Source organism: Pseudomonas sp. FP2254 (assembly GCF_030687695.1).
Lineage (GTDB): Bacteria > Pseudomonadota > Gammaproteobacteria > Pseudomonadales > Pseudomonadaceae > Aquipseudomonas > Aquipseudomonas quebecensis.
Genome location: NZ_CP117444.1, coordinates 573,031 through 630,701 on the forward strand (window position 1 = coordinate 573,031; position 57,671 = coordinate 630,701).

45 protein-coding genes, 2 tRNA genes and 1 pseudogene (1 of these 48 running past the window's edge) are annotated in these 57,671 nt (G+C 61.3%); 37 read left to right on the plus strand and 11 right to left on the minus strand.

Translation table 11 applies throughout. The features are described 5' to 3' along the window. Positions 1-27 carry the start of a small ribosomal subunit biogenesis GTPase RsgA gene (gene rsgA, locus PSH94_RS02430; protein WP_034111514.1) on the minus strand. The gene continues 1,005 nt to the left of window position 1, outside the view, so 27 of the gene's 1,032 nt are visible here — the first part of the coding sequence; it begins with the start codon at positions 25-27; the stop codon falls past the left edge of the window. A 108-nt stretch (positions 28-135) separates the two neighbouring features. Between rsgA and orn the strand changes: the two genes are divergently transcribed. Beyond that, a complete protein-coding gene (orn, locus tag PSH94_RS02435; RefSeq protein WP_034095596.1) occupies positions 136-678 on the plus strand; it encodes an oligoribonuclease in 543 nt (180 codons plus the stop codon). 172 nt (positions 679-850) lie between these two features. Then, the gene (locus PSH94_RS02440) at positions 851-1,468 is read left to right on the plus strand and encodes a trimeric intracellular cation channel family protein (protein ID WP_181080494.1); all 618 of its coding nucleotides are present in this window, start codon (positions 851-853) and stop codon (positions 1,466-1,468) included. Here the strand turns inward: PSH94_RS02440 and queG are convergent. Then, entirely contained in the window at positions 1,465-2,529 is a 1,065-nt protein-coding gene (gene queG, locus PSH94_RS02445) for a tRNA epoxyqueuosine(34) reductase QueG (protein WP_305436339.1), read from the minus strand. The two genes, PSH94_RS02440 and queG, sit on opposite strands and share 4 nt — an antisense overlap. A gap of 63 nt (positions 2,530-2,592) precedes the next feature. Here queG and PSH94_RS02450 point away from each other — a divergent pair, with 63 nt between their 5' ends. From PSH94_RS02450 to PSH94_RS26000, 13 genes and pseudogenes are all read left to right on the plus strand, one after another. Next, on the plus strand, positions 2,593-3,453 hold the full coding sequence (locus PSH94_RS02450; RefSeq protein WP_305436341.1) for an NAD(P)H-hydrate dehydratase: 861 nt from the start codon (positions 2,593-2,595) through the stop codon (positions 3,451-3,453). After that, positions 3,441-3,911, plus strand: coding sequence for a tRNA (adenosine(37)-N6)-threonylcarbamoyltransferase complex ATPase subunit type 1 TsaE (tsaE, locus tag PSH94_RS02455; RefSeq protein ID WP_181080472.1), 471 nt, complete (start codon positions 3,441-3,443; stop codon positions 3,909-3,911). The genes PSH94_RS02450 and tsaE overlap by 13 nt, the downstream gene beginning before the upstream one ends. Positions 3,912-3,926: 15 nt before the next feature. After that, positions 3,927-5,348, plus strand: a complete 1,422-nt coding sequence (locus tag PSH94_RS02460; RefSeq protein WP_181080471.1) for an N-acetylmuramoyl-L-alanine amidase — start codon at positions 3,927-3,929, stop codon at positions 5,346-5,348. Beyond that, complete coding sequence (gene mutL / locus PSH94_RS02465; RefSeq protein WP_181080470.1) at positions 5,348-7,261, plus strand: DNA mismatch repair endonuclease MutL; 1,914 nt, start codon at positions 5,348-5,350, stop codon at positions 7,259-7,261. Before PSH94_RS02460 ends, mutL begins: the two co-directional genes overlap by 1 nt. Continuing rightward, positions 7,261-8,232 (plus strand): tRNA (adenosine(37)-N6)-dimethylallyltransferase MiaA, encoded by a 972-nt coding sequence (gene miaA / locus PSH94_RS02470; protein WP_181080493.1) that lies wholly within the window; start codon positions 7,261-7,263, stop codon positions 8,230-8,232. Before mutL ends, miaA begins: the two co-directional genes overlap by 1 nt. Before the next feature lie 91 nt (positions 8,233-8,323). Continuing rightward, positions 8,324-8,584 carry an RNA chaperone Hfq gene (hfq, locus tag PSH94_RS02475; RefSeq protein ID WP_003188059.1) on the plus strand — a complete coding sequence of 87 codons (261 nt, stop codon included), beginning with the start codon at positions 8,324-8,326 and terminating at the stop codon, positions 8,582-8,584. A 12-nt stretch (positions 8,585-8,596) separates the two neighbouring features. Next, positions 8,597-9,898, plus strand: a complete 1,302-nt coding sequence (gene hflX, locus PSH94_RS02480; RefSeq protein WP_181080469.1) for a ribosome rescue GTPase HflX — start codon at positions 8,597-8,599, stop codon at positions 9,896-9,898. Between the two features lie 96 nt (positions 9,899-9,994). Further along, positions 9,995-11,170 carry an FtsH protease activity modulator HflK gene (hflK, locus tag PSH94_RS02485; RefSeq protein WP_305436346.1) on the plus strand — a complete coding sequence of 392 codons (1,176 nt, stop codon included), beginning with the start codon at positions 9,995-9,997 and terminating at the stop codon, positions 11,168-11,170. Further along, positions 11,170-12,036 (plus strand): protease modulator HflC, encoded by an 867-nt coding sequence (hflC, locus tag PSH94_RS02490; RefSeq protein WP_034095607.1) that lies wholly within the window; start codon positions 11,170-11,172, stop codon positions 12,034-12,036. Before hflK ends, hflC begins: the two co-directional genes overlap by 1 nt. Positions 12,037-12,328: 292 nt before the next feature. Then, a complete protein-coding gene (locus PSH94_RS02495; RefSeq protein ID WP_181080467.1) occupies positions 12,329-13,516 on the plus strand; it encodes an ATP phosphoribosyltransferase regulatory subunit in 1,188 nt (395 codons plus the stop codon). A gap of 54 nt (positions 13,517-13,570) precedes the next feature. Beyond that, positions 13,571-14,860 carry an adenylosuccinate synthase gene (locus PSH94_RS02500; protein ID WP_181080466.1) on the plus strand — a complete coding sequence of 430 codons (1,290 nt, stop codon included), beginning with the start codon at positions 13,571-13,573 and terminating at the stop codon, positions 14,858-14,860. A 1,115-nt stretch (positions 14,861-15,975) separates the two neighbouring features. After that, positions 15,976-16,029, plus strand: a pseudogene (locus tag PSH94_RS25995) (hypothetical protein); the annotation flags it as partial. A gap of 201 nt (positions 16,030-16,230) precedes the next feature. Beyond that, positions 16,231-16,935, plus strand: a complete 705-nt coding sequence (locus PSH94_RS26000) for a methyl-accepting chemotaxis protein (protein WP_370694757.1) — start codon at positions 16,231-16,233, stop codon at positions 16,933-16,935. 52 nt (positions 16,936-16,987) lie between these two features. Here the strand turns inward: PSH94_RS26000 and PSH94_RS02510 are convergent, their stop codons facing one another. The 4 genes from PSH94_RS02510 to PSH94_RS02525 all read right to left on the minus strand — a co-directional run bounded on the left by PSH94_RS02510 (position 16,988) and on the right by PSH94_RS02525 (position 20,068). After that, the gene (locus PSH94_RS02510) at positions 16,988-18,547 is read right to left on the minus strand and encodes an iron ABC transporter permease (RefSeq protein ID WP_253510168.1); all 1,560 of its coding nucleotides are present in this window, start codon (positions 18,545-18,547) and stop codon (positions 16,988-16,990) included. Continuing rightward, positions 18,547-19,572, minus strand: a complete 1,026-nt coding sequence (locus PSH94_RS02515) for an extracellular solute-binding protein (RefSeq protein WP_181080463.1) — start codon at positions 19,570-19,572, stop codon at positions 18,547-18,549. The genes PSH94_RS02510 and PSH94_RS02515 overlap by 1 nt, the downstream gene beginning before the upstream one ends. Positions 19,573-19,716: 144 nt before the next feature. Beyond that, positions 19,717-19,803 (minus strand) — tRNA-Leu (locus tag PSH94_RS02520). Positions 19,804-19,981: 178 nt separating this feature from the next. Continuing rightward, positions 19,982-20,068: transfer RNA gene (locus tag PSH94_RS02525), tRNA-Leu, on the minus strand. 224 nt (positions 20,069-20,292) lie between these two features. Between PSH94_RS02525 and rnr the strand changes: the two genes are divergently transcribed. The 7 genes from rnr (at position 20,293) to dnaB (ending at position 27,472) form a co-directional block, all read left to right on the plus strand. After that, a complete protein-coding gene (gene rnr / locus PSH94_RS02530) occupies positions 20,293-22,926 on the plus strand; it encodes a ribonuclease R (RefSeq protein ID WP_181080462.1) in 2,634 nt (877 codons plus the stop codon). Further along, positions 22,923-23,687: a 23S rRNA (guanosine(2251)-2'-O)-methyltransferase RlmB gene (rlmB, locus tag PSH94_RS02535; protein ID WP_181080461.1), complete on the plus strand. Its 765-nt coding sequence runs from the start codon at positions 22,923-22,925 to the stop codon at positions 23,685-23,687. The genes rnr and rlmB overlap by 4 nt, the downstream gene beginning before the upstream one ends. A 200-nt stretch (positions 23,688-23,887) precedes the next feature. Then, positions 23,888-24,310 carry a 30S ribosomal protein S6 gene (gene rpsF / locus PSH94_RS02540; RefSeq protein WP_003236224.1) on the plus strand — a complete coding sequence of 141 codons (423 nt, stop codon included), beginning with the start codon at positions 23,888-23,890 and terminating at the stop codon, positions 24,308-24,310. Between the two features lie 28 nt (positions 24,311-24,338). Next, on the plus strand, positions 24,339-24,569 hold the full coding sequence (gene rpsR / locus PSH94_RS02545) for a 30S ribosomal protein S18 (RefSeq protein WP_002551829.1): 231 nt from the start codon (positions 24,339-24,341) through the stop codon (positions 24,567-24,569). A 36-nt stretch (positions 24,570-24,605) separates the two neighbouring features. Then, entirely contained in the window at positions 24,606-25,499 is an 894-nt protein-coding gene (locus tag PSH94_RS02550) for a hypothetical protein (RefSeq protein ID WP_181080460.1), read from the plus strand. A gap of 18 nt (positions 25,500-25,517) precedes the next feature. After that, complete coding sequence (gene rplI / locus PSH94_RS02555) at positions 25,518-25,964, plus strand: 50S ribosomal protein L9 (RefSeq protein ID WP_003171376.1); 447 nt, start codon at positions 25,518-25,520, stop codon at positions 25,962-25,964. A 110-nt stretch (positions 25,965-26,074) separates the two neighbouring features. Continuing rightward, positions 26,075-27,472, plus strand: a complete 1,398-nt coding sequence (gene dnaB / locus PSH94_RS02560) for a replicative DNA helicase (protein ID WP_034095616.1) — start codon at positions 26,075-26,077, stop codon at positions 27,470-27,472. 2 nt (positions 27,473-27,474) lie between these two features. On the opposite strand, the gene PSH94_RS02565 is transcribed toward dnaB, so the two are convergent. Continuing rightward, positions 27,475-31,407, minus strand: a complete 3,933-nt coding sequence (locus tag PSH94_RS02565) for a dermonecrotic toxin domain-containing protein (RefSeq protein WP_305436349.1) — start codon at positions 31,405-31,407, stop codon at positions 27,475-27,477. Positions 31,408-31,613: 206 nt separating this feature from the next. Here PSH94_RS02565 and PSH94_RS02570 point away from each other — a divergent pair, with 206 nt between their 5' ends. The 6 genes from PSH94_RS02570 (at position 31,614) to PSH94_RS02595 (ending at position 42,453) form a co-directional block, all read left to right on the plus strand. Beyond that, entirely contained in the window at positions 31,614-33,917 is a 2,304-nt protein-coding gene (locus PSH94_RS02570; RefSeq protein WP_305436351.1) for a YgiQ family radical SAM protein, read from the plus strand. A gap of 207 nt (positions 33,918-34,124) precedes the next feature. Continuing rightward, positions 34,125-35,057: an NAD synthetase gene (locus PSH94_RS02575; protein WP_181080457.1), complete on the plus strand. Its 933-nt coding sequence runs from the start codon at positions 34,125-34,127 to the stop codon at positions 35,055-35,057. Next, positions 35,054-35,503 (plus strand): hypothetical protein, encoded by a 450-nt coding sequence (locus tag PSH94_RS02580; RefSeq protein WP_181080456.1) that lies wholly within the window; start codon positions 35,054-35,056, stop codon positions 35,501-35,503. Before PSH94_RS02575 ends, PSH94_RS02580 begins: the two co-directional genes overlap by 4 nt. A 188-nt stretch (positions 35,504-35,691) precedes the next feature. Then, positions 35,692-38,982, plus strand: a complete 3,291-nt coding sequence (locus PSH94_RS02585; RefSeq protein WP_305436352.1) for a DUF2126 domain-containing protein — start codon at positions 35,692-35,694, stop codon at positions 38,980-38,982. Positions 38,983-39,076: 94 nt separating this feature from the next. Continuing rightward, positions 39,077-41,563: a circularly permuted type 2 ATP-grasp protein gene (locus tag PSH94_RS02590; RefSeq protein WP_305436354.1), complete on the plus strand. Its 2,487-nt coding sequence runs from the start codon at positions 39,077-39,079 to the stop codon at positions 41,561-41,563. Beyond that, a complete protein-coding gene (locus PSH94_RS02595) occupies positions 41,563-42,453 on the plus strand; it encodes a transglutaminase family protein (protein WP_305436355.1) in 891 nt (296 codons plus the stop codon). The genes PSH94_RS02590 and PSH94_RS02595 overlap by 1 nt, the downstream gene beginning before the upstream one ends. 45 nt (positions 42,454-42,498) lie before the next feature. Here PSH94_RS02595 and PSH94_RS02600 read toward each other — a convergent pair whose 3' ends face one another. Continuing rightward, positions 42,499-42,681 carry a hypothetical protein gene (locus PSH94_RS02600; RefSeq protein WP_181080452.1) on the minus strand — a complete coding sequence of 61 codons (183 nt, stop codon included), beginning with the start codon at positions 42,679-42,681 and terminating at the stop codon, positions 42,499-42,501. Between the two features lie 333 nt (positions 42,682-43,014). Here PSH94_RS02600 and azu point away from each other — a divergent pair, with 333 nt between their 5' ends. Next, positions 43,015-43,461, plus strand: coding sequence for an azurin (gene azu / locus PSH94_RS02605; RefSeq protein WP_181080451.1), 447 nt, complete (start codon positions 43,015-43,017; stop codon positions 43,459-43,461). Between the two features lie 105 nt (positions 43,462-43,566). Here the strand turns inward: azu and nadE are convergent, their stop codons facing one another. The 3 genes from nadE to PSH94_RS02620 form a co-directional block, all read right to left on the minus strand. Next, positions 43,567-44,394, minus strand: coding sequence for an ammonia-dependent NAD(+) synthetase (gene nadE, locus PSH94_RS02610; RefSeq protein WP_181080450.1), 828 nt, complete (start codon positions 44,392-44,394; stop codon positions 43,567-43,569). A 3-nt stretch (positions 44,395-44,397) separates the two neighbouring features. Beyond that, complete coding sequence (pncB, locus tag PSH94_RS02615) at positions 44,398-45,612, minus strand: nicotinate phosphoribosyltransferase (RefSeq protein WP_266245660.1); 1,215 nt, start codon at positions 45,610-45,612, stop codon at positions 44,398-44,400. Between the two features lie 172 nt (positions 45,613-45,784). Continuing rightward, a complete protein-coding gene (locus PSH94_RS02620) occupies positions 45,785-46,675 on the minus strand; it encodes a LysR family transcriptional regulator (protein ID WP_181080448.1) in 891 nt (296 codons plus the stop codon). Positions 46,676-46,828: 153 nt separating this feature from the next. On the opposite strand from PSH94_RS02620, the gene PSH94_RS02625 reads away from it, so the two are divergent. The 8 genes from PSH94_RS02625 to PSH94_RS02660 all read left to right on the plus strand — a co-directional run bounded on the left by PSH94_RS02625 (position 46,829) and on the right by PSH94_RS02660 (position 57,624). After that, the gene (locus tag PSH94_RS02625; protein ID WP_305436358.1) at positions 46,829-48,319 is read left to right on the plus strand and encodes an aldehyde dehydrogenase family protein; all 1,491 of its coding nucleotides are present in this window, start codon (positions 46,829-46,831) and stop codon (positions 48,317-48,319) included. A 141-nt stretch (positions 48,320-48,460) separates the two neighbouring features. Then, positions 48,461-49,744, plus strand: coding sequence for an FAD-binding oxidoreductase (locus PSH94_RS02630; protein ID WP_305436360.1), 1,284 nt, complete (start codon positions 48,461-48,463; stop codon positions 49,742-49,744). Between the two features lie 374 nt (positions 49,745-50,118). Next, on the plus strand, positions 50,119-51,255 hold the full coding sequence (locus PSH94_RS02635) for a branched-chain amino acid ABC transporter substrate-binding protein (protein ID WP_181080445.1): 1,137 nt from the start codon (positions 50,119-50,121) through the stop codon (positions 51,253-51,255). Between the two features lie 123 nt (positions 51,256-51,378). Continuing rightward, a complete protein-coding gene (locus PSH94_RS02640; RefSeq protein WP_003236186.1) occupies positions 51,379-52,293 on the plus strand; it encodes a branched-chain amino acid ABC transporter permease in 915 nt (304 codons plus the stop codon). 3 nt (positions 52,294-52,296) lie between these two features. Next, positions 52,297-53,574 (plus strand): high-affinity branched-chain amino acid ABC transporter permease LivM, encoded by a 1,278-nt coding sequence (gene livM / locus PSH94_RS02645; protein WP_181080444.1) that lies wholly within the window; start codon positions 52,297-52,299, stop codon positions 53,572-53,574. Then, positions 53,571-54,446 carry an ABC transporter ATP-binding protein gene (locus PSH94_RS02650; RefSeq protein WP_253510189.1) on the plus strand — a complete coding sequence of 292 codons (876 nt, stop codon included), beginning with the start codon at positions 53,571-53,573 and terminating at the stop codon, positions 54,444-54,446. Before livM ends, PSH94_RS02650 begins: the two co-directional genes overlap by 4 nt. Next, on the plus strand, positions 54,443-55,159 hold the full coding sequence (locus tag PSH94_RS02655) for an ABC transporter ATP-binding protein (protein ID WP_181080442.1): 717 nt from the start codon (positions 54,443-54,445) through the stop codon (positions 55,157-55,159). Before PSH94_RS02650 ends, PSH94_RS02655 begins: the two co-directional genes overlap by 4 nt. A 1,700-nt stretch (positions 55,160-56,859) precedes the next feature. After that, a complete protein-coding gene (locus PSH94_RS02660; RefSeq protein ID WP_285428912.1) occupies positions 56,860-57,624 on the plus strand; it encodes an SDR family oxidoreductase in 765 nt (254 codons plus the stop codon). The last annotated feature ends 47 nt before the right edge of the window (positions 57,625-57,671 follow it).

Below are 57,671 nucleotides of genomic sequence, written 5' to 3' on the forward strand. Positions count from 1 at the left end.
GCGACGGTTGAGCTGGCGTTTGGCCATTGGTGTTCCGTGTCGATAATGCAAAGGTTGGGTAAAACGGTCGCGAGTCTAGCACGGCCCCGCCTGCTAAACTGCGCAGCTACGCCAAGGTGCCAAGAGAAACGAGCCATGCAAAACCCACAGAACCTGATTTGGATCGATCTGGAAATGACCGGTCTGAACCCTGACACCGACGTCATCATCGAGATGGCGACGATTGTCACCGACAGCAACCTCAACACCTTGGCCGAAGGTCCGGTGATCGCCATCCATCACAGCGACGCGGTGCTCGCCACTATGGATGAGTGGAATACCCGCACCCACGGCAACTCCGGCCTGACCCAGCGTGTGCGCGACAGCCGTATCAGCATGGCCGAGGCCGAGGCCCAGACCATCGCCTTCCTGGAACAGTGGGTGCCCAAAGGCAAATCGCCGATCTGTGGCAACAGCATCTGCCAGGATCGTCGCTTCCTTTATACCCACATGAAGGCCCTGGAAAGCTATTTCCATTACCGCAACCTGGACGTGTCCACGCTCAAGGAACTGGCCGCGCGCTGGGCGCCGGAAGTCAAAGACAGTTTCCACAAAGGCAGCACTCACCTGGCGCTGGATGACATTCGCGAGTCGATTGCCGAGCTGCAGCATTACCGCAAGCATTTCATCAAGGCTTGAAACGGTTTCTTACCGTGTCCGGGCTTCCTGTGGTGAGCGGGCTTGCCCCGCGCTGGGCTGCGTAGCGGCCCCACTGCTGTTGCCGCATTTTTCCCTATAGATATCATCGCCAAGTATTTGGGGCTGCTGCGCAGCCCGGCGCGGGGCAAGCCCGCTCACTACAAGGATCGTCATCATGCTGCTGATGCTCTACCTCATTGCCATCACCGCTGAAGCCATGACCGGCGCCCTGTCCGCCGGCCGGCGCGGCATGGACTGGTTTGGTGTGGTGCTGATCGCCTGTGTAACGGCGCTGGGGGGCGGTTCGGTGCGTGATGTATTGCTGGGGCATTACCCGCTGACGTGGGTCAAGCACCCGGAGTACCTGGTGCTGACCTCCGTGGCTGCGCTGGTGACGATCTTTATCGCGCCGCTGATGCGACGTCTGCGCTCGGTCTTCCTGGCGCTGGACGCCGTGGGCCTGGTGGCATTCACTTTGATCGGCTGCATGACTGCCCTGGAAATGGGCCACGGCATGCTGGTGGCGTCGGTCAGTGGTGTGATCACCGGGGTGTTCGGCGGCATTCTGCGGGATATTTTCTGCAACGATATCCCGCTGATCTTCCGCCGCGAGTTGTATGCCAGCGTGTCGTTCCTCGCCGCCTGGTTCTACCTGCTGTGTCTGCACCTGGAACTGCCCGGCGAGCAAGCCATCCTGCTGACGCTGTTCAGTGGCTTTCTATTGCGCCTGCTGGCGATCCGCTTTCACTGGGAAATGCCCAAGTTCGTCTACAACGACGATGTGCACTAGCGTTGCGCGTGCTGCTTGAGTGCCCATTCCACATGCTCACGCACCAGCGCCGAGGGGTGCTCACGGCGCGCCTTCAAGGCTTCCAGCACCGGAATGCTTGATGGCGCATTGCCCAAGCCTACTGCCAGGTTACGCAACCAGCGCTCATAGCCGGCGCGGCGCAGGGGCGAGCCTTCGGTGCTGCTGAGGAATTTATCCTCGTCCCACATAAACAGTTCGGCCAGTTCTGCGTTATCCAGGTTATGCCGTGGCTGGAAATCGCCTTCGCCAGTGGCACGAGCGAAACGATTCCACGGACAAACGATCTGACAGTCATCGCAGCCGAATACGCGATTGCCGATCAGTGGGCGCAGGTCCTCCGGAATCGCGCTTTTGAGCTCAATGGTCAGGTACGAGATACAGCGCCGGGCGTCCAGCACATAGGGGCCGACGAAGGCGTTGGTGGGGCAGATATCCAGGCAAGCGGTGCAGCGTCCGCAGTGCTCGGTGCTATGGGGCGGGTCGACCGGTAAGGGCAGGTCGACGAACAGCTCACTGAGGAAAAAATAACTGCCGGCCTTGCGATTGAGTACCAGGGTGTTCTTGCCGATCCAGCCCAGGCCGGCTTGCTCGGCGATGGCCTTTTCGAGCACTGGCGCGCTGTCGACAAAGGCCCGAAAGCCAAAAGGGCCGATCTGGGCCTGGATACGGTCGGCCAGTTGCTGCACGCGTTTGCGGATCAGCTTGTGGTAGTCGCGGCCGAGGGCGTAGCGGGAGATGTAGGCTTTTTCCGGCTGGGCCAGCATGTGCGCCATATGGGTGTCGCCGGGCAGGTAATCCATGCGCAGCGACACCACGCGCAGGGTGCCGGGTACCAGTTCTTCGGGGTGGGAGCGTTTGCTGCCGTGGGCGCCCATGTAATCCATCTCGCCGTGGTAGCCGGCGTCGAGCCAGCGTTGCAGGTGCTGCTCATGCTCGGCCAGGTCCAGGCCACTGATGCCGACTTGCTGAAAGCCCAGCTCGCGGCCCCAGTCTTTGATCGATTGGGCGAGGGCGGGCAGATAGGAGGTAATAGCGGGCATGAGACACGGGAAACCACAGGTTAGATGCGTATAATTCTGCCAGACATCGGAGCTTGAAGACGCATGCCTCAGACAAAACACGAAATAACCGACGTTCAGCCACTATTACCCGGCCAATTGCCGCACCTGGCTGCGCGCTCTGCGGATGCCCATAAAGGCCAGTTCGGCCACCTGCTGGTCATCGGCGGTGACCTGGGCTTCGGCGGCGCTGCGCTGTTGAGTGCCGAAAGTGCCTTGCGCAGTGGTTCGGGCATGGTGTCCCTGGCGACGCGCCTTGAGCATGTGCCGGCTGCATTGGCCCGTTTGCCGGAAGTCATGAGCGTGGGTGTGAGTTCTGCCAACCAGTTGATGGGCTTGCTGGAAAAAATCTCGGTGATCGTTATCGGCCCCGGCCTGGGCGCTGCCGCCTGGGGCAAAAGCTTGTTATCGGTCGCGGCCAATGCCCGTCAGCCGCAAGTGTGGGACGCCGACGCGTTGAACCAACTGGCTGCCGGCGGTGTGAGCCTGCCGGCCAACTGCGTGATCACCCCGCACCCGGGCGAAGCGGCGCGTCTGTTGGGCTTGTCGACAGCCGAGGTTCAGGCGGACCGTCTTAAGGTGGCGCGCGCGTTGAGCCGGACATTCAACGCCGTCGCCATTCTCAAAGGCGCGGGTAGTTTGATTGCCAGCCCGGATGGACGGGTTTCCCGCTGCGATCAAGGCCATCCGGCGATGGCTACCGCAGGGCTGGGCGATGTATTGGCCGGTCTGGTCGGCGCGTTGCTGGCCCAGGGAATGCCTGCGTACGAGGCCAGTTGCCTGGCCGTTTGGCTGCACGCCACGGCAGGGGATCGACAGGGCACCTTGGGGCGTGGGCTTGCCGCCAGTGACCTGATCCCCGCCATTCGTCAATTGCTGGAGGAGCAGTCGCCATGCCTGAAGTAATTCTCTTCCTGGCCGATGAAGACGCCATGGTTGCGTTGGGCCATCGCCTGGCGCAACTGACGGCCGGTAACGGTCTGATTTTCCTGGAAGGCGACCTGGGGGCAGGTAAGACCACGCTGTCCCGTGGGATTATTCGCGGGCTCGGTCATGAGGGCGCGGTAAAAAGCCCGACGTTCACGTTGGTCGAACCTTACGAGATCGGCACGATGCGCGCCTTTCACTTCGACCTCTACCGCCTGGTGGACCCCGAGGAATTGGAGTTCATGGGCATCCGTGATTACTTCGATGCAGAGGCGCTGTGCCTGATCGAATGGCCAGATAAAGGCACAGGCTTTTTGCCAAAGCCTGACCTGACCATTACCATTACGCCGCATGAGCATGGACGTCAGCTGAAGTTGTTGCCCCAGAGCACGCGCGCCGAGTCGTGGTGTGCCGCTCTGGCTTTGGAATTCAAATAATTGGTGGGGTTAGGTATGCGCTTTCGCGCGTTGGTTGCTGTCGTAGGGGTGTTGCTTGCGGCAATGACTGTCAATGCTCTGGCTGCTTCACAGGTAAAGAGTGTGCGCCTGTGGCGAGCGCCGGATAACACGCGACTGGTGTTCGACCTGTCCGGGCCGGTCCAGCACAGTGTCTTTACCCTGGCGGCGCCCGATCGCCTGGTGATCGATATCAACGGCGCGACCCTGGCCGCGCCACTTAAAGTTTCTACCGCCAACACGCCGATCACCGCCATGCGCTCGGCGCAGCGTACGCCGACCGACCTGCGCGTGGTCATTGACCTGAAAAAAGCCGTGACGCCCAAGAGCTTCTCGCTGGCGCCGAATGCCCAGTACGGTAACCGCCTGGTGGTCGACCTGTTCGACAACGCCGCGGATGCCGCGCCGCCGCCCGCGCCGACGCCGAGCGTGGCGACCGTACCGGCGGTGCCGGTAAACCCGTCGCAGCCTCAGGTCAAGCTGCCACCGCCGCCGCCGGCACCGGCCGGCAAGCGTGACATTATCGTGGTCATTGATGCCGGTCACGGCGGTGAAGACCCGGGTGCCTCCGGTTCACGCGGCCAGCATGAAAAAGACGTGGTGCTGGCCATCGCTCGCGAGCTGCAGCGCCAGGTCAATGGCATGAAAGGCTACCGTGCCGAGCTGACCCGCACCGGCGACTATTTCATTCCGTTGCGCGGCCGTACCGAAATCGCGCGTAAGAAGGGGGCCGACCTGTTTGTGTCGATCCACGCCGACGCCGCGCCGTCGTCTGCGGCCTTCGGAGCATCGGTATTTGCCCTCTCGGATCGAGGCGCCACGTCCGAAACCGCGCGCTGGCTGGCCGACAGCGAAAACCGCTCCGACCTGATCGGCGGGGCCGGCAACGTGTCCCTGGATGACAAGGACAAGATGCTCGCCGGCGTACTGCTGGACCTGTCGATGACCGCCTCGCTGACTTCCAGCCTGAACGTCGGCCAGAAGGTGTTGAGCAATATCGGTCGTGTCACGTCGTTGCACAAACAGCGCGTTGAGCAGGCCGGGTTCATGGTGTTGAAGTCGCCGGATATCCCATCGATTTTGGTGGAAACCGGCTTTATCTCCAACGCCAACGAGGCGTCCAAATTGGCCAGCGCCAGCCACCAGCAGGCATTGGCGCGGTCCATCAGTGCCGGCGTGCGTCAGTTCTTCCAGCAGAATCCGCCTCCCGGCACGTATATCGCCTGGTTGCGCGACTCCGGGAAAATCGCCCAAGGCACGCGTGACCATCGCGTACAGCCCGGTGACACCCTGGCCATGCTGGCGGTGCGCTTCCAGGTATCGCCCGCGACCTTGCGCACTGCGAACAACCTGAAAACCGATGAATTGAAGGTCGGCCAGGTATTGACCATCCCCGGCACAGAATTGGCGGCACAGTAATGAGCGAAACAGTTCTCGGCAGCGGCTCGCGCATTGAATTGCTCAGCCCGCGCCTGGCCAACCAGATCGCTGCGGGCGAGGTGGTGGAGCGGCCCGCGTCGGTGATCAAGGAACTGCTGGAAAACAGCATCGACTCCGGCGCCAAACGTATTGATGTCGACGTGGAGCAGGGGGGGGTGAAGCTCTTGCGGGTGCGCGACGACGGCAGCGGCATCTCCTCCGACGACCTGCCGTTGGCGCTGGCCCGTCACGCCACCAGTAAGATTCGCGACCTGGAAGACCTTGAGCGCGTGATGAGCCTGGGTTTTCGCGGCGAGGCCCTGGCCTCCATCAGTTCCGTGGCACGCCTGACCCTGACCTCGCGCACCCGCGGCGCCGACCAGGCCTGGCAAGTGGAAACCGAGGGGCGCGACATGGCGCCTCGGGTCCAGCCGGCCGCGCATCCGGTGGGCACCTCGGTTGAGGTGCGCGACCTGTTCTTCAATACGCCGGCGCGGCGTAAGTTCCTCAAGGCCGAGAAAACCGAGTTCGACCACCTGCAGGAAGTCATCAAACGCCTCGCCCTGGCGCGTTTCGACGTGGCGTTTCACTTGCGCCACAACGGCAAGACCATCCTCAGCCTGCACGAAGCCAATGACGACGCCGCGCGCGCCCGTCGGGTGGCGGCGGTGTGCGGTGCGGGGTTCCTGGAGCAGGCACTGCCGATTGAAATCGAGCGCAACGGCCTGCGCCTGTGGGGCTGGGTAGGTTTGCCGACCTTCTCTCGCAGCCAGGCGGACTTGCAGTACTTCTTTGTGAATGGCCGCGCAGTGCGCGACAAACTCGTTGCCCACGCGGTGCGCCAGGCCTATCGCGATGTGCTGTTCAATGGACGGCATCCGACCTTTGTGCTGTTTTTCGAGGTCGACCCGGCGGTGGTGGACGTTAACGTCCACCCGACCAAGCACGAGGTGCGCTTCCGTGATGGGCGTATGGTGCACGACTTCCTTTATGGCACCCTGCACCGCGCGCTGGGCGACGTGCGCCCGGACGACCAACTGGCGGCGCCGATCGTGACGGCAGTGGTGCGCCCAAGCGGCCCCGAGGCCGGTGAGTTCGGTCCCCAGGGTGAGATGAGCCTGGCGGGCAACCTGCTGCAATCGCCACAGCCGCAGCCAGCCTACACGGCACCGGGCGGCGGCGCGGGGGCGGGTTATCAGTACCAGTACACGCCACGTCCACAATCGACGGTGCCGGTGGCCGAGGCTCAGGCAGCCTATCGCGAATTCTACGCGCCGCTGCCGGGTGCTGAGCCGAGCGCAGTGGCTCTGCCCGAAGGTGGCGGTGATATCCCGCCTTTGGGTTATGCGTTGGCGCAGCTCAAGGGCATTTACATCCTGGCGGAAAACGCCCATGGCCTCGTGCTGGTCGACATGCATGCCGCCCACGAGCGAATCATGTACGAGCGGTTGAAGATCGCCATGGCCAGCGAAGGTCTCAGCGGCCAGCCGTTGCTCGTGCCGGAATCGCTGGCGGTCAGCCAGCGCGAGGCCGATTGCGCCGAAGAACACCACGGGGTTTTTCAAAAACTGGGCTTTGAGCTGCAGCGCCTGGGGCCGGAAACCCTGGCGATCCGTCAGATCCCGGCGCTGCTTAAGCAGGCGCAAGCCAATCGACTCGTAGCCGATGTGCTGGCGGACCTGATGGAATACGGCACCAGCGACCGCATCCAGGCGCATATCAACGAACTGCTCGGCACCATGGCCTGCCACGGCGCCATCCGCGCCAACCGTCGGCTGGCGTTGCCGGAAATGAACGGGCTGCTGCGCGACATGGAAAACACCGAGCGCAGCGGGCAGTGCAACCACGGCCGACCGACCTGGACCCAGATGGGCCTGGACGATCTGGACAAACTGTTCCTGCGCGGTCGTTGATGAGTGCCTTGCCCCCCGCAATCTTCCTGATGGGCCCCACGGCCGCCGGCAAGACCGACCTGGCCATTGAGCTGAGCAAAGTGCTGCCATGCGAGCTGATCAGTGTCGACTCTGCCCTGGTTTACCGGGACATGGATATCGGCACGGCCAAGCCATCCAAGGCGTTACTCGCGGACTATCCGCACCGGCTGATCGACATCATTGACCCCGCGCAAAGCTACTCGGCGGCGGATTTTCGTACCGACGCCCTGGCCGCCATGGCCGAGATCACCGCACGGGGCAATATTCCCCTGCTCGTGGGCGGCACGATGCTCTACTACAAGGCTTTACAGGAAGGTCTGGCGGATATGCCGCCGGCCGACGCCCAGGTGCGCGCCGAGCTTGAAGACGAGGCTGCGCGCCTTGGCTGGCAAGCCCTGCATGATCAATTGGCGACGATAGATCCGGTGTCTGCGGCGCGTATTCATCCCAACGACCCTCAGCGCCTCACGCGGGCCCTGGAAGTCTGGCGCGTCAGCGGGTCGACCATGACCGAGCACCGGCAGCGTCAATCTGCGCAAAGTGCTGATGCAGGCGCTTCTGGACAGTCACAATTGCCCTATACTGTGGCCAATCTGGCCATCGCTCCTGCAAATCGCCAGGTGCTGCATGAACGAATTGCACAAAGATTCACAATTATGTTGGAACAGGGGTTTGTAGAGGAGGTCGTAGCACTGCGTTCCAGAGGTGACCTGCATCCAGGGTTGCCTTCGATACGTGCTGTAGGCTATCGCCAAGTCTGGGATCATCTGGATGGCAAGCTGACGTCAGCCGAAATGCAGGAGCGCGGCATCATCGCCACGCGCCAATTGGCAAAGCGCCAGTTCACCTGGTTGCGCAGTTGGAGCGATTTGCACTGGCTGGACAGCCTGGACAGCGACAATCTGTCACGCGCCTTGAAATACTTGGGAACGGTCTCCATATTGAGCTGAGTCCTTGCAATTGCCGTCTATCCTTGGGGGTGTGACGGTCTTAAGCTATTTTTTCCGATTTTTATTATTGATCCTTAAAGGAGTGCGGCACATGTCAAAAGGGCATTCGCTACAAGACCCTTACTTGAATACCTTACGTAAAGAGAAAGTGGGGGTTTCCATTTATCTGGTCAACGGTATCAAGTTGCAAGGTACGATCGAGTCGTTCGACCAGTTCGTGATCCTGCTGAAAAACACCGTCAGCCAGATGGTTTACAAACACGCTATCTCGACAGTCGTTCCCGTTCGCCCGATCCGCCTGCCTAGCGCAGCCGGCGACGAACAAGGCGACGCTGAGCCAGGTAACGCCTGATAGGAGTCTCCTTTGTTCTTTGAGCGCCACGGTGGTGGTGAGCGAGTGATCCTCGTTCACTTGGATGGACAGGACCCTGAGGCGCGCGAAGATCCGCAGGAGTTTCAGGAGTTGGCAAATTCGGCCGGCGCCGAGACCGTTGCGTTTTTTAACGTGCCGCGTCATCGGCCAACCGCCAAATACCTGATCGGCAGCGGCAAGGTCGAGGAACTACGCGACCTGGTCCACGCCGAAGAAGCCGATCTGGTGATCTTCAATCACACCCTCACGCCCAGTCAGGAACGTAACCTCGAACGTGTTTTCGAGTGTCGCGTGATCGACCGCACCGGCCTGATTCTCGATATTTTCGCCCAACGCGCCCGTACCCATGAAGGCAAGCTCCAGGTCGAACTGGCCCAGCTTGATCACATGAGCACGCGCCTGGTGCGTGGCTGGACTCACCTTGAGCGCCAGGGTGGTGGTATCGGCATGCGCGGCCCGGGTGAAACCCAACTGGAAACCGACCGCCGTCTGCTGCGGGTTCGCCTGCGTCAGATCAAGGGACGGCTCGAGAAAGTCCGCAGCCAGCGCGAGCAGTCGCGCCGTGGCCGTTCACGCGCGGACATTCCTACGGTGTCCCTGGTGGGCTATACCAACGCCGGCAAGTCCACGCTGTTCAACAACGTGACGAAGTCCGATGTGTATGCGGCCGACCAATTGTTTGCGACGCTCGATCCCACTTTGCGTCGGTTGGATCTGGCCGACCTGGGGCCGATCGTGCTGGCCGATACCGTAGGTTTCATTCGTCACTTGCCGCACAAGCTGGTCGAAGCATTTCGGTCTACGCTCGAAGAGTCGAGCAATTCCGACTTGCTGTTGCATGTGATCGATGCAGCCGAACCGGATCGCATGCTGCAGATCGAGCAGGTGATGCTGGTGCTGGGCGAGATTGGTGCCCAGGACTTGCCGATCCTCGAGGTCTATAACAAACTCGATTTGCTTGAAGGTGTAGAGCCGCAGATTCAGCGCGATGAGAACGGCAGGCCCCAGCGGGTCTGGCTGTCGGCGCGCGATGGCAGTGGCCTGGAGCTGCTTGAACAGGCGATTGCCGAGTTGCTCGGCAGTGATTTGTTTGTCGGCACCTTGCGCTTGCCCCAGCGTTTTGCTCGATTGCGTGCACAGTTTTTCGAGCTGGGCGCGGTACAGAAAGAAGAACACGACGAAGAAGGTGTCAGCTTGCTGGCCGTTCGATTGCCGCGCTCGGAGCTGAATCGGCTGGTCAGCCGTGAAGGTGTCGTACCGACAGAGTTCATCGAACAACACACTTTGCAATAAAAGCCTCCGAAAGCGGTTGTGCCGCAGTAGCAGGCATTCTGTAGCATTGGTCGGCGCGCCGTGGGTGCGTCTTTGCTTTATCAGATGGAGAGCGCTATGGCTTGGAATGAGCCGGGTGGCAACTCGAATAATCAGGATCCTTGGGGTGGTAAGCGCCGCAATAATGGCGACCGCAAGGGGCCACCGGATCTCGACGAGGCCTTCCGAAAGCTGCAGGAAAGCCTGAATGGGTTGTTCGGTGGTGGAAAAAAACGTGGTGGTGACGACGGCGGTCGCACGAGCAAGGGCGGTGGCTATGGCCTGCTGGGCCTGGGCCTTGTGGTGCTGGCGGCTGTCTGGCTGTACAGCGCGGTCTATGTCGTGGACGAGCAGGAGCAGGCCGTGGTGCTGCGCTTCGGCAAGTACTACGAGACCGTCGGCCCGGGCCTGAATATCTATTTCCCGCCTATCGACAAGAAGTACATGGAAAACGTCACGCGTGAGCGTGCCTATACCAAGCAGGGGCAGATGCTGACCGAAGACGAGAATATCGTCGAAGTGCCGCTGACCGTGCAGTACAAGATCAGCAACCTTCAGGACTTCGTGCTGAACGTTGATCAGCCGGAAATCAGTCTGCAGCACGCGACCGAAAGCGCCCTGCGCCATGTGGTGGGTTCCACCGCGATGGACCAGGTGTTGACCGAAGGTCGTGAATTGATGGCCAGCGAAATCAAGGAGCGCCTGCAACGGTTCCTCGATACCTATCGCACCGGTATCACCGTCACCCAGGTGAACGTACAGAGCGCGGCGGCACCGCGTGAAGTGCAGGAAGCCTTCGACGACGTGATCCGTGCCCGTGAAGACGAGCAGCGTTCGCGAAACCAGGCTGAAACCTACGCCAACGGTGTCGTGCCGGAAGCCCGTGGTCAGGCCCAGCGCATCATCGAAGACGCCAACGGGTATCGCGACGAAGTGGTGTCCCGCGCCAAGGGTGAGGCTGACCGCTTCACCAAGCTGGTGGCCGAGTATCGCAAGGCGCCTGAAGTGACCCGCGAGCGTCTGTACCTGGACACCATGCAGGAAGTCTTCAGCAACACCAGCAAGGTTCTCGTGACCGGCAGCAAAGGTGGGCAGAACAACCTGCTGTACCTGCCGCTGGACAAGATGATCGAGGGTGGTCGTAGCAACACCAGCGCGCCGTCCACCGGCTCCACTGCCGGTGCCAACGAAGCGAGCGCCCGTGCGGCCGCTGACTTGCTGCAACAGCAAACACGTACCAGGGAGAGTCGTTGATGAGCAATAAATCGCTGACCGCCCTGATTGTGGGCGTCGTCGTGGTCATCGCTGCCTGGAACTGCTTCTACATCGTGGCTCAGACCGAGCGTGCGGTGCTGCTGCAATTCGGTCGCGTGGTCCAGGCGGATGTCCAGCCGGGCCTGCATGTGAAAGTCCCCTACGTCAATCAGGTGCGCAAGTTCGACGCGCGCCTCATGACCCTGGATGCACCGACGCAGCGCTTCCTGACCCTTGAAAAGAAAGCCGTGATGGTTGACGCCTACGCCAAGTGGCGCGTCAAGGATGCCGAGCGCTTCTACACCGCAACCTCCGGCCTCAAGCAGATTGCCGACGAACGTTTGTCGCGTCGTCTGGAATCGGGCCTGCGTGACCAGTTTGGTAAGCGCACCCTGCACGAGGTGGTGTCCGGTGAGCGTGATGCCTTGATGGCGGATATCACGGCCTCGCTGAACAAGATGGCGGAAAAGGAGCTGGGTATCGAGGTGATCGATGTTCGGGTCAAGGCCATCGACCTGCCCAAGGAAGTGAACCGCAGCGTGTTCGAACGTATGAGCACCGAGCGTGAGCGTGAAGCCCGTGAGCATCGCGCCAAGGGTAACGAGTTGGCTGAGGGTATCCGTGCGGATGCCGATCGTCAGCGTCGTGTACTGCTGGCCGAAGCCTATCGCGAGTCTGAAGAGGCCCGTGGTGATGGCGACGCTCAAGCCGCGGCGATCTACGCCAAGGCCTACGGACAGGACCAGGAGTTCTACGCGTTCTACCGTAGCCTGCGCGCCTACCGTGAAAGCTTCGCCAACAAAACCGACGTCATGGTGCTGGACCCAAGCAGCGATTTCTTTCGCTACCTGGAAAAAGCCAAGTAAGCGCCTGTGACTAAGTAGGACGCACTCCGTCGGGCGGGTAAAACGCCTGGCGGGGTGATCCTTTCAGAAAACGGGTGTATGATGCGGCAGCCGGGAAATTCCCGGCTTTTTTGCGTCTGCATGTTTGATTCGGCAGGCGTGACAGGTTTTTCGAGGAAAGTGCCCGACGAGGCCGCTGGCAGGCCGTTCGTCACGTCGCTCTTGCGCGTGGTTTATGCAGGCGGCGGGCACTTTCTGCTTCACTCAAGGCTCGGCCGAGGGCTGGCCGCCCGGATCAAAGGGGAATGGCGTAATGGCAACGGTAGACCGCTGGCTGCTGCCAGATGGCATCGAAGAAGTACTGCCACCAGAAGCTGCGCGCATTGAAGTAGCGCGTCGCCAGGTGTTGGATCTGTTCCAGAGCTGGGGTTATGACTTTGTCGTGACCCCTCATATCGAGTACCTCGAATCCCTGCTGACCGGCGCGGGCCAGGACCTGGATCTGCGCACCTTCAAGGTTATCGATCCGCAGTCCGGCCGGCAGATGGGTTTTCGAGCCGACATCACGCCACAAGTGGCGCGCATCGATGCGCACACCCTGCGTCGCGAAGGTCCGAACCGTCTGTGCTACGCCGGCAGCGTGCTGCATGCGCAGCCACGTGCGTTGTCTTCCTCTCGCAGCCCGATCCAGCTTGGCGCTGAGCTGTACGGCGACGCCAGCCCGAGCAGCGATGTGGAAGTCATCAGCTTGATGCTGGCCATGCTGCAACTGGCCGACGTGCCGGATGTACACATGGACCTGGGCCACGTCGGTATCTACCGCGGTCTGGCCCGTGCGGCCGGTTTGTCCGGTGAAGTGGAGCAACAATTGTTCGATGCGTTGCAGCGCAAGGCCATCGATGAAGTGATCGCACTGACCGAAGGTGTGCCGGCCGACCTGGCCCGCATGCTGCGTGCGCTGGTGAACTTGTGCGGCGGCCGCGAAGTGCTCGCCGCCGCCCGTGAGCAACTGGCGAGCGCGCCGGCGGCGGTCCTGGCGGCATTGGATGACGTGCTGGCGATTGCCGAGCAGTTGTCGGCACGTTTCCCGCAGTTGCCGCTGTACTTCGATTTGGGCGAGCTGCGCGGTTATCACTACCATACTGGCGTAGTGTTCGCGGTGTTTGTTCCGGGTGTTGGCCAGGCCATCGCCCAAGGCGGTCGTTACGACGATATCGGCGCCGACTTCGGTCGTGCGCGTCCGGCCACCGGTTTTTCCACCGATTTGAAAACCCTGGTGACCCTGGGGCGTGCTGAGGTCGAGCTGCCGTCTGGTGGCATCTGGATGCCCGACAGTACGGACGCGGCACTCTGGCAGCAGGTCTGCCAGTTGCGCAGTGAGGGTCAGCGTGTCGTCCAGGCGTTGCCTGGGCAGCCATTGGCCGCCGCCCGTGAAGCGGACTGCGACCGGCAATTGATTCTGCAGAACGGGCTTTGGCAAGTATCGCCACTGGCTTCTTGAGTTTTCCTGCCGGCCATCGCCGGCACCAAGTTTGCGCGAATGAGGACAAGTGTTATGGGTAAGAATGTCGTAGTCCTGGGCACCCAATGGGGTGATGAGGGCAAAGGCAAGATCGTTGATCTGCTGACCGAACATGCTGCCGCCGTAGTGCGCTACCAAGGGGGTCACAACGCTGGCCACACCCTGGTCATCGATGGCGAAAAAACCGTTTTGCACCTGATCCCGTCGGGCGTACTGCGCGAAGGCGTGCAGTGTCTGATCGGTAACGGCGTGGTGGTTGCACCGGACGCCCTGCTGCGGGAAATCACCAAGTTGGAAGAGAAAGGCGTACCGGTGCGCGAGCGCCTGCGTATCAGCCCGTCCTGCCCGCTGATCCTGTCCTTCCACGTCGCGCTGGACCAGGCCCGTGAAAAGGCCCGTGGCGAGCTGAAGATCGGCACCACCGGTCGCGGCATCGGCCCGGCCTACGAAGACAAGGTTGCACGTCGTGGCCTGCGTGTGGGTGACCTGCTCAACATGCCGCGCTTCGAAGACAAGCTGCGTGAACTGGTGGATTACCACAACTTCATGTTGGTCGGTTACTACAAAGAGCCGGCCATCGAATTCGACAAGACCCTGGCCGAGTGCAAGGAATACGCTGAGCTGCTCAAGCCGCTGATGCTGGATGTGACCGCTGAGCTGCACGACCTGCGTCGCGCCGGCAAGGACATCATGTTCGAAGGCGCCCAGGGTTCGCTGCTGGACATCGACCACGGCACCTACCCGTACGTGACCAGCTCCAACACCACCGCAGGTGGCGTCGCTACCGGTTCGGGCGTTGGCCCGATGTTCCTGGACTACATCCTGGGCATCACCAAGGCCTACACCACGCGCGTCGGTTCGGGGCCATTCCCGACTGAGCTGTTCGACGCAGTGGGCGCCCACCTGGCCAAGCAAGGTCACGAATTCGGCGCCACCACCGGCCGTGCGCGCCGTTGCGGCTGGTTCGATGCCGTTATCCTGCGCCGCGCTATCGATGTGAACAGCATCTCGGGCATCTGCCTGACCAAGCTGGACGTACTCGACGGTCTGGAAACCATCAACATTTGCACCGGCTATAAAGATGCAAACGGTAACGATGTTGCACCGACCGACGCTGACAGCTACGTAGGCCTGCAGCCGGTGTACGAAGAAGTGCCAGGTTGGACCGAGTCGACCGTGGGCGCCAAGTCCCTGGAAGAATTGCCGGCCAACGCCCGGGCCTACATCAAACGCGTCGAAGAACTGATCGGCGCACCGATTGACATTATTTCGACGGGCCCCGACCGCAACGAAACCATCGTCCTGCGTCATCCGTTCGCTTGATAAGCTGTTGATCTGAAAAACAAAGGGCTTCTTCGGGAGCCCTTTGTCGTTTCTATCGGCCAAACGGCATGACCCTTGCTGTATTTCCTTCTTTCGCGGTGCTATCAATTTAATGGCACCCGTGGTGGAGGGATTTTCCGATGTCTGCCGTTCTTTCATTGTTACAAAGCCGTTTGTTGCGGCCGGTGTTCGTTACCCTAGGTATCGCTCTTTTGGTGCAAGTGTTGGTGGCCGTCGCGCTGACGCGGAGCACCGTCACAGCGTTGGAGGCCGATCTAGGCAGTCGCCTGGGGATCGACAGTCAAAAATTGTCGAACGAGCTGGCGCAGGCCGGCAAGGAAGTCACCTCCAGTCTCGACAGTCTGTCGTCCAGTACGCGCCAGCGCCTTACCAGCGGTTTGTCTTCGCGCTTGCAGGCAGAACAGAAGCAACTGCGTGCGACCCTGGAAAAAGACCTGCAGGATTCCGCCAATGATATGGCGCAATTGCTGGCATCGGTCGCCCCACGCGCCATGTGGGACAGCGATGTGCCTACGCTGTCCGAGTTTGCCCGTCGGGCCCAGCGCAATCCCAATGTACTGTTCGTGGTCTATGACGACGCGGCCGGCGAGCATTTGACGCGGTATCTGAATCGCGAAAATCCGATCAACAAGGCGTTGCTGGAAAAAGGCCAGGGCGATCGCGCCTTGGACAAGGTCCTCAACGCCGCCAGGAATGATCCGTCGGTGTACTACGTCGAGGCGTCCATCAGCCCTAATGGTGTAGAAATCGGCAAGGTGCTCATGGGGGTGTCCACCGCTTCGGTGGAAGCCGACTTGCAGGCGCTGGATAAGCGTTTTGCCGCCCTGATCGCCAGCGGTGACCAGCTGGTGGGTGACAGTCTCAAGGGCGCCGCGGCTGACAGTGCGGCCGCGATGGGCGCCAGGCTGCAATCGGCGCAGGCTACCGCCACCCAGATGACGGCCAATACCTCCAGTGTCGTGCAGGAAGCGGCCGGGACGTTGCGTTGGCGCATCGGCATGGGCCTGGCGCTGGTAGGGCTTGCGGTTCTGTTGCTGATTGCCGTGGTGCTCGGGCGACGCGTGGTCAATCGCCTCAAGCTGTTGATCGCCGCCATGGACGATCTGGCCGCAGGCGAGGGTGATCTGACCAAGCGAGTGCAGATCAACAGCAAGGACGAAATCGGCGCCATGGCTTCGGCGGTCAATCGCTTTGTGGATAAGTTACAGCCGATCGTGCGCGAGGCGGGTGATGTGGCTCAACGTACCGGCGTGGAAATCGGCGCCATGAGCTTGCGCAATGCCGGTGCCGATGCGGCGGCGGGCTTGCAGCGTGACGAAGTGGCCGAGAGTCTGCGCGCACTGTCGCAGATGGCTGACGAAGCCCAGGCGGAAAGCCACGCGATGCAGGCTGCGCTGCAACAGGTGGTGGACATTCGCCAGGCCACCGAGCAGAACTCGCGCACCTCTGCCGAGGTCGGCGGTTTGATTGAGGCGTTGGCAGGTCAGGTCGAGGCCGGTTCGCACGTGATCGAGCGCCTGGCGCAGCAGAGCGAGCAGATCGAGGTGGTGTTGACGGTGATTCATGGCATTGCCGAGCAGACCAACCTGCTGGCGCTTAATGCGGCCATCGAGGCGGCGCGTGCCGGCGAGACCGGGCGCGGGTTTGCGGTAGTGGCGGACGAGGTGCGTGCCCTGGCCAGCAAAACCCAAAGCTCGACCGGTGATATTCAGGCCCATATCGTGGCGCTGCAGCAGGGTGCCCGCGAGGCGGTGGAAACGATCGGCAAGGCCGGCCGTCAAGCCAACGAAGGCTTGCTGGTGCTGCGCGACAGCATGCGTCTGCAGCAAACGGTGCAGGCTTCGGTGGAACAGGTGCACGCGGCAATCGGGCTGGCCACCCGGGCCGCCGAGCATCAGGCCCAGGGCGCCCATGCGGTCCGCGGGCGGGTCGAGGTGATTCATGCCCAGGCCGAGCGTGCCGCCCAGGCGGTGGTGGAAACCACTGCCAGCGGCAAGGTGCTGGATGGGTTGGCGGCGCAGTTGAAGGCGAGTCTGGGGCAGTTTCGGGCTTAGCGTTGCCTGCAATACAACCTGTGGGAGGGGGGCTTGCCCCCCGATAACGCTTTCAGCGACTCAAATACATCCGCGTCGTGAGCAAATAGACCGGCAGTCCCGACACCACGATCAATAGCGCTGCATAAGGCGCCGCCGCCGCGAATTCCACATTCGAGGTATGCGCCCATACGGCTGTCGCCAATGTGTTCAACCCGGTTGGGCTGAGCAGCAGCGTCGCGGTCAGTTCTTTCATGGCGTCGAGAAATACCAGTGCGAACGCTGCGCCCAATGCCGGGAAGATGATCGGCAGGGTCACCCGGCAAAATGCGCCGAATGACGATGCTCCCAGCGTGCGAGCGGCCTCTTCCAGTTGCGGTGCCGCCTTGTTCAGCGCGGTGCGGATCGGCGCCTGGGCCAGCGGCAGGAACAGCAGCGCATACGCGATCAGCAACAACGCCGAGGTCTGGTACAGCACTGGTACATAGTGCAGAGCGAAGTACACCAGCGTCAGCGCAATCACCAGCCCAGGTAGGGCGTGCAGAAGGTAGGGCAAGCGTTCCGCCCAGATCGCCAGTTGGCCTTTATAGCGCACCACCAGCAGTCCGACCGGCACCGCGAGCACCAGGCACAGCGCCGCACCGCCCAGCGACAGCGCCAGGGAGGACAGCAGCGCTTCGCTGATTTCGGCCACCGGAAATGCCGCCGACGAGCCCACGGCCAGCCAATAGCCGAGCATCCCCAACGGAATGCCGCTGCCAATGATCGCCAGCGCCAGGCAATACACCTGGCCCAGCGGCGCCCACTTGCCCAGCTTGACCGGTTCGGCGTGGCGCGCCGCGCCTTGACCGATGCGCACATGTCGGCCTTTGCCGCGCACGCGCAGCTCCAGCCACAGCAGGGTCAGGCACATCACCAGCAGCACCGCCGAGAGCATCGCGGCGTTGGCATTGCTGAATTCCAGTTCGAATTGCTGATAGATCGCGGTGGTAAATGTCTGCAGGCCGATGATCGACAAGGCACCGAACTCTACCAGCATGTGCAGTGCGATCAGCAGCGCCCCGGCCAGCAGCGAAGGCCATAACAACGGCAGTGTGACGCGCACGAACACGCCCCAGCGATTCATTCCCAGGGTGCGCGCCGATTCTTCCAGCGACGGGTCAAGGTTGCGCAGGGTCGCCGCCACCGGCAGGAACACCAGCGGATATTTGGACAGGCTCATCACCAGGATCGCCCCGCCCAGGCCTTCGAAGTCGGCGCTCAACGACACCCACGTGAAGCTGCTGACGAACGCCGGGACAGCAAACGGCAGGCACAGGATCACGCCCCAGAGGCGTCGTCCGGGCAGGTTGCTGCGCTCCAGCAGCCAGGCCAGCGACAGGCCGATCAGGCCGCAGGCGACGGTCACCCCGACCATCAGTGCCAGGGTATTGCGCAGCAGCCCGAACACGTAGGGCCGCCACAGCAAATGCACCGCTTGCGCCCAGCCCGCTTGCCAGGCCTTCAGTCCGACATACGCCAGTGGCAGCAGGCTCAGGCCGACCAGTAGCAGCACGGGCAGCAGCAACCAGATCGAAGGGCGCTTGCGCCGAGGGCGCAAAACCCCGCGCGCGACGGGGAGCGAAGGGTTCATCAGTTCAAGCCAACTTCACGTTCCAGGTCCAGGGCCTCTTCAGCATTGCCCAGGTCGGCAGGCGTGACTTTTGGCGGTTGCAGTTCGCTGAACGGTTTGAGTCCACGGTTGGACTGCATGCCTTTGCGCAGTGGGTATTCAGCGGACGTGTTGGTGATCACGCGCTGGCCTTCTTCGCTGGCCATGAACGCCAGCAATTGCTGGGCTTCTTTGGGGTGTTTGCTCGACTTCAACGCCGCCGCGGAGGACACGGTGATCAAGCCGCCAGCGTCGCCATCAGTGAAATAGTGCAGTTGGGAGTCGAGGTGAGTTTTTTCCTTCTTCAAGGCGAACCAGTAATAGTTGTTCACCAGTACGGTGGCCACTTCGCCATTCTCTACAGCCTTCAGTGCCACCATGTTGTTGCTGTACACCTTGCCGAACGCGCGCAGGCCGGTGAGCCATTCTTCGGCAGCCTCGCGACCGTGCAGCTTGATGATTGCCACGGCTTGTTCCTGGAACGCACCGCTGGTGGGGACGAAGCCGACTTTGCCTTGCCATTCTGGGCCGGCGAAATCCAGCACTGACTTGGGCAGGTCTTTCTCGGCGATCAGCTTGGGGTTGAAGGCCACGACGCGAGTGCGTGCTGTGACGCCCATCCAGTCGCCGTTGCCGCCCACGTAATCCTTGGGCAATACATCCAGCGTGCTGGCGTCAATCTTTGCCAGCAGGCCTTGTTCGCCCAGTTTATTCAGAGGGGGCGATTCTTCGGTGTAGATCACGTCGGCCGGCGAACGCTCGCCTTCCTCAACCACCTGGCTGGCCAGTTGGTTGCTGCTGCCTTTGCGGACATTGACGTGGATGCCGGTCTTGGCTTCGAAGGCCTTGGCGAGTTCGTCGCCGACTTCTTTGTGTTGGCCGTTGTACAGGGTCAGGGAAACCTTGTCGGCGGCGAAGGCGGTGGGGGAGAGCAGGGTCAGGCCGAGCAGAGTGATGGTCAGGCCACGCAGAAGGGATGTCTTGGGACGGGTATCGCGGATCATCATCCGGGGTTTTCCTCACTTGAGTGCAACAAATCATTGCAAGGATAAACGATAAAACTTCTCAAGTGCGGGTGAGAGGATAAACGCAGATAAAGTTTTCAAACCGCAGAAACGAAAAAACCCGCTTTCGCGGGTTTGATCTGAATATGGTGCCCAGGAGAAGACTCGAACTTCCACGACCGTAAGGTCACCAGCACCTGAAGCTGGCGTGTCTACCAATTTCACCACCTGGGCAATCTCAAGCAGCGTTGCCGCTGTTGATGGAGCGAACTATACGGAGCGCTTTTTGATCTGTAAACCCCTGATTCAAAAATATAAATCAAGTTTTCCTTTGAAAAACAAAGGCCTATAACGCAAAAACCCGCTTTCGCGGGTTTCTGGATAAACTCAAGGTAAACCTCAAGTTTTGAATTGGTGCCCAGAAGAAGACTCGAACTTCCACGGCCTTGCGGCCACCAGCACCTGAAGCTGGCGTGTCTACCAATTTCACCATCTGGGCAGTATCTTCAACGTTGCCGTCGTCGATGGCGCGCACTATACGGAGCGGATTTTGAGCTGTAAACCCCCGCCATGAAAAAAGCCTGGAAAATTTCGCCAGTGGTCGTGCAAGGTGCTCGTCGGCGGCTTTAAAAGGCTTTTAAACGCTTGTTGACGCCTGAAATTTCCCGTTTCAATACGCGTATGCCAAACTAACCCGCATATAGACAAGGTGAAAACTCTCTAATGGCCGATTGGCAGTCCCTCGATCCCGAGGCCGCTCGTGAAGCGGAAAAATATGAAAACCCTATTCCTAGCCGCGAACTGATCCTGGCGCATCTCGCCGATCGAGGTTCGCCTGCTAGCCGCGAGCAGTTGGTTGAAGAGTTCGGTCTGACCACCGAAGACCAGCTCGAAGCCCTGCGCCGCCGCCTGCGCGCCATGGAGCGCGACGCTCAACTGATCTACACCCGCCGCGGCACTTATGCGCCGGTGGACAAGCTCGACCTCATCCTCGGCCGCATTGCCGGCCACCGTGACGGTTTCGGCTTCCTGATCCCCGACGACGGCAGTGACGACCTGTTCATGAGCCCGGCGCAAATGCGCCTGGTGTTCGATGGCGACCGTGCCCTGGCGCGCGTCTCCGGCCTTGACCGTCGCGGTCGCCGTGAAGGCGTGATTGTCGAAGTGGTGTCCCGTGGTCACGAGACCATCGTTGGGCGTTACTTCGAAGAAGGCGGCATCGGCTTTGTTGTGCCGGACAACCCCAAGGTGCAGCAGGAAGTGCTGATCACCCCTGGCCGTAATGCCAACGCCAAGGTCGGTCAGTTCGTCGAGGTGAAAATCACCCACTGGCCAACCCCGCGCTTCCAGCCTCAGGGTGATGTCATCGAAGTGGTCGGCAACTACATGGCGCCCGGCATGGAAATCGACGTCGCGCTGCGGACCTACGACATTCCTCACGTCTGGCCTGAGGCCGTGGTGAAGGAAGCACGCAAGCTCAAGCCGGAAGTGGAAGAGAAGGACAAAGAGAAGCGCATCGACCTGCGCCATCTGCCGTTCGTCACCATCGATGGTGAAGATGCCCGCGACTTCGACGATGCGGTCTACTGCGAAGCCAAGCCCGGCAAGCTGCGTTTGTTCTCCGGTGGCTGGAAGCTGTACGTGGCGATCGCCGACGTTTCCAGCTACGTGAAGATCGGCTCGGCCCTGGACAACGAAGCCCAGGTGCGCGGCAACTCGGTGTACTTCCCTGAGCGCGTGATCCCGATGCTGCCGGAGGAATTGTCCAACGGCCTGTGTTCGCTGAACCCGAAAGTCGATCGTTTGGCCATGGTGTGCGAGATGACTATCTCGAAAACCGGCGAAATGACCGACTACCAGTTCTACGAGGCGGTCATCCATTCCCAGGCCCGACTGACCTATAACAAGGTCAGCACCATCCTGGAGACGCCGAAGACCAGCGAAGCCAAAGCCCTGCGTACCGAGTACGCCGGCGTGGTCCCGCACCTCAAGCAGCTGTATGCGCTGTACAAGGTGCTCTTGGGCGCACGTCATGTGCGTGGCGCGATCGACTTTGAAACCCAGGAAACCCGGATCATCTTCGGTTCCGAGCGCAAGATTGCGGCGATCACACCGACGACCCGTAATGACGCACACAAGCTGATTGAAGAATGCATGCTGGCCGCTAACGTGGCCACCGCTGAGTTCCTGAAAAAGCACGAGATTCCTGCGCTGTACCGTGTGCACGATGGCCCGCCGCCGGAGCGCCTGGAAAAACTGCGCGCGTTCCTCGGCGAGCTCGGCCTGTCCTTGCACAAAGGCAAGGAGGGGCCGACGCCGAAGGATTACCAGGCCTTGCTGGCCAGCATCAAGGACCGTCCGGATTACCATGTGATCCAGACCGTGATGCTGCGCTCCCTGAGCCAGGCGGTATACAGCGCCGACAACCAGGGCCACTTCGGCCTGAATTACGAGGCGTACACCCACTTCACTTCGCCGATCCGTCGTTACCCGGATCTGCTCACGCACCGCGCTATCCGCAGCGTGATCCATTCGAAGATGAACACCCCGCACGTCAAGCGCGCCGGTGCCATGAGCATTCCGAAGGCACGGATCTATCCGTACGACGAAGCGACCCTGGAACAGTTGGGCGAGCAGTGCTCCATGAGCGAGCGCCGCGCCGACGAAGCCACGCGCGACGTGGTGAACTGGCTCAAGTGCGAGTTCATGAAAGACCGCGTGGGCGAATCGTTCCCGGGCGTGATCACCGCCGTGACCGGTTTTGGTCTGTTCGTCGAGCTGACGGACATCTATGTCGAGGGCCTGGTGCACGTCACCGCCTTGCCGGGCGATTATTACCACTTCGATCCTGTGCATCACCGCCTGGCGGGCGAGCGCAGCGGTCGCAGTTTCCGCCTGGGCGACACCGTGGAAGTGCAGGTCATGCGCGTCGATCTCGATGAGCGCAAGATCGACTTCGGCATGCCTGACAAACCGGCCGAACCGGCGGGTCGCAAAAAGCGTGGCATTGAAACCGCTGCACCTGCTTCCAAAGGCAAAGGGGCGCCAGCGAAAGCCGTGGCCACCGAGCCTGCGCCAGCCAAGGCTGGTCGCCGCTCCTCCACCAAGGACAAAGCGCCCGAAGCCTACCGCCCAAGCGATGCAGCAGCGAAAAACGCCGAGCTGCGCAAGAGCCGTGAGTTGAAGCAGCAGTTGCTTAACGAAGCCAAAAGCGGTGGTAAAGCGGCGTCTGGGGGAAAGTCCCAAGGGGCCGAAAAGCCGTCGAGCAAGCCGAGTAAACACCGTAAAGGCCCGCCCAAGGCGGGTTCGGCCCCCGCGAAAAGCGGCGGGTCGCGCAAACCTAAGGCCAAGTCATGAGTCTGGAAAAAATCTACGGCGTACACGCCGTAGAAGCACTGCTGCGGCACCATCCAAAGCGCGTCAAACAGGTATGGCTGGCGGAAGGTCGCAGCGAACCGCGCGTACAGGCACTGGTCGAGTTGGCCAATGAAAACCGCGTCGCTATCGGCCAGGCCGAACGCCGCGAGATGGATGCGTGGGTCGAAGGTGTTCATCAGGGTGTAGTTGCGGATGTCAGCCCAAGCCAGGTTTGGGGCGAGGCAATGCTTGACGAGTTGCTCGACCGTACCGAAGGTGCACCGCTGCTTCTGGTGCTGGACGGCGTGACCGACCCGCACAACCTCGGCGCCTGCCTGCGTTCGGCGGACGCCGCCGGCGCGTTGGCGGTGATTGTGCCTAAGGACAAGTCGGCAACCCTGACGCCGGTGGTGCGTAAAGTGGCCTGCGGCGCGGCGGAAGTGATTCCACTGGTGGCCGTGACCAACCTGGCGCGCACCCTGGAGAAACTCCAGCAGCGCGGCCTTTGGGTCGTGGGTACGGCAGGGGAGGCCGAAGTCAGCATTTATGACCAGGACCTCACCGGCCCGACCATCCTGATCATGGGCGCCGAAGGCAAAGGCATGCGCCGCCTGACCCGTGAGCATTGCGATTACCTGGTGCATCTGCCGATGGCCGGCAGCGTCAGCAGCCTCAACGTTTCGGTCGCGACCGGCGTGTGCTTGTTCGAAGCCCAGCGTCAGCGTGGGGCCAAAAAGGCAGTCGCTTCGCGCAAGTCGTAAGCTTCAAGCTGCAAGTTAACAGCACGGTGGTTGACCACTTGTAGCTTGTAGCTTGCAGCTTCCCCCCTGCTCCTCTACTATTGCGCCCCTTGCCTTCCTGGCAGGCACCGATGTGCCTCTCTGCGGCAAGATCCATAAGTGTCATTCACTCCTTGTCTGACCGTTTTTGAGCGGCAGGCTACAACCCGTAAGGAGCATTCATGCGTCATTACGAAATCATCTTTTTGGTCCACCCGGATCAAAGCGAGCAAGTCGGCGGCATGGTTGAGCGTTACACCAAGCTGATCGAAGAAGACGGCGGCAAAATCCACCGTCTGGAAGATTGGGGCCGTCGTCAACTGGCCTACGCAATCAACAATGTTCACAAGGCTCACTACGTGATGCTGAACGTTGAGTGCACTGGCAAGGCCCTGGCCGAGCTGGAAGACAACTTCCGCTACAACGATGCAGTGATCCGTAACCTGGTCATCCGTCGCGAAGAAGCCGTCACCGGCCAATCCGAGATGCTCAAGGCTGAAGAAAACCGCAGTGAGCGCCGTGAGCGTCGCGACCGTCCTGAGCACGAAGGCGCTGATAGCGCTGACAGTGATGACAGCGACAACAGCGATAACGCTGACGAGTAATCCACGGACCTTTTAAGGAGCCTATCAAATGGCACGTTTCTTCCGTCGTCGTAAATTCTGCCGCTTCACCGCTGAAGACGTGAAAGAGATCGATTACAAAGATCTCAACACTCTGAAAGCCTACGTATCCGAGACCGGCAAAATCGTTCCAAGCCGTATCACCGGTACCAAAGCACGTTATCAGCGTCAGCTGGCCACCGCTATCAAGCGCGCCCGCTTCCTGGCCCTGCTGGCCTACACCGACAGCCACGGCCGCTGAGACCGGGCAGTCGACAAGTAGTAAGGGATTTAATGCATGCGCGCCTTAGCTGAGTTCATCATGCGCGGTCGTATGCAGGCCACTCTGGTAGTGGCTGGCTGTGCGGCATTGCCGTTGCTTTATTGGTTGGGTGCTGCCGCGGGTTGCCTTGTGCTCCTGCGGCGCGGTTTGAAGGACGCCCTCGGCGTTCTTGCCCTGGGTTTGTTGCCGGCCTTGATCTGGTGGCTGCAAATGGGTGATCCACGAGTACTTCTGGTGCTGCTGGGGTCATCGAGCCTTGCGTTGGTTTTGCGCGCAAGTGAGTCCTGGGTCCGTACGCTGCTGGTCAGCGTGGCAGTGGGGTTGGTGTACTCAGTGATGCTTGGCGCGGCTTTCCGCCCGCAAATCGAGGCGCTGGCGCAGGAGATCGTCAAGATCCTGCCGCTGGCCCTCGGGGATCTCTACCAGCAATTGTCGGTAGAAGAGCGAGCGCGGTTCGCGTCACTGATTGCCCCCGTCCTGACCGGCCTGATTGCGGCACTGTTGCAGGTCGTCAGCGTGCTGAGCCTGATTCTTGGGCGTTATTGGCAGGCGTTGTTGTACAACCCGGGTGGTTTTGGTCGCGAGTTTCGCAGTATCAGAATCCCCGCGGGACCGGCGATGTTGCTGCTGGCGTGCATGGTTGTCGGACCGAACTTCGGTCCACAGATGGCCCTGCTGGCGCCGATTTGCAGTGTACCGCTGGTGTTTGCCGGGCTGGCCCTGATTCATGGGCTCGCCGCGCAGAAGCGCCTGGCCAAGTTTTGGCTGGTGGGGTTGTACGTCACGCTGTTGCTGTTCATGCAGCTGATTTATCCGTTACTCGTGGTCCTGGCCATTGTCGACGGCCTGATTGATTTTCGCGGTCGTCTGGCGCCGAAAGACGCCGATAACGCGAACGGTGAAGGTTAAAAGTTAGAGGATTTTCACATGCAACTGATCCTTCTGGAAAAAGTCGCCAACCTGGGCAACCTGGGCGACAAAGTGAACGTTAAGGCCGGCTACGGTCGTAACTACCTGCTGCCATACGGCAAAGCCACCGCTGCAACCGCTGCCAACCTGGCTGCGTTTGAAGAGCGTCGCGCTGAGCTGGAAAAAGCCGCAGCAGACAAAAAAGCTTCGGCCGAAACTCGCGCTGCCCAACTGGCTGAGCTGGAAGTGACCATCACTGCCACCGCCGGTGACGAAGGCAAGCTGTTCGGTTCGATCGGCACCCACGACATCGCTGATGCACTGACCGCCTCCGGCGTTGAAGTGCAGAAGAGCGAAGTTCGTCTGCCGAACGGCACCATCCGCAACGTAGGCGAATTCGACGTAGCCGTGCACCTGCACGCCGAAGTTGAAGCCACCGTACGCGTTGTCGTGGTAGCAGCTTAAGCAGCACCTAATCGGCTGGCACCTCGCGTGCCAGGCGGTTAACATCGGGCACGATCCTGTTTACAGGTCGTGCCTTTTGTTTTTCTACACACCCCGAATTCCAAGTGGCCATGAACGATATTTCCGCTCCTGAGCAATACGATCTGCAAACCGCTGCCCTGAAGGTGCCGCCGCATTCCATCGAGGCCGAACAGGCCGTGCTCGGTGGCTTGATGCTGGATAACAACGCCTGGGAACGCGTACTGGATCAAGTCTCGGACGGTGATTTCTATCGTCATGACCACCGCCTGATCTTCCGCGCCATCGCCAAGCTGGCCGACCAGAACTCACCGATCGACGTGGTGACCCTGGCCGAGCAATTGGACAAGGAAGGCCAGACCTCCCAGGTCGGCGGCCTCGGTTACCTGGGCGAGTTGGCCAAGAACACGCCGTCGGTCGCCAACATCAAGGCCTATGCGCAGATCGTTCGCCAGCGCGCCACGCTGCGTCAGTTGATCGGCATCAGCACCGAAATTGCCGACAGCGCCTTCAACCCCGAAGGCCGCACCGCCGAAGAAATTCTCGATGAGGCCGAGCGCCAGATCTTCCAGATCGCCGAAGCCCGGCCGAAAACCGGCGGCCCGGTAGGCGTCAACGAGCTGTTGACCAAGGCCATCGACCGGATCGACACCTTGTTCAACACCGATGCGGCCATCACCGGTATTTCCACCGGCTACACCGACCTTGACGAGAAAACCAGCGGCCTGCAACCGGCCGACTTGATCATCGTGGCCGGCCGTCCTTCGATGGGTAAGACCACCTTTGCGATGAACCTGGTGGAAAACGCCGTGTTGCGCAGCGATAAAACGGTGCTGGTGTACTCCCTTGAGATGCCAGGCGAATCGCTGATCATGCGTATGCTCTCGTCCCTGGGCCGCATCGACCAGACCAAGGTACGTTCCGGCCAATTGGAAGACGACGACTGGCCGCGCCTGACCTCGGCGGTCAACCTGCTCAACGACCGCAAGCTGTTTATCGATGACACGGCGGGCATCAGCCCTTCCGAGATGCGGGCGCGTACCCGACGCTTGGTCCGCGAGCATGGCGATATCGCGCTGATCATGATCGACTACCTGCAGTTGATGCAGATTCCAGGGTCCAGCGGCGATAACCGCACCAACGAAATTTCCGAGATCTCCCGTTCCTTGAAAGCCCTGGCCAAGGAATTCAACTGCCCTGTCGTGGCCCTGTCCCAGCTCAACCGTTCCCTGGAACAGCGCCCCAACAAACGTCCGGTGAACTCCGACTTGCGGGAATCCGGAGCGATCGAGCAGGACGCCGACGTGATCATGTTCGTGTACCGCGACGAGGTGTATCACCCCGAGACTGAACACAAAGGCATCGCCGAAATCATCATCGGCAAGCAGCGTAACGGCCCGATCGGTTTCATTCGCCTGGCGTTCATCGGTAAATACACACGCTTCGAAAACCTTGCGCCGGGCAGTTACAACTTCGACGACGACGAGTAATCTCAGGGCAGCGGGCCGAACAGTGCGTTGATCGTGGCTTCGTTGTATTGGTAGTTCCAGCGCAACTCAGTGGTGGCTGGAATATCCTCGCTGGCAAAAAATGCCGACAATGCGAACTCCTGCCGCGGCTTGTCGCCGACTTGGGTCTCTACGGTAAACCGTGCAACTTCAACGTTGTATCCCGTCGCAGCTTGTCTGATCGGTTGACCCGCCTCGTACTCGAAAATCGTGTTGATCCTCGAAAGCACGTTATCCCCCGACAGGTTCGGTATATCGGCCGCGGCGGGCGAGGTGGGTGCCCGAATATCCAAACAATAGGGATCCCTTCGATAAGCCGCTACGCGGTGTGGTACTTGCTCCCCGCCATAAACGCCGAGCGTCTCGCCTTTTTTGATGGGTTTCCTGGTGATCACGGTGGATTCGCCGATCATCACCGACTCCTCAGGAGCCTTCTGATGTGCGGCAGTAAAGGGCGTTACTTCAAGTTTATCTTCATAAAGCCGTGCTACCTGTTCGTAGCCTTCCCATCGAATATAGGGCTTTATCAGGTCGCTCGAAAATGTTGCATTTGACGTGAGCGACTTGCTGCGGGTTTGCAGGCTTCGGATGCGCATCGGCTGGCCAAAGAGGTTACGCAGCGGGTACCTGCCATTGTTCGCCCGATCGTAAATGCGTCGATAATTCTGACTGTGTTGATAGCTGCCATCGGAACGCATCTGCCGCAGTTCCTGTTGTGTGAAGCGCGTCGTCACTGTGCCTTCCTCGGCCGACTCGTAGTCGCTGGATGAGTGTGCCGACTCAAACCCGTCACTGGATTCCATTTTGATAAGCAAAGGGACCTGCGAGTTTTGCATGCCACCCGGCAGTCCGCCCTTGGCTGGATTGATCGCCCAAGTGCCGTCAGGGGTTCTGTGTACATAGGGTTTGTAGCCTCTGAATGGGCTGCGGGCATCGACCAGTTGCCAGCCGTCGCCGCCGGGTTTGACGCGGTAGTATTTTTCGCTCTCCAGGATGTAATGGTCATGGCTGCCATCCGCACGGGCAGGCGTTTGGTAGATACCGTCGGTACGCACGGTCATGCCCGCCGGCGGAGCCGTTTCGGCGAACTGCGGGTTCAGTGGTCGTCTTGGGGCGTCGGCCATCGCCTGGCTTGAAAGCCTGGCGTAGTGAGACGTTTGCCTGGCCGTCAACGTCAGGCTGTTTTTGCGGATCGCCTGCTTCAGGCTACCGGCCCCGGACTGGCTCAGAAGCGTTTCAAGTTCAGCCTTGGACAGCGTGTGTTCCAGGGCGCTGAAGAGAGTGTCAGGTGGTTGCAGTTGCGTGCCCTGGCTGTTTTGAACCGCGTACTGTTCGCCCTGGCGGATCAGGATGTGTCGTGCGCTGCCCTCGCCACTGCCGATGCTGCCCAGCAACGGCCCGCTGTTACTGGCATCGTATACCTCGATTTTTCGCGATCCCGGCCAACCCGGCGTCTGCTCAAGGGCATGGAGGATCAGCGGTACGCTTTCAGGGGTTTGCATCGAGTCGAGGTAAATGCCTTTTTGCACATTGGCTGTGCGTATCGACTTGAGGTATTGCTCGGCCTCCCACTGTTGTTCCGGCGGCAGGCGCTGGTTCTGGTGCAGGCTTTGCTGCTCGTCATGATTGAGCGTAGCCCCGATCTCTTCGAGATGGCTTTTCGTCAGCTCAGGCATGACTGCGTGTATGTCCTCCTCAACCGGAGTGAGTGGTTTTTCACCCGATTGGATGAGTAGGGAAAATAGCCGCTGCTTTTGCTGCGGCACCTGCTCCTGAAGATGCATGGCCAGGTTTTCTGTTTTGCTGAGGTAGTCGATATAGAGTTTCGGCATGAGTTTATTGAAGTGTGTCTGCGGCATTTGCTGTTCCAGCACATGCAACAGCTCTCCCTTTCTGAAGCGCGAGGCGGGTACCTTGATTTCGTTGGGGCCTGTGCCGTGACTGAGTAAAACGCTCTGCTGTTCGTCAACGACCTTCAGCGCATAGTTGGAGGGCCACTCCGGCAGTCCGCACGCCAGATGAAACTGTATGAAGGGCGAGTACGGCGTGACGCTTTTGCCTTCTGCACGGTCAATGTCGAAGTCGTTGATTTCTTGTTCCAGATTGAAGTGCTTGACGGTGTCACGCAGCAAGGGCGGCGGCCGTACGTTGTCCAGATGGCTCTGGCGCAGTGCGCCGGTATCGGCACCGCTGAGCAGCAAAATAGGTTCCACGACCGGCTGTGTGAGGTTGGCGGCATCGGGGCCCATACGCTTGATCAGTTTGAGATCGTTCCAGTCGTGCGGTGATTCATGCGCGGTGCGCCAGTTGCCCACACCATTACTCAACAAGGGCGGTGAATACGCTTGAGGGTCGTTGGGGTGCGACAATTGCCAGTGCTTGGCGTCAGGGGTGCGTTCCACGGCATACGCCTGGTCATCCAGCTTCACAAAGTGTTGCTGCTCGTGCTGGTACATACCTTGGGGATCCGGCACCAGGCTGTCCGGCAGCGCCGTTGTGTGACGGTAGGGGGCAATGTCGCTGTGCCACAGCCGCCAGCCCTGGTTGCGCACTTGCACTTTCACCAGGCGGGTGGCAACGCCGGCGGTTTTGATCGCACCGGCGGTGGCTGCCGCCAGGGCGATGTTGTCGGCTACATCGAGAAAGTCGTTCAAGGCTTCGTCGCTGTCACCCCGGCTCCAGGCGGCGAACCCGTTATAGACGGTATGAATCAGTTCACCGGCCGCCACCACCAACATCACCTCACCCACAATCGGAATGAACGACGCGGCAAAGAACAGCAGTGATTTGCCCAAGTCTATATAGCCCTGCAGGCGTTTCTGCCGGCTCATCAGGTCGGCGTCGGCCGTGGGGACCGCCAGGATGCGGGCGTCACCCTTGATTTGCGCGATGCGTCGCTTGGCCATGCACAGGAACAGGCGTGTGCGGATCGGTGTCAGGCTGACCCGCTGTTGCAGGCTGGCACGCTGCTGCCTGCCGGCCGTGACCGAAGCAGGGGTTACGCCGAGCAGGGTTTGCTGGTGTTGCAAGGGCACGAGGCGGTTGAAGAAAACCCGATAAGTATTGTCTTCCAGGCGCTCGGCGAGACTGTGCTGCAGGTCTTCCTGGGTGGCATGTTGGCGAAAGATCGCCAGGGGGTCATGGGGAGTGTAGAGGATAAACGGAAGACAGATCGCCGATGCCTCAATGATCAGCACATTGGGCAATACAACACCATTGAGGGTCAGGTGGCCACACGTAATGTCCATGTGATTGCCCGTGCGCTGGAGGCTGTGCAGTTGCAGATATTGTCGGGGAGTGAATTGCCGCTGCATGTAGGCGATGTGCAAGGCGACGCCGAAGGCGTGCCGTTCACAGGCATCGAACAGTGCGAGGACTTGGGCGGCGGTGCGCGTGGTGTTGGCCGTTGGCTCAAGTACATCTTTGATGTGCTTGAGATAGTGCGCCCCAAGGTCGAGGCTGCGGCACATAGTGGCGAATGTGGCGGGAGATGCAGGCGAAAGCGTTTCGACTTTATCGTTGATGTTGTAAAGCCCGGTGCCTTTTTCCATGCCGTCCTCTGCGGCTTCCTCGGCTTCGAAGTTTTGCAGGGCCGCTTCCAGCAGTGTTTGGCGGGTGGTTTTCTCGTGGTTTCTGATCAGGCCTAACAGGTGGTGATGCTTCCATTCCCGCACCAACAGCGCGTTTTCGTCCCTCAGCATGCCGAAGAACCATGTCTTCAGCGCTTCACGCAGCAGGGGGGCGGCAAATGCCGCCGGGCTTTGCAGCGTATTGAAAAGCGCCTGCAGGTCATGTCGGGCCTGGTTGCTGCCGAGCAGGCTGTCGCGAAAATCGGCGCGCACTTCGGGCGGCGCCTGATGAAGCCAGGCGGGCAGTTCAGATGTGATGAATTCATGGTGAGGCGAGAGGGTGTGCATAGATCCGACCCTGGAGGGCAGTGGTTGATCTGCCTCAGGCTACCCATTAACTTTTCGAATCGTCGTCAGTGGAATAGCCCCCGTCGCCGGGACAAAAATGAATCCTAAACGGCCGGACTTAAAAGCCGACCACTGTCGTCGGAATTGGTCAAATTTTGTGCTATATTCCGCGCCCGCGATTTTTCATCTCAACACCGGTCACCGTCATGCAAACAGCCAAGCCGTTATTTGACTATCCCAAGTACTGGGCCGAATGTTTCGGTCCTGCGCCATTCCTGCCCATGAGCAGGGAGGAGATGGATCAGCTTGGCTGGGATTCGTGCGACATCATCATCGTCACCGGTGATGCCTACGTTGACCATCCGTCGTTCGGCATGGCGATCATCGGCCGGCTGCTGGAGTCCCAGGGCTTTCGCGTCGGGATCATTGCGCAGCCGAACTGGCAGTCCAAAGACGACTTCATGAAGCTCGGCGAGCCGAACCTGTTTTTCGGTGTCGCGGCCGGCAACATGGACTCGATGATCAACCGCTACACCGCCGACAAGAAAATCCGTTCCGACGACGCCTATACGCCCGGCGGCATGGCCGGCAAACGCCCGGACCGCGCCAGCCTGGTGTACAGCCAGCGCTGCAAGGAAGCCTACAAGAACGTGCCGATCGTACTCGGCGGCATCGAAGCCTCCCTGCGCCGCATCGCCCATTACGATTACTGGCAGGATCGCGTGCGCAACTCGATCCTGATCGACGCCACCGCCGATATCCTGTTGTACGGCAACGCCGAGCGGGCCATCGTCGAAGTCGCCCAGCGCCTGTCGTGGGGCCACAAGATCGAAGACATCACCGATGTGCGCGGCACCGCGTTCATCCGCCGCGACACGCCGGTGGGCTGGTACGAAGTGGACTCCACCCGCATCGACCGTCCGGGCAAGATCGACAAGATCATCAACCCGTACGTGAACACCCAGGACACCCAGGCCTGCGCCATCGAGCAGGAAAAAGGCGCGGTCGAAGACCCGAGCGAAGCCAAGGTCGTGCAGATCCTGGCCAGCCCGAAGATGACCCGCGACAAGACCGTGATCCGCCTGCCGTCGGTGGAAAAAGTGCGCAACGACGCGGTGCTCTACGCCCACGCCAACCGCGTGCTGCACCTGGAAACCAACCCAGGCAACGCCCGCGCCCTGGTGCAGAAGCATGGCGAAGTGGACGTGTGGTTCAACCCACCGCCCATCCCGATGACCACCGAAGAAATGGACTACGTGTTCGGCATGCCTTACGCACGCGTCCCGCACCCGGCGTACGGTAAGGAGAAGATCCCGGCCTACGACATGATCCGCTTCTCGGTGAACATCATGCGTGGCTGCTTCGGTGGCTGCACCTTCTGCTCGATCACCGAGCACGAAGGTCGCATCATCCAGAACCGTTCCGAAGAGTCGATCATTCGCGAAATCGAAGAAATCCGCGACAAAGTCCCAGGCTTCACCGGGGTGATCTCCGACCTCGGCGGCCCGACCGCGAACATGTACCGCATCGCCTGCAAGAGCCCGGAAATCGAATCCGCCTGCCGCAAGCCATCGTGCGTGTTCCCCGGCATCTGCCCGAACCTGAACACCGACCACTCGTCGTTGATCCAACTGTATCGCAGTGCCCGTGCGTTGCCGGGTGTGAAGAAGATCCTGATCGCGTCCGGCCTGCGCTACGACCTCGCCGTGGAATCGCCGGAATACGTGAAAGAGCTGGTCACCCACCACGTCGGTGGTTACCTCAAGATCGCCCCGGAACACACCGAGGAAGGTCCGCTCAACCAGATGATGAAACCGGGCATCGGCAGCTATGACAAGTTCAAGCGCATGTTCGAGAAGTACACCAAGGAAGCGGGTAAGGAGCAGTACCTGATCCCGTACTTCATCGCCGCCCACCCTGGCACTACCGATGAAGACATGATGAACCTGGCCCTGTGGCTCAAGGGTAATGGCTTCCGTGCCGACCAGGTGCAGGCGTTCTACCCGTCGCCGATGGCGACTGCCACCGCGATGTACCACTCGGGCAAGAACCCGCTGCGCAAGGTCACCTACAAGAGCGACGCGGTGACCATCGTCAAGAGCGAGGAACAGCGCCGTCTGCACAAGGCGTTCCTGCGCTACCACGACCCGAAAGGCTGGCCGATGCTGCGCGAAGCGCTGACCCGCATGGGCCGCGCCGACTTGATCGGGCCGGGCAAGGACCAGTTGATCCCGCTGCACCAGCCGAGCACCGACAGCTACCAGAGTGCCCGTCGCAAAAACTCGACGCCGGCCGGCAGTCATAAGGTCGCCAAGGAAACCACCACCAAAATCCTCACCCAGCACACCGGCCTGCCACCCCGTGGCAGCGACGGCAGCAACCCGTGGGACAAGCGCGAACAAGCCAAGGCGGCGGCGCAGGCACGTAACAAGCAGGCGGCTAAGGAACGTAGCGATGCGGCCAAGGGCAAGGGCGGCAAGCCAGCCCGCAAGCCGGTGGTGCCGCGTTGATCGTCGTTTGAAAATGCAAAACGCCAGCCTTGTGCTGGCGTTTTGCTTTCTGGTCGGGGGTGAGGCTGTTTGGTAAGGTGGCGCTCATTAAATCGCTATCGGGGGCAAGCCCCTCCCACACTTGATCGCGTTCACGCTCCAATTGTGGGAGGGGGCTTGCCCCCGATAGCGTCAGTCCAGTCTCCACCTTTCAAGGAAGAACACCTCATGGGCAACCCCCTGGCCGGCATCGGCATGGACTCCAACCGCTCCCAGTTCATGGCCCGCCAGCGCATCGAAAGCCAGATCAACCTGCCACGCCTGTTCGCGGCCATTGATGCCGACCCCGGCATCGTCGGCGCTGGCGTTGTGTACATCGACGCCGACTTGAATGTCGTCACCCTGCGCGAGTTCAAGCCGATCTGCAGCATCAAGCCCAAGCGCATCATCTTGCGCGAAGCGCAGAAGTACATTTCACCTGCCCAGTTTGTGGAGCAGGTGAAGACCGACCCCCGTGAAGGTCGCCTCCAGAAGGAAGCGTTCGATATGGGGCTTTCCTGTGGCGCGGCGGTGATTGGCTGGATTGTGGTGTTCAGCGGCAGCGTCGCTGTACCGTTCACCGCCGGTGCCAGCGCGTTTGTGGTGGGCATCGGCGTCACGGCGGCATTGGCCAGTAGTGCTCAGTGTGGGTTTGGCGTGGCGCGCACGTACAACGAAGTGCTTGATCCTGACGCCAACGACCGTATGGACGATGCCGAATGGTATGGCGCCGTTTCCCCGGTCCTCGATGCCGCCTCGCTGGTGGGCATCGGCACCGGCGCCCTGACTACGTTCAGGCTGCTCAAGGCCAAGAAAGCCGCCGCACTGGGCAAGAGCTGGTACGAGTTGCTCAAAGGCCTGACGCGCCAGGAGCGTAAGAAGTTGACCAAGGAGTTGCTCAGCCTGAGAGACCCGAGCCTGACACCCAAGTTGATCAAATTGCAGCAGCGTGCCGGCAAGCTGACCAAAAGTTACAGCTCCACGGAAATCCGCCATGCCACCCTGACTCAGATCAAGGATGCCTTGGGTGGGCTGTTGGGGATCTGGGGCAGCTATCGAACCGGCCATGTGGGCTCGGCCGAAACCATTGCGATCGGCCTGTACGAGGATCTGACGGAATGAAGGGCTTTCCCGACATGGGCAGCTTCCTGGCGCGTTATTTTCCCGTATTCATTGGCACCGTGTTCATGGCGATCTTTTCCGGCTCGGCCGCAGTGTCCATGGCGGGCGTGACGTACCTGCGCGGAGTTGATCCCGCGCTCAAGTCCAGCTATTCAGGGGCTGCGATCCTGGTATTGGTGGCGGTGCTGGTGTTTGGCAACGTGATGATCGCTCGAGGCTATCCCTGGGCGACCAGGCTGGTGGCTGGCTACCTGGTGTGCTGCCTGTTGTTCGTCGTGCCGATGATTCAATACGACCTTCACATGCTGGTATACGGCTCGGCGGTGCTGTTTCCGTTGCTGGGGTTGCTACTGCTCAACAGCAAGCGCCACCGCGAAATGCGCCACAGACTCCTCGAAATACGTCGTCTGCGCCAAGCCGTCGTTGCGCAGCGAAAAGCCCGTTGATTGGCTGGATTTGCCCTTCATTCGCGTACTCGCGTCACAAATAGGTGCAACGCTTGCACCATTGCCCCCTACGATGGCGCCGTTTTGGTGCTGTACTGCACCGGGCCGTACGATAAAGCGCAATGACCGCCGCCCTGGCATAAGTCTTGCGCGCGTTGTGCCCATGCCCTGGCTCGCAGGAGGCCGCCGTGTCGATTCATGTCGCGTTGCACCACGTTACGCATTACCGCTACGACCGTGCTGTCGAACTCGGCCCGCAGATCGTGCGTTTGCGTCCGGCGGCCCACAGCCGTACGCGGATTTTGTCCTACGCGCTGAAAGTGCTGCCCGAGCAACACTTCATCAATTGGCAACAAGATCCCCAAGGCAATTACCTGGCGCGGCTGGTGTTTCCGGAAAAAACCGCTGAACTGCGCATTGAAGTTGACCTGGTGGCCGAGATGGCGGTGTTCAACCCGTTCGACTTTTTCCTCGAGCCCTACGCTGAACACATCCCCTTTGACTACGCCGCCGACGAGCAGCGTGAGCTGGCGCCGTACCTGGAGACGCTGCCGCTGACGCCCAGGTTCGCCGCCTACCTGGCCGGGATCGACCGCACGCCACTGCCGGCGGTGGACTTTCTGGTGGGCCTCAATCAGCGCCTGGCGGCGGACATCGGTTACCTGATCCGCATGGAACCCGGTGTGCAGACGCCGGAATTCACCCTGGAAAACGCCTCGGGCTCGTGCCGCGATTCGGCCTGGCTGCTGGTGCAATTACTGCGCAACCTGGGGCTGGCGGCGCGGTTTGTGTCCGGTTACCTGATCCAGCTCACCGCCGACGTCAAGGCCCTGGATGGCCCGTCCGGCACCGATGTGGACTTCACCGACCTGCACGCCTGGTGTGAGGTGTACCTGCCCGGTGCCGGCTGGATCGGCCTGGATGCCACCTCCGGTCTGTTCGCCGGTGAAGGGCATATCCCATTGGCCTGCAGTCCGGATCCATCCTCTGCCGCACCGATCAGTGGGCTGGTGGAGCCCTGCGCGTGCGAATTCACTCATGAAATGTCGGTGGAGCGGATTTGGGAGGCGCCGCGCGTTACCAAGCCTTACACCGACGAGCAGTGGCGTGCAATCCAGGCGCTGGGTCGGCAGATCGACGGCGACCTCCTCAAGCACGACGTGCGCCTGACCATGGGCGGCGAGCCGACCTTCGTGTCCATCGACGATCCCGACGGCGCTGAGTGGAATACGGCCGCGCTGGGGCCGGACAAGCGGCGCCTGTCCGCCCAATTGTTCCAGCGCCTGCGCCAGCACTACGCGCCCCAGGGCCTGGTGCATTTCGGCCAGGGCAAGTGGTACCCCGGCGAACAACTGCCGCGTTGGTCGCTCAATTGCTACTGGCGTCGCGACGGTGTGCCGATCTGGCACAACCGCGCGCTGATCGCCGACGAGCAGCAGGACTACGGCGCCAATGACGAGTTGGCTGGGCGCTTCCTGGCCAGCGTCGCTGAGCGCCTCAAGTTGCCGGCGCGTTTCGTGTTCCCGGCCTTCGAGGATCATTTTTATTACCTGTGGCGCGAAGGTGCGTTGCCGCAGAACGTCACGGCCAAAGACCCGCGACTCAGCGACGAACTTGAACGCGAGCGCCTGCGCAAAGTGTTCAGCCAGGGCCTGGATAAAGTCATCGGCCATGTGCTGCCGCTGGCGCGCACGGCGGCCAACGACCGCTGGCAGAGCGGGCGATGGTACCTGCGCGACACCCATTGCCGGCTGGTGCCGGGGGACTCACCGCTGGGCTACCGCCTGCCATTGGCGTCGCAGCCCTGGGTGACGGCGGCGGAGTATCCGTTTGTGCACCCCACCGACCCGAACCAGGACCTGCCGCAGCTGCCGGGCAATGCGCAGTTGCACAACCATGCCGAGCCGGCCCCCAGCGACGAACGTGTGCCGCAGGTGGACGAGTCCGCCGACTGGCTGACCCGCACCGCGCTGTGCGCCGAGGCTCGCGAAGGGCGGCTGTACGTGTTCATGCCGCCGCTGGAGCGCGTGGAAGACTATCTGGAACTGGTCGCCGCCATTGAAGCAACCGCGCAAGAGCTGCATTGCCCGCTGCTGCTGGAAGGCTATGAGCCACCGGCCGATACGCGGCTGAGCAACTTGCGGGTCACGCCGGACCCGGGCGTGATCGAGGTCAACGTGCAACCGTCCGCCACCTGGGACGAATTGGTTGAACGCACCGAGTTTCTCTACGAAGAGGCACGGCAAACCCGACTGACCACGGAGAAATTCATGATCGACGGGCGCCACACCGGCACCGGCGGCGGTAACCACTTCGTGCTTGGCGGCGCCACGCCCAAGGATTCGCCGTTTCTGCGCCGCCCGGACCTGCTGCGCAGCCTGATCAGTTACTGGCATAACCACCCGTCGCTGTCCTACCTGTTTTCCGGGCTGTTTATCGGCCCCACGTCCCAGGCGCCCCGTGTGGATGAAGCGCGCAACGATGCGCTGTACGAGTTGGAAATCGCCTTTGCGCAAATGCCGGAACCCGGTGAGGAATGCCCGCCGTGGCGGGTCGACCGCCTGCTGCGCAACCTGCTGATCGATGTGACGGGCAATACCCACCGCGCCGAATTCTGCATCGACAAACTCTATTCCCCCGATGGCGCCACCGGCCGCCTGGGGCTGTTGGAGCTGCGTGCCTTTGAAATGCCGCCCCACGCGCGCATGAGTCTGACCCAACAACTGCTGTTGCGCGCCTTGGTCGCGCGGTTCTGGCGCGAACCCTACGCACCGGCCAAACTGGCGCGCTGGGGCACCGAGCTGCATGACCGCTTCCTGTTGCCGCACTTTATCGAGCAGGATTTTGCCGACGTGATCGTCGAACTCAACGCCGCCGGGTATCCGTTGCGCGCCGAATGGTTCGCCGCGCACCTGGAGTTTCGTTTTCCCAAGGTCGGCGACTATGCCGTCAGCGGTATCGAGTTGGAATTGCGTCAGGCCCTGGAACCCTGGCATGTACTGGGCGAAGAGGGCGCGGCGGGCGGCACGGTGCGGTATGTGGATTCGTCCCTGGAGCGCCTGCAGGTGAAGCTCACCGGTCTGCCGCCACAACGTTATCTGCTGACCTGCAACGGCATCCCGGTGCCGCTGCAACCCACTGGTCGTGTCGGTGAGTTCGTCGCGGGTGTGCGTTATCGCGCCTGGCAACCGGCCAACTGCCTGCAACCGACCATCCCGGTGCATGCGCCGCTGGTGTTCGACCTGCTCGACACCTGGATGCAGCGCTCGCTGGGCGGCTGCCAGTACCATGTTGCGCATCCGGGCGGGCGCAATTACGACAGCTTGCCGGTGAATGCCAACGAGGCGGAGAGCCGGCGCATGGCGCGGTTTTTCCGGCTCGGCCATACACCCGGAAAGCTCCCCGTACCGACCATCGTGATCAACGATGAATTACCGATGACCCTGGATCTACGACGCTTTGCCAATAAGAATGACTGACTGCGATTGAAAGGTGGGAGGGCCAGCTCCCGCCCACCGTTGATTGCAATGAATCTGAGTTAATCTGAGCCCCTTTGCCTCTGCCGAGCGTTCCATGTCCGACTTGCTCGACCGTTACCCGCTGACCGCGGGCACCTATCACGAATTGCTGGACGACAGCGGCGTAGTGCGTGCCCATTGGCGACGCCTGCTCGATCACCTGCAGCGCAGCACCCCGGCGCAGCTGGCCCAGCGTCAGGCGCTGTTGACCCGGCAGATCCAGGAAAACGGCGTGACCTACAACGTCTACGCCGACCCTAAAGGCGCCGACCGCCCATGGGAATTGGACCTGCTGCCCCATGTGCTGGCCTTTGACGAGTGGCAGCACCTGGCGGCCGGTATCGCGCAGCGCGCGCGCTTGCTCAACGCGGTGCTGGCCGATCTGTATGGCCCGCAGCGCTTGATCAAGGAAGGCCTGCTGCCGGCGGAACTGGTATTCGGGCATAACAACTTCCTATGGCCGTGCCAGGGCATCCAGCCGCCCGACGGCGCGTTTTTGCACCTGTATGCGGTAGACCTGGCGCGCACCCCGGATGGCCGCTGGTGGGTCACCGCCGACCGTACCCAGGCGCCCTCCGGTGCAGGCTACGCCCTGGAAAACCGCACCATCGTGTCTCGCGCCTTCCCGGACTTGTATCGCGATCTGCAGGTGCAGCATCTCACCGGTTTCTTCCGCACATTGCAGGAAACCCTGGCGCGTCAGGCCCCCGGCGATGATCAGACACCGCTGATTGTGCTGCTTACCCCTGGGCGTTTCAACGAGAGCTATTTCGAACATCTCTACCTCGCGCGCCAGCTCGGTTACCCGCTGGTGGAAGGCGGCGATCTCACCGTGCGCGACAGCCGTGTGTTTCTCAAGACCCTCAGCGGCCTGCGCCGGGTGCACGCGATCATGCGCCGCCTCGACGACGACTTCTGCGACCCGTTGGAGCTGCGCACCGACTCGGCCCTGGGCGTGCCGGGCCTGCTCGACGCGGTGCGCCAGGGCCATGTGCTGGTGGCCAATGCCCTGGGCAGCGGCGTGCTGGAGTCTCCGGGTTTGCTGGGCTTTCTGCCGAAGATCAACCAGTTTCTGTTTGGCGAAGAACTGATCCTGCCGTCCATCGCCACCTGGTGGTGCGGCGAGGCGCCGGTGCTTGCCGAAGCCTTGCACAAACTGCCGGAACTGCTGATCAAACCGGCATTTGCGTCGCAGAGTTTTACCCCCGTGTTTGGCCGCGATCTGGACGATGCGCAGCGCCAGGCCCTGACCCAACGCATGCGCGCGCGCCCTTACGCGTACGTGGCCCAGGAGCTGGCGCAACTGTCCCAGGCGCCGGTGTGGCACACCGAAGAGGATCACCTGCAACACCGTGCCATCGGCATGCGCGTGTACGCCGTGGCCAGCGACGACGGCTATCGTGTGTTGCCCGGCGGGCTGACGCGTGTGGCCGCCGAAGCCGATGCCGAGGTGGTGTCGATGCAACGCGGCGGCGCGAGCAAAGACACCTGGGTCCTCGGTGAGCGCACACCTGGCGGCGAACAGTGGCGCGCGCAACGCCCCATCGGCGCCCATGACCTGGTGCGCCGCGACCCCTATCTGCCCTCGCGGGTAGTGGAAAACCTGTTCTGGTTTGGCCGTTATTGCGAACGCTGCGATGACAGCGCGCGCTGGCTGCGGATCGTGTTGGCGCGCTACGTCGACGGCGACGACCCGCTAGCGTTGCAGGCGGCGGTGGCGCTGGGCGAAAACTTGCGCTTGTTGCCGGAGGAGGGCGAGCTGCCCGAGCGCCTGCTGGCCGCGTTGCTCGGTGACGACTGGCCGTCGAGCTTGCGCGCCAACCTGCAACGCTTGCAGTGGGCGGCGTCTCAGGTGCGGGGCAAGTTGTCCCGGGAAAACTGGCAGGCCCTGGTGGAGCTGCAACGCGAAGCCTTGGAGCTTGCGCGCGAGACGGCGGACTTCGGCGAGCTGCTGGACTTTCTCAACCGCCTGGTGATGTCCCTCGCGGCGCTGTCCGGGTTCGCCCTGGACGACATGACCCGCGATGAAGGCTGGCGTTTCTTGATGATGGGCCGGCGCATCGAGCGTCTGCAGTTTCTCAGCAGCAGCCTTGCGGCGTTCCTGCGCGGCGTGGCGGTGTTCGATCAAGCGGGGCTGGAATGGTTGCTGGAATTGGGCAACAGCAGCATCACCTACCGCTCGCGCTACCTGGCGGTGCCGCAACTGATCCCGGTGCTCGACCTGTTGTTGCTGGACGAGCAGAACCCTCATGCGGTGTTGTTCCAGCTCAAACTGGTGAGTCGCACGTTGCGACGGCTCAACGACGACTTTGGCGTGCCGCGGGAAACCGGTCTGGGACCGTTGGTGGAGCGTCTCACGCGCTTCGACCTGAGTTGCCTGGAGAACCCGCTGTTCGGCGAGGCCGGTGTGCGCGCCGCGTTGGATGGCCTGGCCGACCTGCTGCAAGCGGTGGCCGAGGAGAGTGGGCAAGTGTCGGATCGCCTGGCGCTGCGCCACTTCGCTCATGTGGATGATGTAAGCCAGCAAACGGTGTCGCTGTGATGAGTGCGCGCTACCAGATTTTCCACGATACCCATTACCACTACGACAGCCCGGTGTCCCTGGCCCAGCAGTTGGCGCATCTGTGGCCGCGTGCGTGTGAGTGGCAGCGCTGCAGCGCGCAACAATTGGATATCAGCCCGCAGCCGTCCGCACGCCGCGACGAGCTGGATGTGTTCGGCAACCCCATCACCCGCCTGGCCTTCGAGCGGCCCCACGATGAACTGCTGGTCAATGCCGGGCTGACCGTGGAAGTGCTGGCGCGGCCGGCGCCGGATTTCGCTCGGTCGCCGGCGTGGGACCAGACCCGCGACAGCCTGACCTACAGCAGCCGGCCGATGTCGCCCGAGGCGATCGAAGCCTGCCGCTATCGCTTCGAGTCGCCCTATGTGCATTTGAAGCAAACCTTCGTCGACTTCTCGCAAAGCTGTTTCGTGCCGGGGCGGCCATTGCTGCTGGGCGTGCAGGCGTTGATGGAGAAGATCTTCAGAGAATTCACCTTCGATGCCGAAGCCACCCAGGTCGCTACACCGCTGGTGGAGGTGCTGGAACGCCGTCGCGGCGTATGCCAGGACTTCGCCCACTTGATGCTTGCGTGTCTGCGCTCGCGCGGTCTGGCGGCGCGTTACATCAGCGGTTATCTGCTCACGCAGCCGCCACCCGGCCAGGCACGGCTGATCGGCGCCGATGCGTCCCATGCGTGGGTCTCGGTGTATTGCCCGGTGTCAGGCTGGGTGGATTTCGATCCGACGAATAATGTGCAGCCGGCACTGGAGCACATCACCCTGGCCTGGGGCCGGGATTTTTCCGATGTGTCGCCGTTGCGTGGGGTGATTCTGGGGGGAGGCAGCCATGACCCGGAAGTGCGGGTGACGGTAATGCCGCTGGAGTAATGGTGGATTGTGGTGAACGGGGCGGGCCTGTTCACCACAAAGGAATTATTCGGCAGGATCTTTTGGTGTTTCGGTTTCGTCGCTCGTTACTTCACCGTCAACTTCCGGGTTGAGGGCGCCGGCCTCTTCATCGGCAGCGGCTTTCTTGCGTTGCAGCTTTTCCTCTTTCTTCTGTTCCTTGGCCAAGTCTCTCTGACGTTTGGCGAAGGAGTAATTAGGTTTGGCCATGGGCAATCCTCTAGGGTCGAAGGTGAGGGTGGGCGGCGCGCGGCTGCCTCGGGTCGCCATGGTAGCAGCTTAGCAGCGCGCTTGGCCTTCACTTACCGCAGGCGTAAGCGGCCAGCAGGCCGTTGAACAATTGGTTGAGGTACATGGCGCGGGCTCCAGATGGGTGATGGAGCCGATCATAGGCAGCCTGCGGCACTTTGGCCGGTTGATTGTGTCGATAGGTCTGATAGCCTAAAGTTGTATACAATCTGTTGATTCAGATCATAGGAAATCGTGCCTGTCTCAGGCACCCTTGCCGCATCATGCGTTTTTAACCCTGCCTTGGAGATTCACATGTTTGCCAAAATCGTTGCTGTTTCCCTGCTGACATTGGCCAGCGGCCAGTTGCTGGCTGCAGAGTGCAAGGTCACCGTCGACTCCACTGACCAGATGTCCTTCAACACCAAGGAAATCACGATCGACAAGAGCTGCAAGACATTCACCGTCGAGCTGACTCATTCCGGCAGCCTGCCGAAGAACGTCATGGGTCATAACTGGGTGCTCACCAGCGCCGCTGACATGCAGCCGGTCGCTACCGATGGCATGGCCGCCGGTATCGACAAAAACTACCTGAAAGAAGGCGACAGCCGCATCATCGCCCACACCAAGATTATCGGTGCCGGCGAGAAAGATTCCGTGACCTTCGACGTGTCGAAACTGGCAGCGGGTACCGATTACGCGTTCTTCTGCTCGTTCCCAGGCCACATCTCGATGATGAAAGGCACTGTGGTCGTCAAGTAAGGCGCGTAATCGTTCATCGGGGGCAAGCCCCCTCCCACCTTGGATTGTGAATACAGTCAACTGTGGGAGGGGGCTTGCCCCCGATGACTTTCTGCCTGGTTCACCTCACGGCGCAAACGGCATGACCCGCTTGTGCTCGGTCTTGCGATACGTCTCGCAGATAATCCTGAACGCCTCTTCCCGCACCGGCTCGCCGTGCAGGAATGCATCGATCTCAGCGTAAGTCACACCATGTGACGCCTCATCCGGCTTACCCGGCGACAAGTCTTCCAGGTCGGCGGTCGGCACCTTCTCAACCAAGGATTCCGGCGCGCCAAAATGCCGCGCAATCGCACGTACCTGGTTTTTCACCAACCCGCTCAACGGCGCCAGGTCGCACGCCCCATCCCCGAATTTGGTAAAAAAGCCCATCACCGCCTCCGCCGCATGGTCGGTACCGATCACCAGGCCGCCGGCCGCGCCGGCGATGGTGTATTGCGCCACCATGCGCATGCGCGCCTTGGTGTTGCCCAGCACGAAATCACGGGACACCGCCGCCTTGCCTTCAAACGCCGCCACTTCACTGGCCAGGGCTTTGACCGCCGGGCCAATGTTGACGGTGTGACGCTCGTCCGGCTCGATAAAGTCTACCGACGCCTGGGCATCGATTTCATCGAACTGGGTTTCGTAAGGCAGGCGCACGGCGATGAAGCGATACGCCTGGTCACCGGTGCTGGCGCGCAGCTCCTGCATCGCCCGTTGGGCCAGCAGGCCGGCGGTCAGGGAGTCGACGCCGCCGCTGATGCCTAACACCAGGGCCTTGAGCCCGGAATTGCGCAGGCAGTCCTGAATAAACGCCACGCGCCGCGCTACTTCGGCCTCAAGCGCGGCCTGGTCGTTGAATGGCGCTTGGACCTTGAGCTGCTGCGCGATCTCACGCTGTACGGCTTGCATGCTTCACTCCTTGTTGGATAGGGCAGGTACTTTGAAAACGTGACGCAGATAGGCGACAAAATTCGGGTCGGTGCATTGGGTCTTGCCCGGTTCATCGGAGATCTTCGCCACGGGCTGGCCATTGCAGGCGGTCATTTTAAGCACAATGCTCATGGGCTCCACCCCTGGAATGTCACAGGTCAGGTTGGTGCCGATGCCGAAGCTCACATTAATGCGGCCTCGCAGCGCGCGGAAGATCTCCAGGGCCTTGGGCAGCGACAGGCTATCGGAGAACACCAGCGTCTTGCTCATCGGCTCGATGCCCAGCTTGTGATAATGCGCGATGGCTTTTTCCGCCCATTGCACCGGGTCGCCGGAGTCGTGGCGCAGGCCGTCGAAGAGCTTGGCGAAGTACAGGTCGAAGTCGCCGAGGAACGCATCGGTGGTGATGCAATCGGTCAGGGCGATGCCCAACAGGCCACGGTATTCGCGCACCCAGCAATCGAGCGCGGCGATCTGGCTGTCGATCAGGCGCGGGCCGAGTTGCTGATGGGCCATGATCCATTCATGGGCCATGGTGCCCAGGGGTTTCATGTCGAACTCGCGGGCCAGGTGCACGTTGCTGGTGCCGACGAACCGCCCGGGGAAGTCATGCTTGAGCACACTGACCACTTCTTCCTGCACCCGGTATGAGAAACGCCGACGCGTGCCGAAGTCGGCCACTTGCAGCTCCGACAGCTCATCGCTGCCGGCGTTGGCCGTCAGCCAATCGAACTTGCGGTACAACTGCTCGCGGGCCTGTTCGAGGATTACGGTCTGGTAGCGGTAGCGGTTGCGCACTTCGCTGACAATGGCCAGCAACGGCACTTCGAACAGGATCACATGCAACCAGGGCCCGCGCAGGCGGATGAACAGCTCGCCGTTTTCGATACCGGTCTGCACATAGCGCAGGTTGAAGCGAAACAGCCCGAGGAAGCGCAAAAAGTCCGGCTTCATAAAGCTGATGCGTTCCAGGAACCCCAGTTGGTCCGGGCTCAGGCTCAGCTCGGCGAGGCGCTCGATCTGGTAGCGGATCTCCGCCAGGTAGGGCCGCAGGTCTTCGCTGTTACGGCAACGGAATTCCCATTCAACTTCCACGTTGGGGTAGTTGTGCAGCACCGCCTGCATCATGGTCAGTTTGTAGAAGTCGGTGTCGAGCAGGTTCTGCACGATGCGATCGGCAAACACGCTCTCGCTCATAACGGGAATCTCCAGATGGATCGGCGCGGGGGCCGACCTTTACTCACGAATTTAAAAGGGGGCTAGTGGCGCATAGACCTGAGGGGTTTTGCCAGACATTTTTTCGGGGAGGCCACTGGCCTCATCGGGGGCAAGCCCCCTCCCACATTTGAAATGCATTCCACTCCAGGCACTAGATCACCTGCTCCATCATCCACTTCACAAATTCGCGCACCTTGGGCACTTCGGCTGCGTGCTCCGGGTAGGCCAGGTAATACGCGTCCTGGCTGGGCATCGCATGCTGCCAGGGGATCACGAGCTTGCCGTCGGCCAATTCTTCTTCCACCAGAAAGCGTGGCAATAACGCCACGCCGCACCCCACCTGCGCCGCGCGGATACACATATAGAAAGTGTCGAAACGCGGGCCATGGTAGCTGTGCTCGGTGTGATAACCCTGGTCGGCAAACCAGTCGTGCCAGCCCTGGGGGCGCGAAGCGTTTTGCAGCAGCACCAGGTTGCTCAACTGCGTGGGATCGGTGAAGGGCTGCGCCGGCAGGCTCTCCGGGGCGCACACCGGCACCAGCTCTTCGCTGAACAGTTTCAGGCTCTCGGTGCCCGGCCGCGCACCCTGGCCGAAGTAGAACGCCATGTCGGCCTTACCTTGCAGCAGCTCGTCCGGCTCCTGCTCGTTGCACAGGTCCAGATGGATCTGCGGGTGACGCAGGCGCCAGCCCTTCAGGCGCGGCACCAACCAGCGCGCGCCGAAGGTGTAGGGCGTGGACACGCGCAGTACTTCGGTCTCACCGCCGTAGGAGCGCAGGTAGTGGGTGGACATCTCTACCTGCGTAAGGATCTTGCGCACCTCCACCAGGTACAAATCGCCCGCCGGCGTCATCTGCAGGCGGCGCCGCACGCGGCGGAACAGCAGGTGCTGCAGCAACTCTTCCAATTGCGCCACCTGCTTGCTCACCGCGCTCTGGGTGAGGTTCAGCTCCTCCGCGGCGCGGGTAAAACTCAGGTGACGGGTGGCCGCTTCGAAACACTGCAGGGCGGTGATCGAGGGCAAATGTCTTTTATTCAGCACGGCGTGCCTCTTTTTATTCCTGGCATGAATAAACGGAATGATATCTCGCCTAATCGTCGTTTGTTGGCAAGTCTTGGGCCAGCTACAAATAAGCCTTGGATCGTCGTGCGGGCCGCGGCGCTTTTTTTTCTACACAGATTGAAGGAGTGACCCATGGTTGCCGCATTGCTTGATCGTCTCGGGGTGAACCCGGCGTTGTACCAGTCGGGTAAACACCCCGTGCACTCGCCGATCGATGGCAGCCGTATCGGCAGCGTGCACTGGGAAGGCGCCGCCAAGGTGGAGCAACAGGTCAGTCGCGCCGAGCATGCATTCGAGGCCTGGCGCAAGGTGCCGGCGCCGCGTCGCGGTGAGTTGGTGCGCCAGTTCGGCGATGTCCTGCGCCAGTACAAGGCCGACCTGGGCGAGCTGGTGTCCTGGGAAGCCGGCAAGATCACCCAGGAGGGCTTGGGTGAAGTGCAGGAAATGATCGACATCTGCGACTTCGCTGTCGGCCTGTCCCGTCAGCTGTACGGCTTGACCATCGCCTCTGAGCGCCCTGGCCATCATATGCGTGAAACCTGGCACCCGCTGGGCGTGGTCGGCGTGATCAGCGCGTTCAACTTTCCGGTCGCAGTGTGGGCCTGGAACACCGCCCTGGCGCTGGTGTGTGGCAATGCCGTGATCTGGAAACCGTCGGAAAAGACCCCGCTCACCGCGCTGGCCTGCCAGGCGCTGTTCGAGCGCGTCGCGAAAACCTTCAGCGATGCCCCCGAGTACCTGAGCCAGGTGATCATCGGCGGTCGCGATGCCGGCGCCGCGTTGGTGGACGATCCGCGCGTGGCTCTGATCAGCGCCACCGGCAGCACCCGCATGGGCCGCGAAGTGGCGCCCAAAGTCGCCGCGCGTTTCGCCCGCAGCATCCTCGAATTGGGCGGCAACAACGCCATGATCCTCGGCCCGAGCGCCGACCTGGACATGGCCGTGCGCGCCATCTTGTTCAGCGCGGTCGGCACCGCTGGTCAGCGATGCACCACCCTGCGTCGGCTGATCGCCCACGAGTCGGTCAAGGACGAAATCGTCACCCGTCTCAAGGCCGCGTATTCGAAAGTACGCATCGGCCACCCGCTGGAAGGCAACCTGGTCGGCCCGCTGATCGACAAGCACGGCTTCGACAACATGCAGGACGCCCTAGAGCAAGCCTTGAGCGAAGGCGGCAAGGTGTTCGGCGGCAAGCGCCAGCTGGAAGACACCTTCCCCGACGCCTACTACGTATCGCCGGCCATCGTGGAAATGCCCGAGCAGAGCGACGTGGTGTGCACCGAAACCTTCGCGCCGATCCTGTATGTGGTCGGCTACACCGACTTCGCCGAAGCCCTGCGCCTGAACAACGCCGTGCCCCAAGGCCTGTCCTCGTGCATCTTCACCACCGATGTGCGCGAGGCTGAGCAGTTCATGTCGGCGGTGGGCAGCGACTGTGGCATCGCCAACGTCAACATCGGCCCGAGCGGCGCGGAAATCGGCGGTGCGTTCGGTGGCGAGAAAGAGACCGGCGGCGGGCGTGAATCCGGTTCCGATGCGTGGCGCGGGTACATGCGCCGCCAGACCAACACCGTGAACTACTCGCTGGAGCTGCCATTAGCGCAAGGCATCACCTTCGACTGATGATCGTTCCCACGCTCCGCGTGGGAATGCATCCTGTGACGCTCCGCGTCACGACCTGAAAGCGGACGCGGAGCGTCCTGGGCTACATTCCCACGCTCCGCGTGGGAACGATCGGTTGTGAGTTCATCCCGGAGTCTGGCAATGGCACTACGCGAAGCATGTTTGTGGGAACACCTTACCCCCAGCCGGCCGGATCGTGCCGCGCTCAACGGCGAGGTCAAGGTGGATGTGTGTGTGATCGGCGCCGGGATCACCGGCCTATCGGCGGCGATCCATTTGCTGGAACAGGGTAAAAGCGTCGCCGTGCTCGAAGCCCATCGCAGCGGGCATGGCGGTTCCGGGCGCAATGTCGGGTTGGTGAATGCCGGCTTGTGGATCCCGCCGGACGAGATTGAAGCCGGTTTCGGCGAAGCGGTGGGCAGCCAGCTCAACCGCATGCTCGGCGCGGCGCCGGCGCTGGTGTTCAGCCTGATCGACAAATACGCCATCGATTGCCAATTGCGTCGCGAAGGCACGTTGCACATGGCGCACAACGCCCGTGGCGAGGCGGACTTGCGCAGCCGTGAGGAACAATGGAAGCGCCGTGGCGCGCCTGTCGAATTACTCACCGGCCAAGCCTGCGAGCACGCCACCGGAACCAAAAAGATCGCTGCCGCCTTGCTGGACCGGCGCGCGGGCACGCTCAACCCCATGGCCTACACCACCGGCCTGGCAAATGCGGCGGCAGGGCTGGGTGGGCAACTGTTCGATCATTCCCCTGTGACGCGGCTGGAGCGCCAAGGCTCGGACTGGTCGGTCCAGACCGCCGACGGTGCGGTGCGTGCCGCCCAAGTGGTTATCGCCTCCAACGCCTACACCGAAGGCGAATGGACCGCGCTGCGACGAAACTTCTTCCCTGGTTATTACTACCAAGTCGCGTCGGCCCCGTTGGCAGACGCCGCCGCCGAGCAAATCCTGCCCGGTGGACAGGGCTCCTGGGACACCCGCCAAGTCTTGAGCAGCATCCGCCGCGATGCCGATGGCCGGCTGCTGCTCGGCAGCCTGGGCAATGGCAACCAGAAACCGACGTGGTTCCTCAAGGCGTGGGCCGACCGGGTGCAGCAGCACTACTTTCCGTACCTCAAATCGGTGCAGTGGGAATATACCTGGACCGGCTGCATCGCCTTTACTCCCGACCACTTGATGCGCTTGTTCGAGCCGGCCCCGGGGGTGGTGGCGGTTACCGGCTACAACGGGCGGGGCGTGACCACCGGCAGTGTGGTGGGTAAGGCGTTTGCCGACTATCTATGTCACCAGAATCCCCAGGCGCTGCCGATCCCGTTTGCGCCGATGCAACCACTGGCGGCGGTGGGCCTGCGCAGCTGCCTGTATGAAGCCGGGTTCTCGCTGTATCACGCGGGGCAATGCCTGAGGATCGTTATCTGATCAGCGAAATGCCCCTCAAAGCCGCGCATTTTCTTAGCAGGCTACTCATCTGTATTGGTGCAAGTCGTAGCAAACGCGCACTGTAAATGTGCAGTTCCGTTACGCCTACGGTTACCGCTGTAGGAAGTGGCGTTTATCGCTCTGGTTGCAGGTGCGACCGGTAATGGTTGTACCTTTTGCAGCTTTAGGTTGCACCTGGGCGTGCCAGAGGGTTGCACGTACTGGCATGCGGAGACGAAACGCCTGCAATAACAATGACACCGTGTCTTTTTGAAGAATAAAAACGTAATGGCACGCGGCTTGCTCTGAGCTTTCGGTGAAAAGTTTGAATGCAAGTTGTCGTGCCTAAAATCAAAAATATCGGAGCACCACTCATGTCCCAGACGTTTTACAAGAAAGGCTTTCTTGCTCTCGCCGTGGCAGCGGCGCTGGGTGTTTCTGCGTTTGTTCAAGCTGATGTGAAGATTGGCGTAGCGGGGCCGATGACCGGCGCCAACGCCGCTTTCGGTGAGCAATACATGAAGGGTGCCCAGGCGGCAGCCGATGTGATCAACAAGGCTGGCGGCATCAACGGCGAACAGATCAAGCTGGTGGCCGGTGACGACGCCTGCGAACCCAAGCAGGCCGTGGCCGTCGCCAACCGCCTGGCGGACCAGGACAAAGTCATCGGCGTGGTCGGGCACTTCTGCTCGTCGAACACCATCCCGGCGTCCGAGGTGTATGACGAAGCGGGCATCATCGCGATCACCCCAGGCTCTACCAACCCGCAGGTCACCGAGCGCGGCCTGGGCGCCATGTTCCGCATGTGCGGGCGTGACGACCAGCAGGGCATCGTCGCCGGCGACTACATCGTCGATGTGCTCAAGGGCAAGAAAATCGCGGTGATCAACGACAAGGACACCTACGGCAAGGGCCTGGCCGACGCCACCGCTGCGCAGTTGACCAAGCGTGGCGTCAAGCCGGTGCTGGAAGAAGGCCTGACCCGTGGCGAGAAAGACTTCAGCGCCCTGGTCACCAAGATCCGCTCCCTGGGCGCCGACGTTGTGTACTTCGGTGGCCTGCACCCGGAAGCCGGTCCCCTGGTTCGCCAGATTCGTGAAGCGGGCCTCAAGGACGTCAAGTTCATGTCCGATGACGGCATCGTGACTGACGAATTGGTGGCTACCGCCGGTGGTGCGCAGTATGTGGATGGCGTCTACATGACCTTCGGCGCCGACCCGCGCCTGCTGCCGGACAGCAAGACCGTCGTGGAAGAGTTCCGCAAAAACGGCACCGAGCCCGAAGGCTACACCTTGTACGCCTATGCCTCGATCCAGGCCCTGGCCGCCGGCTTCAATGGCGCCAAATCCAACAAAGGCGAAGACGCCGCCAAATGGCTCAAAGCCAATCCGGTCAAGACCGTGATGGGCGAGAAGACCTGGGACGCCAAGGGCGACCTGAAAATCTCCGACTACGTGGTTTACCAGTGGGATAAAGACGGCAAATACCACCAGCTGGAAAAGCAGAAGTAATCCATGTGGGAGGGGGCAAGCCCCCTCCCACAGTGGGACAGTGTTGTGTTTGAGATCTGACTTTTCCTCCAGAAGCGCCGCGCACCTCAGGGTGTGCAGGTGCTCACCGCGTGAGATTGCGTTATGGATGGTATTTTCCTGCAGCAACTGGTCAATGGGCTGACCCTCGGGTCGGTCTATGGCCTGATCGCCATCGGCTACACAATGGTCTACGGCATCATTGGCATGATCAACTTCGCCCACGGCGAGGTTTATATGATTTCCGCTTACCTCGCGGCGATCAGTCTGGCACTGCTGGCTTACTTCGGCATCGAATCCTTCCCGCTGCTCATTCTCGGCACTTTGATCTTCACCGTAGTCGTCACCGGCGTGTACGGCTGGGTCATCGAGCGTGTCGCCTACAAACCGCTGCGCAACTCCACCCGATTGGCCCCGCTGATCAGCGCCATCGGCATCTCCCTGATCCTGCAGAACTACGCGCAGATCGCCCAGGGCGCGAAACAACAAGGCATCCCCACCCTGCTGGCCGGCGCCTGGCGCGTCGACATCGGCAGCGGGTTCGTCCAACTGACGTACACCAAGGTCTTCATCCTCGTGGCGGCGTTTGCCGGCATGGCGTTGCTCACCTACATCATCAAGTACACCAAGCTCGGCCGCATGTGCCGCGCTACCCAGCAAGACCGCAAGATGGCCTCGATCCTGGGGATCAACACCGACCGCGTGATTTCCTACGTGTTTGTGATCGGTGCCGCCATGGCCGCGCTGGCCGGCGTATTGATCACCCTCAACTACGGCACGTTCGATTTCTATGCCGGTTTCATCATTGGCATCAAGGCCTTCACCGCCGCGGTCCTCGGCGGCATCGGTTCCCTGCCTGGGGCGATGCTCGGCGGGATCATCCTCGGGATTTCCGAATCGCTGTTCTCGGGGTTGATCAACTCTGACTACAAAGACGTATTCAGTTTCTCCCTGCTGGTGGTGATCCTGATTTTCCGTCCTCAGGGCCTGCTGGGTCGTCCGCTCGTGGCTAAGGTGTAAAACATGTCTGCTGCCAAACCCATCGATATCAAGAAAAGTGTCGTCGATACGGTCCTTGCCGGGCTGATTTCGCTGATCGTGTTCGGCCCGATCGTCGGCGTGGTCCTCGACGGCTATAGCTTCAACCTGGAACCGGCGCGTGTGGGCCTGTTGGTCGCCATCGTGATGGTCGGCCGCTTCGCCATGAGCCTGTTCCTGCAAACCCCCAAGGGCTTGAAGATCCTGCAGGGTTTTGAAAGCAGCGGCTCGGGTGTGCATGTGCTGGCGCCTGACTACAAGTCGCGGCTGCGCTGGATCATCCCGGCGCTGATTGTGATCGCCATCGTGTTTCCCATCTTCGCCAACAAATACCTGCTGACCGTGGTGATCCTCGGCCTGATCTACGTGTTGCTGGGCCTGGGCCTGAACATCGTGGTCGGCCTGGCCGGGCTGCTCGACCTGGGTTACGTGGCGTTCTACGCCATCGGTGCCTACGGCCTGGCGCTGGGTTATCAATACCTGGGCCTGGGCTTCTGGAGCGTGCTGCCACTGGCGGCCATCGCAGCGGCGCTGGCGGGTTGCATACTCGGCTTCCCGGTGCTGCGAATGCACGGTGACTACCTGGCCATCGTGACTCTGGGCTTTGGTGAAATCATTCGCCTGGTCCTCAACAACTGGTTGTCGTTCACCGGCGGCCCGAACGGTATGCCGGTGCCTTCGCCGACCTTCCTGGGCCTTGAGTTCGGGCGCAAGGCCAAGGAGGGTGGGATTCCGTTCCACGAGTTCTTCGGCATCGAGTACAACGCCAATATCAAGTTCATGTTCATCTACATCGTGCTGTTCCTGGTGGTGCTGGCCGTGCTGTACATCAAGCATCGCCTCACGCGCATGCCGGTCGGTCGTGCCTGGGAAGCCCTGCGCGAGGATGAGATCGCCTGCCGCTCCATGGGCCTGAACCATGTACTGGTCAAGCTCTCGGCGTTCACCATCGGCGCTTCCACGGCCGGCCTGGCCGGTGTGTTCTTCGCCAGTTACCAAGGTTTCGTCAACCCGTCGTCGTTCACCTTCTTCGAATCGGCATTGATCCTGGCCATCGTGGTGTTGGGCGGCATGGGCTCGACGGTGGGCGTGGTGATTGCCGCGTTCGTATTGACCGTCGCACCGGAACTGCTGCGCAGCTTCTCGGAATACCGCGTGCTGCTGTTCGGGGTGTTGATGGTGGTGATGATGATCTGGCGACCGCGCGGTTTGATCCGCATCAGCCGCACCGGTGTGACACCACGCAAGGGAGTGGCGCCATGAATAAGGAAGTCGTGCTTTCCGTGGAACACCTGATGATGCACTTCGGTGGCATCAAGGCCCTGAGCGATGTGAGCCTCAAGGTCGAACGCAACTCGATCTTCGCCCTGATCGGCCCCAACGGCGCCGGCAAGACCACGGTGTTCAACTGCCTTACCGGTTTCTACAAAGCCAGTGGCGGCAAGATCCAGCTCAATGTGCGTGGCAAGCAGACCAACGTGATCCAGCTGCTGGGCGAGCGCTTCCAGGCCACCGATTTCGTGTCGCCGAAAAGCTTCCTCAGCCGCGTGTACTACAAAATGTTCGGCGGCACCCACTTGGTGAACCGCGCGGGGCTGGCGCGTACGTTCCAGAATATCCGCCTGTTCAAGGAAATGTCCGTGGTGGAAAACCTGCTGGTGGCGCAGCACATGTGGGTCAACCGCAACATGCTGGCGGGCATCCTCAACACCAAGGGTTACCGCAAGGCCGAGAGTGACGCCCTTGACCATGCGTTCTACTGGCTGGAAGTGGTGGACCTGGTGGACTGCGCCAACCGGCTGGCCGGTGAGCTTTCCTACGGCCAGCAGCGGCGCCTGGAAATTGCCCGCGCCATGTGCACCCGGCCGCAGATCATCTGCCTGGACGAGCCGGCGGCGGGCCTCAACCCCCAGGAAACCGAAGCCCTCAGCGCGATGATTCGCCTGTTGCGCGACGAACACGACCTTACGGTGGTGTTGATTGAACATGACATGGGCATGGTGATGAGTATTTCCGATCATATCGTGGTGCTGGACCACGGCAACGTGATCGCCGAGGGCGGGCCGGACGCGATCCGCAACGACCCCAAAGTGATCGCCGCCTACCTGGGCGCCGACGAAGAGGAACTGGTATGAGTGCACCTATCCTCGAAATGAAGGACCTGGACGTGTTCTACGGCCCCATCCAGGCCCTGAAAAAAGTCTCGCTGCACATTAACGAAGGCGAAACCGTCAGCCTGATCGGCTCCAACGGTGCGGGTAAGTCCACATTGCTGATGTCGATCTTCGGCCAGCCACGGGCCGAGTCGGGGCAGATTCTCTACAACGGCGTCGACATTACCCACAAGTCGTCCCACTACATTGCCTCCAACGGCATCGCGCAGTCGCCGGAAGGGCGGCGGGTATTCCCCGATATGACCGTCGAGGAAAACCTGCTGATGGGCACCATTCCGATCGGTGACAAGTTCGCCGGTGAAGATATGCAGCGCATGTTCGAGCTGTTCCCGCGCCTTAAGGAGCGGCGTAACCAGCGCGCCATGACCATGTCCGGCGGCGAACAGCAAATGCTCGCCATCGCCCGCGCACTGATGAGCCGGCCCAAGCTGTTGCTGTTGGATGAGCCGAGCCTGGGCCTGGCGCCGATTGTGGTGAAGCAGATCTTTTCCACCCTGCGCGAGTTGGCGGCTACCGGGATGACGATTTTTCTGGTGGAACAGAACGCCAACCACGCACTGCGTTTGTCGGACCGCGCGTATGTGATGGTCAACGGTGAGATTCGCCTGACGGGCACCGGCAAGGAACTGCTGGTCAATGAGGAAGTGCGCAACGCCTACCTCGGCGGCCACTGATCTGAATCACGACGCAGTACCCTGGGGAGGGGGCAAGCCCCGGTACAAACCGGGGGCATCGTTCCCACGCTCCCGCGTGGGAATGCAGCCGTGACGCTCCGCGTCACCCGTGCACAGTGGCCAGAACCTGCGGGGCCTGGCGGGACGCGGAGCGTCCCAGGCGGCATTCCCACGCAGAGCGTGGGGACGATCAGCGCGCGCCATTCAACCAGGCATCAAGATCGTTCCCACGCTCGCGTGGGAATGCAGCCCGTGACGCTCCGCGTCACCTGTGCGCAATAGCCAAAACCTGCGGCGCTTGGCGGGACGCGGAGCGTCCCAAGCGGCATTCCCACGCAGAGCGTGGGGACGATCAGCGCGCGCCATTCAACCAGGCATCAAGATCGTTCCCACGCTCCCGCGTGGGAATGCAGCCGTGACGCTCCGCGTCACCCGTGCACAGTGGCCAGAACCTGCGGGGCCTGGCGGGACGCGGAGCGTCCCAGGCGGCATTCCCACGCAGAGCGTGGGGACGATCAGCGCGCGCCATTCAACCAGGCATCAAGATCGTTCCCACGCTCGCGTGGGAATGCAGCCCGTGACGCTCCGCGTCACCTGTGCGCAATAGCCAAAACCTGCGGTGCTTGGCGGGACGCGGAGCGTCCCAAGCGGCATTCCCACGCAGAGCGTGGGGACGATCAGCGCGCGCCATTCAACCAGGCATCAAGATCGTTCCCACGCTCCCGCGTGGGAATGCAGCCGTGACGCTCCGCGTCACCCGTGCACAGTGGCCAAAACCTGCGGCGCCTGGCGGGACGCGGAGCGTCCCAGGCGGCGTTCCCACGCAGAGCGTGGGAACGACCAGCGCGCGCCATTCAACCAGGCATCAAGATCGTTCCCACGCTCCCGCGTGGGAATGCAGCCCGTGACGCTCCGCGTCACCTGTGCGCAATAGCCAAAACCTGCGGCGCTTGGCGGGACGCGGAGCGTCCCATGCGGCATTCCCACGCAGAGCGTGGGAACGATCAGTGCGCGCCAGCGCCATGTCGAAGATTTGTCGATCCACAAGGCCTATCCCAAATTGTGGAAAACAAATCCAGCCCAGCTCCAAAGCGCGACATATAGCCGCCGCAAATCGCTGTTTTGTCACACTTTTGACTTGTCCCCATCCACTGTGGAACCGGCTGTGGGTAACGTGGGAGTAGCTCGCTGAAAGCCTTTAAAACCGTGGCTTTCAGCTGCATGATCGTTTTTTGATCAGTGTCTTTTTCGTGAGGGATCGAGGGGTTTGTCAACCTGTTTAAAGACACAGGTATATGACTGAATTATGTCCTCCAGGCCTGTGGATAAGTCTGTGACTAAACTCTGGAAAGACCTCCGCAGAGGCCGAAATGTCTGGCCTGGAGCCATCGTTCAAGATTTTCGGCGTCGCCCTGAGCTACATAGGTGCCAGTGAAGGTCAAGCAAAATACTTTCTAAAACCGGCTGCAGGCCTTATATACAGCGGCTTTGAAGGTTTACCACTTGCCCCCAAAGACTGTGGGCGCAATTGTGGATAACCTGCGTGCATCTGGCTGCAGACCACGGTTTATGGGGCTATGAGCGAGCTGGTCATAATTTGATCAGGTGTGCGGCGGTTGTGATGCGTAGCGGTTGCCGCGACGACGAGGGACGGGCATCCTGCTGGCTGATTTTTTCCCGTCGCTCGCAAGGAGAACACCATGTCCGACACGCTGTTTATTACTGGCGCCACCTCTGGTTTCGGCGAAGCCTGTGCTCGTCGTTTCGCCCAGGCCGGCTGGAAACTGGTGCTCACCGGCCGCCGTGCCGAGCGGTTGAATGCCCTGGTTGAAGAGCTTTCCAAGCAGACCGAAGTGCACGGCCTGGTAGTGGACGTGCGTGACCGCAAGGGCATGGAAAACGCCATCGCTAACCTGCCGCCGTCGTTCGCCACCCTGCGCGGGCTGATCAACAATGCCGGCCTGGCGGTGGGCACCGACCCCGCGCCCAAGTGCAACCTGGACGACTGGGAAACGATGGTCGACACCAATATCAAAGGCCTGCTGACCACCACCCATCTGCTGCTGCCGCGCCTGATCGCCCATGGCCGTGGCGCGGGCATCATCAACCTGGGCTCCATCGCCGGAAGCTACCCGTACCCCGGCAGCCATGTGTACGGCGGCTCCAAGGCGTTCGTCAAACAGTTCTCCCTGAACCTGCGTTGCGACCTGCAAGGCACCGGCGTGCGGGTGACCAACATCGAGCCGGGCCTGTGTGAAAGCGAATTCTCCCTGGTGCGTTTCGGCGGTGACCAGGCGCGTTACGACGCCACCTACGCCGGCGCCGAACCGATCCAGCCGCAGGACATCGCCGACACTATCTTCTGGGTGCTCAACACCCCGGCGCACGTCAACATCAACCGCCTGGAGCTGATGCCGGTGAGCCAGAGCTGGGCGGGGTTTGCGATTGAGCGGGGTGCGAAGTAAGGCTTTAGACCGAGTCGCTGCCATCGGGGGCAAGCTCCCTGCCACAC

Excerpts from the sequence above, each read along its gene's own strand:
- PSH94_RS02590 (WP_305436354.1), top strand. The coding sequence starts at position 39,077 with ATGTCCGACTTGCTCGACCGTTACCCGCTGACCGCGGGCACCTATCAC.
- PSH94_RS02655 (WP_181080442.1), top strand. The coding sequence starts at position 54,443 with ATGAGTGCACCTATCCTCGAAATGAAGGACCTGGACGTGTTCTACGGC.
- PSH94_RS02510 (WP_253510168.1), bottom strand. The coding sequence starts at position 18,547 with ATGAACCCTTCGCTCCCCGTCGCGCGCGGGGTTTTGCGCCCTCGGCGC.
- PSH94_RS02640 (WP_003236186.1), top strand. The coding sequence starts at position 51,379 with ATGGATGGTATTTTCCTGCAGCAACTGGTCAATGGGCTGACCCTCGGG.
- miaA (WP_181080493.1), top strand. The coding sequence starts at position 7,261 with ATGAGTGCCTTGCCCCCCGCAATCTTCCTGATGGGCCCCACGGCCGCC.
- PSH94_RS02550 (WP_181080460.1), top strand. The coding sequence starts at position 24,606 with ATGCGCGCCTTAGCTGAGTTCATCATGCGCGGTCGTATGCAGGCCACT.
- PSH94_RS02450 (WP_305436341.1), top strand. The coding sequence starts at position 2,593 with ATGCCTCAGACAAAACACGAAATAACCGACGTTCAGCCACTATTACCC.
- rplI (WP_003171376.1), top strand. The coding sequence starts at position 25,518 with ATGCAACTGATCCTTCTGGAAAAAGTCGCCAACCTGGGCAACCTGGGC.
- dnaB (WP_034095616.1), top strand. The coding sequence starts at position 26,075 with ATGAACGATATTTCCGCTCCTGAGCAATACGATCTGCAAACCGCTGCC.
- rlmB (WP_181080461.1), top strand. The coding sequence starts at position 22,923 with ATGAGTCTGGAAAAAATCTACGGCGTACACGCCGTAGAAGCACTGCTG.
- PSH94_RS02500 (WP_181080466.1), top strand. The coding sequence starts at position 13,571 with ATGGGTAAGAATGTCGTAGTCCTGGGCACCCAATGGGGTGATGAGGGC.
- PSH94_RS02630 (WP_305436360.1), top strand. The coding sequence starts at position 48,461 with ATGGCACTACGCGAAGCATGTTTGTGGGAACACCTTACCCCCAGCCGG.
- PSH94_RS02650 (WP_253510189.1), top strand. The coding sequence starts at position 53,571 with ATGAATAAGGAAGTCGTGCTTTCCGTGGAACACCTGATGATGCACTTC.
- nadE (WP_181080450.1), bottom strand. The coding sequence starts at position 44,394 with ATGCAAGCCGTACAGCGTGAGATCGCGCAGCAGCTCAAGGTCCAAGCG.
- rnr (WP_181080462.1), top strand. The coding sequence starts at position 20,293 with ATGGCCGATTGGCAGTCCCTCGATCCCGAGGCCGCTCGTGAAGCGGAA.
- mutL (WP_181080470.1), top strand. The coding sequence starts at position 5,348 with ATGAGCGAAACAGTTCTCGGCAGCGGCTCGCGCATTGAATTGCTCAGC.
- PSH94_RS02570 (WP_305436351.1), top strand. The coding sequence starts at position 31,614 with ATGCAAACAGCCAAGCCGTTATTTGACTATCCCAAGTACTGGGCCGAA.
- PSH94_RS02600 (WP_181080452.1), bottom strand. The coding sequence starts at position 42,681 with ATGGCCAAACCTAATTACTCCTTCGCCAAACGTCAGAGAGACTTGGCC.
- PSH94_RS02565 (WP_305436349.1), bottom strand. The coding sequence starts at position 31,407 with ATGCACACCCTCTCGCCTCACCATGAATTCATCACATCTGAACTGCCC.
- PSH94_RS02635 (WP_181080445.1), top strand. The coding sequence starts at position 50,119 with ATGTCCCAGACGTTTTACAAGAAAGGCTTTCTTGCTCTCGCCGTGGCA.
- pncB (WP_266245660.1), bottom strand. The coding sequence starts at position 45,612 with ATGAGCGAGAGCGTGTTTGCCGATCGCATCGTGCAGAACCTGCTCGAC.
- PSH94_RS02575 (WP_181080457.1), top strand. The coding sequence starts at position 34,125 with ATGGGCAACCCCCTGGCCGGCATCGGCATGGACTCCAACCGCTCCCAG.
- queG (WP_305436339.1), bottom strand. The coding sequence starts at position 2,529 with ATGCCCGCTATTACCTCCTATCTGCCCGCCCTCGCCCAATCGATCAAA.
- PSH94_RS02580 (WP_181080456.1), top strand. The coding sequence starts at position 35,054 with ATGAAGGGCTTTCCCGACATGGGCAGCTTCCTGGCGCGTTATTTTCCC.
- livM (WP_181080444.1), top strand. The coding sequence starts at position 52,297 with ATGTCTGCTGCCAAACCCATCGATATCAAGAAAAGTGTCGTCGATACG.
- rpsR (WP_002551829.1), top strand. The coding sequence starts at position 24,339 with ATGGCACGTTTCTTCCGTCGTCGTAAATTCTGCCGCTTCACCGCTGAA.
- PSH94_RS02595 (WP_305436355.1), top strand. The coding sequence starts at position 41,563 with ATGAGTGCGCGCTACCAGATTTTCCACGATACCCATTACCACTACGAC.
- rpsF (WP_003236224.1), top strand. The coding sequence starts at position 23,888 with ATGCGTCATTACGAAATCATCTTTTTGGTCCACCCGGATCAAAGCGAG.
- PSH94_RS02460 (WP_181080471.1), top strand. The coding sequence starts at position 3,927 with ATGCGCTTTCGCGCGTTGGTTGCTGTCGTAGGGGTGTTGCTTGCGGCA.
- orn (WP_034095596.1), top strand. The coding sequence starts at position 136 with ATGCAAAACCCACAGAACCTGATTTGGATCGATCTGGAAATGACCGGT.
- tsaE (WP_181080472.1), top strand. The coding sequence starts at position 3,441 with ATGCCTGAAGTAATTCTCTTCCTGGCCGATGAAGACGCCATGGTTGCG.
- hflC (WP_034095607.1), top strand. The coding sequence starts at position 11,170 with ATGAGCAATAAATCGCTGACCGCCCTGATTGTGGGCGTCGTCGTGGTC.
- hfq (WP_003188059.1), top strand. The coding sequence starts at position 8,324 with ATGTCAAAAGGGCATTCGCTACAAGACCCTTACTTGAATACCTTACGT.
- PSH94_RS02495 (WP_181080467.1), top strand. The coding sequence starts at position 12,329 with ATGGCAACGGTAGACCGCTGGCTGCTGCCAGATGGCATCGAAGAAGTA.
- PSH94_RS02660 (WP_285428912.1), top strand. The coding sequence starts at position 56,860 with ATGTCCGACACGCTGTTTATTACTGGCGCCACCTCTGGTTTCGGCGAA.
- PSH94_RS02515 (WP_181080463.1), bottom strand. The coding sequence starts at position 19,572 with ATGATGATCCGCGATACCCGTCCCAAGACATCCCTTCTGCGTGGCCTG.
- azu (WP_181080451.1), top strand. The coding sequence starts at position 43,015 with ATGTTTGCCAAAATCGTTGCTGTTTCCCTGCTGACATTGGCCAGCGGC.
- hflK (WP_305436346.1), top strand. The coding sequence starts at position 9,995 with ATGGCTTGGAATGAGCCGGGTGGCAACTCGAATAATCAGGATCCTTGG.
- PSH94_RS02625 (WP_305436358.1), top strand. The coding sequence starts at position 46,829 with ATGGTTGCCGCATTGCTTGATCGTCTCGGGGTGAACCCGGCGTTGTAC.
- PSH94_RS26000 (WP_370694757.1), top strand. The coding sequence starts at position 16,231 with ATGGCTGACGAAGCCCAGGCGGAAAGCCACGCGATGCAGGCTGCGCTG.